The sequence below is a fragment of the Rhodomicrobium sp. R_RK_3 genome, from assembly GCF_002198715.1.
Classification (GTDB): Bacteria; Pseudomonadota; Alphaproteobacteria; order Rhizobiales; family Rhodomicrobiaceae; genus R-RK-3.
This window is the reverse complement of record NZ_MWLK01000037.1, coordinates 112993-170403: the sequence shown is the minus strand read 5'-3', so window position 1 is coordinate 170403 and position 57411 is coordinate 112993. Positions and strand designations below refer to the sequence as shown.

General features: G+C 65.4%; 46 protein-coding genes (1 of these 46 only partly in view). 23 read left to right on the top strand and 23 right to left on the bottom strand.

The window, feature by feature from the left end; genetic code table 11:
* Positions 1 to 216 precede the first annotated feature (216 nt).
* Positions 217 to 897 (top strand): globin domain-containing protein, encoded by a 681-nt coding sequence (locus tag BLEFHOIH_RS24270; RefSeq protein WP_088348634.1) that lies wholly within the window; start codon positions 217 to 219, stop codon positions 895 to 897.
* Positions 898 to 938: 41 nt separating this feature from the next.
* On the opposite strand, the gene BLEFHOIH_RS24265 is transcribed toward BLEFHOIH_RS24270, so the two are convergent.
* Entirely contained in the window at positions 939 to 2036 is a 1098-nt protein-coding gene (locus BLEFHOIH_RS24265) for a hypothetical protein (protein WP_125461879.1), read from the bottom strand.
* Positions 2037 to 2579: 543 nt separating this feature from the next.
* Here BLEFHOIH_RS24265 and BLEFHOIH_RS24260 point away from each other — a divergent pair.
* Positions 2580 to 3695, top strand: coding sequence for an efflux RND transporter periplasmic adaptor subunit (locus BLEFHOIH_RS24260; RefSeq protein WP_088348632.1), 1116 nt, complete (start codon positions 2580 to 2582; stop codon positions 3693 to 3695).
* A gap of 12 nt (positions 3696 to 3707) precedes the next feature.
* Entirely contained in the window at positions 3708 to 6785 is a 3078-nt protein-coding gene (locus tag BLEFHOIH_RS24255; protein ID WP_088348631.1) for an efflux RND transporter permease subunit, read from the top strand.
* Positions 6786 to 7701: 916 nt separating this feature from the next.
* On the opposite strand, the gene BLEFHOIH_RS24250 is transcribed toward BLEFHOIH_RS24255, so the two are convergent.
* Positions 7702 to 8403: a ribonuclease activity regulator RraA gene (locus tag BLEFHOIH_RS24250; RefSeq protein WP_088348630.1), complete on the bottom strand. Its 702-nt coding sequence runs from the start codon at positions 8401 to 8403 to the stop codon at positions 7702 to 7704.
* A 151-nt stretch (positions 8404 to 8554) separates the two neighbouring features.
* On the opposite strand from BLEFHOIH_RS24250, the gene BLEFHOIH_RS24245 reads away from it, so the two are divergent.
* Positions 8555 to 9400 carry an MBL fold metallo-hydrolase gene (locus BLEFHOIH_RS24245; protein WP_088348629.1) on the top strand — a complete coding sequence of 282 codons (846 nt, stop codon included), beginning with the start codon at positions 8555 to 8557 and terminating at the stop codon, positions 9398 to 9400.
* Positions 9401 to 9579: 179 nt separating this feature from the next.
* On the opposite strand, the gene BLEFHOIH_RS24240 is transcribed toward BLEFHOIH_RS24245, so the two are convergent.
* The 4 genes from BLEFHOIH_RS24240 to phnC all read right to left on the bottom strand — a co-directional run bounded on the left by BLEFHOIH_RS24240 (position 9580) and on the right by phnC (position 13259).
* Entirely contained in the window at positions 9580 to 10197 is a 618-nt protein-coding gene (locus BLEFHOIH_RS24240; RefSeq protein ID WP_088348628.1) for a DapH/DapD/GlmU-related protein, read from the bottom strand.
* 10 nt (positions 10198 to 10207) lie between these two features.
* A complete protein-coding gene (gene phnE / locus BLEFHOIH_RS24235) occupies positions 10208 to 11032 on the bottom strand; it encodes a phosphonate ABC transporter, permease protein PhnE (protein ID WP_088348727.1) in 825 nt (274 codons plus the stop codon).
* Between the two features lie 270 nt (positions 11033 to 11302).
* Positions 11303 to 12292 carry a phosphonate ABC transporter substrate-binding protein gene (gene phnD, locus BLEFHOIH_RS24230; protein WP_088348627.1) on the bottom strand — a complete coding sequence of 330 codons (990 nt, stop codon included), beginning with the start codon at positions 12290 to 12292 and terminating at the stop codon, positions 11303 to 11305.
* Positions 12293 to 12365: 73 nt separating this feature from the next.
* Entirely contained in the window at positions 12366 to 13259 is an 894-nt protein-coding gene (gene phnC / locus BLEFHOIH_RS24225; RefSeq protein WP_245297178.1) for a phosphonate ABC transporter ATP-binding protein, read from the bottom strand.
* A gap of 201 nt (positions 13260 to 13460) precedes the next feature.
* On the opposite strand from phnC, the gene phnG reads away from it, so the two are divergent.
* From phnG to phnL, 7 genes are read left to right on the top strand one after another with little or no spacing between them, the layout of a single operon-like run.
* On the top strand, positions 13461 to 13934 hold the full coding sequence (gene phnG, locus BLEFHOIH_RS24220; protein WP_245297177.1) for a phosphonate C-P lyase system protein PhnG: 474 nt from the start codon (positions 13461 to 13463) through the stop codon (positions 13932 to 13934).
* Between the two features lie 3 nt (positions 13935 to 13937).
* On the top strand, positions 13938 to 14537 hold the full coding sequence (phnH, locus tag BLEFHOIH_RS24215) for a phosphonate C-P lyase system protein PhnH (RefSeq protein WP_088348624.1): 600 nt from the start codon (positions 13938 to 13940) through the stop codon (positions 14535 to 14537).
* Complete coding sequence (locus BLEFHOIH_RS24210) at positions 14537 to 15649, top strand: carbon-phosphorus lyase complex subunit PhnI (protein ID WP_088348623.1); 1113 nt, start codon at positions 14537 to 14539, stop codon at positions 15647 to 15649. The genes phnH and BLEFHOIH_RS24210 overlap by 1 nt, the downstream gene beginning before the upstream one ends.
* Complete coding sequence (locus BLEFHOIH_RS24205) at positions 15646 to 16488, top strand: alpha-D-ribose 1-methylphosphonate 5-phosphate C-P-lyase PhnJ (RefSeq protein ID WP_088348622.1); 843 nt, start codon at positions 15646 to 15648, stop codon at positions 16486 to 16488. Before BLEFHOIH_RS24210 ends, BLEFHOIH_RS24205 begins: the two co-directional genes overlap by 4 nt.
* Entirely contained in the window at positions 16485 to 16955 is a 471-nt protein-coding gene (locus BLEFHOIH_RS24200) for a GNAT family N-acetyltransferase (RefSeq protein ID WP_088348621.1), read from the top strand. The genes BLEFHOIH_RS24205 and BLEFHOIH_RS24200 overlap by 4 nt, the downstream gene beginning before the upstream one ends.
* Positions 16952 to 17734, top strand: coding sequence for a phosphonate C-P lyase system protein PhnK (phnK, locus tag BLEFHOIH_RS24195; RefSeq protein WP_088348620.1), 783 nt, complete (start codon positions 16952 to 16954; stop codon positions 17732 to 17734). Before BLEFHOIH_RS24200 ends, phnK begins: the two co-directional genes overlap by 4 nt.
* A 2-nt stretch (positions 17735 to 17736) precedes the next feature.
* Positions 17737 to 18429 (top strand): phosphonate C-P lyase system protein PhnL, encoded by a 693-nt coding sequence (gene phnL / locus BLEFHOIH_RS24190; RefSeq protein WP_088348619.1) that lies wholly within the window; start codon positions 17737 to 17739, stop codon positions 18427 to 18429.
* A gap of 170 nt (positions 18430 to 18599) precedes the next feature.
* Here the strand turns inward: phnL and BLEFHOIH_RS24185 are convergent, their stop codons facing one another.
* The 5 genes from BLEFHOIH_RS24185 to BLEFHOIH_RS24165 all read right to left on the bottom strand — a co-directional run bounded on the left by BLEFHOIH_RS24185 (position 18600) and on the right by BLEFHOIH_RS24165 (position 25699).
* Positions 18600 to 19112, bottom strand: coding sequence for an RNA pyrophosphohydrolase (locus BLEFHOIH_RS24185; RefSeq protein WP_088348618.1), 513 nt, complete (start codon positions 19110 to 19112; stop codon positions 18600 to 18602).
* On the bottom strand, positions 19109 to 20572 hold the full coding sequence (locus BLEFHOIH_RS24180) for a divergent polysaccharide deacetylase family protein (protein WP_170937360.1): 1464 nt from the start codon (positions 20570 to 20572) through the stop codon (positions 19109 to 19111). Before BLEFHOIH_RS24180 ends, BLEFHOIH_RS24185 begins: the two co-directional genes overlap by 4 nt.
* A 216-nt stretch (positions 20573 to 20788) precedes the next feature.
* A complete protein-coding gene (locus BLEFHOIH_RS24175) occupies positions 20789 to 22102 on the bottom strand; it encodes a S41 family peptidase (RefSeq protein ID WP_245297176.1) in 1314 nt (437 codons plus the stop codon).
* A gap of 31 nt (positions 22103 to 22133) precedes the next feature.
* Positions 22134 to 23576 (bottom strand): peptidoglycan DD-metalloendopeptidase family protein, encoded by a 1443-nt coding sequence (locus tag BLEFHOIH_RS24170; RefSeq protein ID WP_088348615.1) that lies wholly within the window; start codon positions 23574 to 23576, stop codon positions 22134 to 22136.
* A 302-nt stretch (positions 23577 to 23878) separates the two neighbouring features.
* The gene (locus BLEFHOIH_RS24165; protein WP_088348614.1) at positions 23879 to 25699 is read right to left on the bottom strand and encodes an aminopeptidase P family protein; all 1821 of its coding nucleotides are present in this window, start codon (positions 25697 to 25699) and stop codon (positions 23879 to 23881) included.
* Between the two features lie 210 nt (positions 25700 to 25909).
* Between BLEFHOIH_RS24165 and BLEFHOIH_RS24160 the strand changes: the two genes are divergently transcribed.
* Positions 25910 to 26143 (top strand): hypothetical protein, encoded by a 234-nt coding sequence (locus tag BLEFHOIH_RS24160; RefSeq protein WP_125461878.1) that lies wholly within the window; start codon positions 25910 to 25912, stop codon positions 26141 to 26143.
* Between the two features lie 60 nt (positions 26144 to 26203).
* Here BLEFHOIH_RS24160 and BLEFHOIH_RS24155 read toward each other — a convergent pair whose 3' ends face one another.
* The 7 genes from BLEFHOIH_RS24155 to gspD all read right to left on the bottom strand — a co-directional run bounded on the left by BLEFHOIH_RS24155 (position 26204) and on the right by gspD (position 37005).
* Positions 26204 to 27082, bottom strand: coding sequence for a 50S ribosomal protein L11 methyltransferase (locus BLEFHOIH_RS24155; RefSeq protein ID WP_088348612.1), 879 nt, complete (start codon positions 27080 to 27082; stop codon positions 26204 to 26206).
* Between the two features lie 2 nt (positions 27083 to 27084).
* The gene (locus BLEFHOIH_RS24150; protein ID WP_170937359.1) at positions 27085 to 28431 is read right to left on the bottom strand and encodes a TMEM143 family protein; all 1347 of its coding nucleotides are present in this window, start codon (positions 28429 to 28431) and stop codon (positions 27085 to 27087) included.
* A gap of 196 nt (positions 28432 to 28627) precedes the next feature.
* Complete coding sequence (locus tag BLEFHOIH_RS24145; RefSeq protein ID WP_245297175.1) at positions 28628 to 30979, bottom strand: UvrD-helicase domain-containing protein; 2352 nt, start codon at positions 30977 to 30979, stop codon at positions 28628 to 28630.
* 366 nt (positions 30980 to 31345) lie between these two features.
* The gene (locus BLEFHOIH_RS24140) at positions 31346 to 31993 is read right to left on the bottom strand and encodes a response regulator transcription factor (RefSeq protein ID WP_088348609.1); all 648 of its coding nucleotides are present in this window, start codon (positions 31991 to 31993) and stop codon (positions 31346 to 31348) included.
* 8 nt (positions 31994 to 32001) lie between these two features.
* On the bottom strand, positions 32002 to 33456 hold the full coding sequence (locus BLEFHOIH_RS24135; protein ID WP_170937358.1) for a sensor histidine kinase: 1455 nt from the start codon (positions 33454 to 33456) through the stop codon (positions 32002 to 32004).
* A 263-nt stretch (positions 33457 to 33719) separates the two neighbouring features.
* Positions 33720 to 34670: a type II secretion system protein GspK gene (locus tag BLEFHOIH_RS24130; RefSeq protein ID WP_088348607.1), complete on the bottom strand. Its 951-nt coding sequence runs from the start codon at positions 34668 to 34670 to the stop codon at positions 33720 to 33722.
* Between the two features lie 49 nt (positions 34671 to 34719).
* A complete protein-coding gene (gspD, locus tag BLEFHOIH_RS24125; protein ID WP_170937357.1) occupies positions 34720 to 37005 on the bottom strand; it encodes a type II secretion system secretin GspD in 2286 nt (761 codons plus the stop codon).
* A gap of 502 nt (positions 37006 to 37507) precedes the next feature.
* Here gspD and BLEFHOIH_RS24120 point away from each other — a divergent pair.
* The 3 genes from BLEFHOIH_RS24120 (at position 37508) to BLEFHOIH_RS24110 (ending at position 41513) form a co-directional block, all read left to right on the top strand.
* Positions 37508 to 39787 carry a multicopper oxidase domain-containing protein gene (locus BLEFHOIH_RS24120; protein ID WP_088348605.1) on the top strand — a complete coding sequence of 760 codons (2280 nt, stop codon included), beginning with the start codon at positions 37508 to 37510 and terminating at the stop codon, positions 39785 to 39787.
* A 1-nt stretch (position 39788) separates the two neighbouring features.
* The gene (locus BLEFHOIH_RS24115) at positions 39789 to 40814 is read left to right on the top strand and encodes an SCO family protein (RefSeq protein ID WP_088348604.1); all 1026 of its coding nucleotides are present in this window, start codon (positions 39789 to 39791) and stop codon (positions 40812 to 40814) included.
* 63 nt (positions 40815 to 40877) lie between these two features.
* A complete protein-coding gene (locus BLEFHOIH_RS24110) occupies positions 40878 to 41513 on the top strand; it encodes an SCO family protein (RefSeq protein ID WP_170937356.1) in 636 nt (211 codons plus the stop codon).
* A 314-nt stretch (positions 41514 to 41827) separates the two neighbouring features.
* Here BLEFHOIH_RS24110 and BLEFHOIH_RS24105 read toward each other — a convergent pair whose 3' ends face one another.
* Positions 41828 to 44383 (bottom strand): ATP-binding protein, encoded by a 2556-nt coding sequence (locus BLEFHOIH_RS24105; protein ID WP_088348602.1) that lies wholly within the window; start codon positions 44381 to 44383, stop codon positions 41828 to 41830.
* Between the two features lie 522 nt (positions 44384 to 44905).
* The gene (locus BLEFHOIH_RS24100; RefSeq protein WP_088348601.1) at positions 44906 to 45166 is read right to left on the bottom strand and encodes a hypothetical protein; all 261 of its coding nucleotides are present in this window, start codon (positions 45164 to 45166) and stop codon (positions 44906 to 44908) included.
* A 364-nt stretch (positions 45167 to 45530) separates the two neighbouring features.
* Here BLEFHOIH_RS24100 and BLEFHOIH_RS24095 point away from each other — a divergent pair, with 364 nt between their 5' ends.
* From BLEFHOIH_RS24095 to BLEFHOIH_RS24060, 8 genes are all read left to right on the top strand, one after another.
* Positions 45531 to 46784, top strand: coding sequence for a hypothetical protein (locus tag BLEFHOIH_RS24095; RefSeq protein WP_176427212.1), 1254 nt, complete (start codon positions 45531 to 45533; stop codon positions 46782 to 46784).
* Positions 46785 to 47076: 292 nt separating this feature from the next.
* Entirely contained in the window at positions 47077 to 48513 is a 1437-nt protein-coding gene (locus BLEFHOIH_RS24090) for an NAD-dependent succinate-semialdehyde dehydrogenase (RefSeq protein ID WP_088348600.1), read from the top strand.
* 96 nt (positions 48514 to 48609) lie between these two features.
* Complete coding sequence (locus tag BLEFHOIH_RS24085) at positions 48610 to 48957, top strand: DUF1491 family protein (protein ID WP_088348599.1); 348 nt, start codon at positions 48610 to 48612, stop codon at positions 48955 to 48957.
* A gap of 146 nt (positions 48958 to 49103) precedes the next feature.
* Positions 49104 to 49310, top strand: coding sequence for a hypothetical protein (locus BLEFHOIH_RS24080; protein ID WP_088348598.1), 207 nt, complete (start codon positions 49104 to 49106; stop codon positions 49308 to 49310).
* Between the two features lie 581 nt (positions 49311 to 49891).
* The gene (gene mgtE / locus BLEFHOIH_RS24075) at positions 49892 to 51205 is read left to right on the top strand and encodes a magnesium transporter (RefSeq protein WP_088348726.1); all 1314 of its coding nucleotides are present in this window, start codon (positions 49892 to 49894) and stop codon (positions 51203 to 51205) included.
* Positions 51206 to 51325: 120 nt separating this feature from the next.
* Entirely contained in the window at positions 51326 to 52264 is a 939-nt protein-coding gene (locus tag BLEFHOIH_RS24070) for an alpha/beta hydrolase (protein ID WP_088348597.1), read from the top strand.
* Positions 52265 to 52374: 110 nt separating this feature from the next.
* A complete protein-coding gene (locus BLEFHOIH_RS24065; RefSeq protein ID WP_088348596.1) occupies positions 52375 to 53592 on the top strand; it encodes a molybdopterin-dependent oxidoreductase in 1218 nt (405 codons plus the stop codon).
* A gap of 47 nt (positions 53593 to 53639) precedes the next feature.
* Entirely contained in the window at positions 53640 to 53912 is a 273-nt protein-coding gene (locus BLEFHOIH_RS24060) for a cytochrome c (RefSeq protein ID WP_088348595.1), read from the top strand.
* A 34-nt stretch (positions 53913 to 53946) separates the two neighbouring features.
* Here the strand turns inward: BLEFHOIH_RS24060 and BLEFHOIH_RS24055 are convergent, their stop codons facing one another.
* The 3 genes in view from BLEFHOIH_RS24055 to BLEFHOIH_RS24045 are tightly spaced (each overlapping or abutting the next) and all read right to left on the bottom strand, a layout consistent with a single transcriptional unit that may run on beyond the window.
* Positions 53947 to 54891, bottom strand: coding sequence for an ABC transporter permease (locus BLEFHOIH_RS24055; RefSeq protein ID WP_210191675.1), 945 nt, complete (start codon positions 54889 to 54891; stop codon positions 53947 to 53949).
* Positions 54888 to 55964: an ABC transporter permease gene (locus BLEFHOIH_RS24050; protein ID WP_210191674.1), complete on the bottom strand. Its 1077-nt coding sequence runs from the start codon at positions 55962 to 55964 to the stop codon at positions 54888 to 54890. The genes BLEFHOIH_RS24055 and BLEFHOIH_RS24050 overlap by 4 nt, the downstream gene beginning before the upstream one ends.
* Positions 55961 to 57411: the 3' portion of an ABC transporter ATP-binding protein gene (locus tag BLEFHOIH_RS24045; protein WP_088348593.1), read on the bottom strand. The gene runs 103 nt beyond the window's last position; only the last 1451 of its 1554 coding nucleotides appear in the window; its start codon lies beyond the right edge, outside the window; its stop codon occupies positions 55961 to 55963. The genes BLEFHOIH_RS24050 and BLEFHOIH_RS24045 overlap by 4 nt, the downstream gene beginning before the upstream one ends.

The following is a 57411-nucleotide window of genomic DNA, read 5'->3' as shown; positions in this document are numbered from 1 at the left end:
CATTTGCGGGAGCGCGAGTAATGTCAGCTTGCGCGCAGAACGCGTTGCTTCCGAGCAAATGATCTCGTTCTGATAACTCCCAGTCCAGCCCAAGTGACGATCAATTTTCTCTACCGGCACATCGTTACCGGTAGGGCATTGTACTTATCACAAGACTGGCGTTCCTAATTTATAATGCAGCCTCGTCGATCACTGCCCTGAGCCGGGACCGCAAGGATGATCTCCGCGACGACGGGGATGGCCACCCTTCTTGCGGCGGAGTTCTTGCTCGAACTGAGGCTGGTGCCCCTCGCGATTCCACGGGAGCGGATCGGGCGCCACTGCCAGCGGAGTAGTATGACACCGGCGCAAATTCAAATCGTCCAGCGGACTTTTGCCAAGATCGAACTCAACGCGCCCGCCTTCAGCGCCTTGTTCTATGATAGGATGTTCACGATAGCCCCGCATACGCGCGGCCTGTTCCGCGGCGACCTCCAAGCCCAGCACGCCAAATTCATGAAGGTCGTCGCCGAGGTCGTGCGGCTGCATCTGCGTGCGCTGATCTCGCTGCCGGTTACCTCGAAGGCGGGCACGGAATCCGCCATTCCCGGCGCCGACCGGGCCGGGCAGATGCACCATGAATACGGCGTGAAGTCAGAGGACTATACGACGATGAAGGACGCGCTGCTGTGGGCGCTCCGCCAAAGTCTGGGCTTCGAGTTCGACAAGGAGGCGCAGGAAGCCTGGAGCCGGGCCTACGATATTCTGGCCGACGCCATGCGGAGCGGCGCCGATCCCACCCTGGCGCGGCCGGGCGAGACCCGCGCGTCCCGTTTCGGTGATCTGAACGGCCGCAGTACGGCCTCGGAATTCCTGAAAGGGCTTGGCGACCGTTCGTCGTCGCAGGAGGACGAGTAATGGGCGGCTGGCCGAACCTATTCTCCAGGTCAGGAGCGTTCTCAATAATGGAATGAGGCGGTGAGGCGCGCGCCATAGCCGGTGATGGCGATCATGATCGGCGCGAAGCTTGTCGTGGCCCAGGCCAGCATCTGCTCCTCGTTCATTTGCGGCCTGAGCGCCAGATAGCTTCCATAGAGCTGGCGATAGACGGTCCCCGCCTCGGACTCGGTCTTGCTCAGCGCTTCCATCCACAGCAGGTCTTCCAGCGCGCGCGCATCGTCGAGATTGCCGGCGCGGGCAAAAGCGGAGGTCTCCAGCGCCACGCGCGCATGGGCCTCGATCGAGGCGAGCAGCAACAGCATGGCCGCGCCGTCCTCGGTCTGGCGTCCGGCGGCGATCTCGGTGTCCAGCCTGTCCTTCAGCGTGGCGCGGGTGACGAGACCCGCCCTCCCTCCGGTCAGGCTCAGCCGGTTCAGTGCAAAAAGCGCGTCGCCGAAACCGGCGCGCACCGCGAATTCATTGGCAAAAACCTGCTGCGGCGCGTGCAGGCAAAGCTCATGCGCCAAGTGTTCGAGCGCCTGCTGCACCGGCCCGCCGCCCGAGGGAATGGCGGCGCCGTTTCCCGCCGCCGGATCGATGATGACGGCGCCGAGGGCGCGGGCGACGCGCGTGGTGGCATTCTCGGAGAGCGGCTGGGCATGTTCGCGGGCCAGCAGCGCTTCGACGATGGCATCGTCCTTCCACATGCCGAGCCGCATCATCTGGGCGCGATTGACGAAAATGCTGCATTCGCTGAGGTCGGCGAGGTTGTAGACCTGCACCATCGGCTTGCTTTCGAGCACGGCCGCTGCCGCCAGCGCGATGGCCTCGCTTTCGCCGAGCGCTTTCGAAGCGCGCTTGAGCTGGTCGATCAGCGGCTGCAGCGTCTCGAAAATGAAGAGGTTGACGCGCTTATGCGGCCATTGTCCGTGAGCGGCATAGACGCGGGCGACACGCTGCTCGGCGGTGACGAGACGCGCCGCGCCGGTATCGTCGTCCACCACCACGATCAACTCGCCGTCATTCGCGAGCGGGTGCTTGGACGTGAGAACTTGCGCCGCCACCATCGGCCTATGCCCCGCATCCGGGCGTGATGCCGCGACGGAGTACAGCGGCATGGGCGGCTTCGCGATTTCCGGCGGTCATCGTCTGATCCTTTGATCGGCGCGCGGGGTCGAGCAGCGGCAGCTTTTGGGCGGGCGGCATGCGAGGGCCAACTCAGGGCAACGACCCCGCGAGCCAAGCTGAAGGAATTGGCGACCGAGCGGAGAAGCGCGCCTCTGCCTATAGATATAGAACGCGAACGCCTTGACCAGATGGTTGACGCAAACTGGATAACCTCGAGTGAAACCCCGCTCCGTGGTGGCGATAGTTTTGCTTAAAGGATTTCCGGCCCGCAGGCGATGCACGCCCGGTGATTGCGAATAAATGTCCCCCGCCGGGATCGGATTGCGTGTTCCCGCATTAACCTTCGTGCAGGGGCCATTCCAGACACCCGTCAGCCGCCAGCGGCCGGCGGTTGGTGCCTTGATTGCGCGTGCCAATGGTGTTGGGGGTATAAATGAATACATTTCGATGATTGCATGTCTATCCGATAAAGCTTATGTCGATCGCTCGCCTTATCGGTCGATCCGTCCTTCCAGCAATTCAAGATGAAGTCTATGAGCAGATCTATACTGGCTTTACTCATTTTGCTTGCCCTCGGCGCAGGCGGTTACTACGCGATCTACGGCGCGCGAGCACCATCCGGCGCACCTTCCGGCACCAACGGACAGGCCGCCGCGCAGAGCGGCACTCCGCAAGGTGGACGCCGCGCCGCGCCGGTCGAAGTCGGCTTGGCGCGCAAAGCGATCGCGACCGACGATCTCTGGTCGGTCGGCAGCCTGCGCTCGGACGAGTCGGTGCAGATTTCTTCTGAGGTCGCCGGCCGCATCGCCGCGATCCAGTTCACCGAAGGCGAGGATGTGAAGGCCGGCGACGTGCTGGTGAAGCTCGACGACGCGCTCGCCGCCGCCGATGTGGTGGACATGAAGGCGCGCGCCGAACTCGCGCAATCCAATTTCGAGCGCGCCAGCGCCCTGTCGCGCAGCGGCAGCGGCACCGAGCGCGTGCTCGACGAGGCAACCTCGGCCCTGGCGACGGCGCGCGCGGCGCTGCAACTCGCCGAAACGCGGTTGTCCAAGCTTTCGATCACCGCGCCCTTCCCCGGCCGTGTCGGGCTGCGCACGCTGTCGCTCGGCGCCTACGCGACACCGGGCCTGCCGCTGGTCAATCTGGAGAAGATCGATCAGCTCAAGCTCGATTTCCGCGTGCCCGAGACGGTGCTGACCCAGGTCAGCAAAGACCAGGAGGTGGAATTGACCGTCGATGCCTTTCCCGGCCAGCGCTATCCCGGCACCATCTATGCCATCGACCCGCAGGTCGATGTGAACGGACGCTCGCTGCGCATCCGCGCCCGCATCCAGAACCCCAATCTCGCCCTGCGCCCTGGCCTGTTCGCCCGCGTCTACATCAAGGGCCTCGAGGAGCGGCCGGCGGTGCGCGTGCCGGAAATCGCCGTGGTGCCGCGCGGCACCGACCGCGTCGTCTTCACCATCGTCGGCGGCAAGGCCAAGGAGAACAAAGTCTCGGTCGGACGGCGCCAGGCCGGCGAGGTCGAGATCCTGCAAGGCATCGAGGCCGGCACGCAGGTCGTGACTTCAGGCCAGATGAATCTGCGCGACGGCGTGGCGGTCGAGATCGTCGCCGGTCCCGCCCGCACCGTCGTTCAGGATTGAGGGCAGCCGCACATGGGACTTCCTGAACTTTGTATCCGGCGGCCGGTTTTCGCCACCGTCCTCAGCCTCATGCTGCTGCTCATCGGCATCGTCTCCTACGACCGGCTGAGCGTGCGCGAATATCCCAATATCGACGAGCCCGTCGTCTCCGTGACGACCACCTATCCCGGCGCGTCGGCCGCGATCATCGAGAGCCAAATCACCCAGATCCTCGAAGGCTCCATCGCCGGCATCGAAAATATCGACATTCTGGAATCGACCAGCCGGGCCGAATCCAGCCGTATCACCGTGCGCTTCACTCTTGCGGCCAATCCCGACGTCGCCGCCAGCGACGTGCGCGACCGCGTCAGCCGCGTGCGCAACCGCCTACCGGACGAGATCGACGAGCCGGTCATCCGCAAGGTGGAAGCCGATGCGCGGCCGATCATCAACCTCGTCTTCCGCAACGAGGCGATGAGCGCGCTGCAGATCACCGACTATGTCGACCGCTATGTCATCGACCGGCTGAAGAACCTGACCGGTGTCGCCGACGTGCAGATCTTCGGCGAGCGCCGCTATGCCATGCGCATCTGGATCGATCGCGAGCGGCTCGCCGCCTATAATCTCACCGTGCAGGATGTCGAGAACGCGCTGCGCAGCCAGAATGTCGAGCTGCCAGCGGGCCGCATCGAGGGTGTGGACCGCGAATTCACGGTGCTCTCCCGCACCGGCCTGACTTCGCCGACCGAATTCGGCCGCATCCGGGTGAAGCTCGCCGACGGTTATCAGGTGCGGCTGCGCGAAGTCGCCCGCGTCGAACTCGGCGCGGCGGATGAGCGGCGCGACAGCACCTTCAACGGCGGCAAAGCCATCACCGTCGGCATCATCAAGCAGGCCGTCGCTAATCCGCTCGACGTCTCGGAGGCGCTGCAGGCGGTCCTGCCGGAGATCAACCAGTCGCTGCCGCAGGGCATGACGGCCGAGATCGCCAATGATTCCGCCGTCTTCATCGACCGCTCGATCAAGGCCGTCTACCACACCATCCTGGAAGCGGTGGCGCTGGTGGTCGTCGTCATCATCTTCTTCCTGCGCTCGGTGCGCGCGGCGATCATCCCCATCGTCACCATTCCGATCTCGCTGATCGCCAGCTTTGCGCTGATGTATGCGATGGGCTTCACCATCAACACGCTGACGCTGCTGGCCATGGTGCTCGCCATCGGCCTCGTCGTCGATGACGCCATCGTCGTGCTGGAAAATGTCTACCGGCATATTGAGAACGGCATGAAGCCGTTCGAGGCCGCCATCAGGGGCTCGCGCGAAATCGCCTTCGCCGTCGTCGCCATGACCTTGACGCTGGCCGCCGTCTACGCGCCGATCGCTTTCGCGCCGGGCCGCATCGGACGGCTGTTTCTGGAATTCGCGCTGACGCTGGCGGGCGCGGTCATCATCTCCGGCTTCATCGCGCTAACGCTGACGCCGATGATGTGCTCGCGCATCCTCAAGCATAATGAGAATCCGGGCCGCCTCTTCCGCTTCGTCGAGGGCCTGTTCCTGGGCCTGGAGCGGGGCTACCGGCGCTTGCTGCGAACGGCCATCAGCGCCGGGTTCGTGGTGCTGCTGATCGCGGTCTGCGTCGCTGGGGCCAGCGCCTTCTATTACGCCAACCTGAAATCGGAGCTGGCGCCGGTCGAGGATCGCGGCCTGATCAACGTCCGGGGCACCGCGCCGGAAGGATCAACGGTCGCCTATACCATGCGCTATGCCCGCGAGGTCGAGCGCATCCTGAAGGACGTGCCGGAGATGAATTCGGTGCTGTCCATCGTCGGCAATCCATCGATCACCGATCTGCAGACGACCGGCGCGCTGAAGGACTGGGACGACCGCGATAAGAAGCAGCAGGCCATCGTCAACGACGTCGCCGGCAAGCTCAGGCGCATTCCCGGCATCCGCGTCAACGCCACCAATCCGCCCTCCTTCGGCGAGCGCGGTGGCGGGCGGCCGGTTGAGTTCGTGCTGCAGACCTCGGGCACCTACGCGGAGCTGCAGGGCTATGTCGACAAGATCCTGGACAAGATCGACGACAGCCCGGTGCTGACCAGCATCACCACCGATCTGGAGCTGAACAAGCCCGAATTCACCATCCGCCTGAACCGGCCGAAAGTCGCCGATCTCGGTCTGGATGTTTCGGTCGTGGGGCGCACGCTGGAAACGCTGCTCGGCGGCCGGCAGGTGACGCGCTTCGAGGTCGATGGCGAGCAATATGATGTCTATATCCAGCTCGCCGCCGAGGACCGCGCCTCGCCGCAGGCCCTCTCGACCATCTATCTGCGCGGTCCGTCCGGCGAAATGGTGCAGCTTTCGAACGTCGTCAACGTCATCGACAGCGTCGCGCCGAAGGAGCTGAAGCGCTTCAACCAGCTCCGTTCGGTGACCATCTCGGCCAATCTCTCGCCCGGCTATGCGCTCGGCGACGGCATCGCGGTGCTGGAACAGGCGGCGGCCGAGACCCTGCCTGGCACGGTGCGCACGGATCTGGCAGGGCAAAGCCGCGAATTCCGCTCGGCGGGGTCGAGCCTCGCAGTGGTGTTCCTGCTCGCGCTGGCCTTTATCTACCTCGTGCTGTCGGCCCAGTTCGAGAGCTTCCGCGACCCGATCATCATCATGCTGACCGTGCCGCTCTCGATGACCGGCGCGCTGGCCGCGTTGCATTATTCCGGCGGCACGCTGAACGTCTATTCGCAGATCGGCCTGATCACGCTGGTCGGCCTCATCACCAAGCACGGCATTCTGATCGTCGAATTCGCCAATCAGCAGCAGGAAGCCGGGCTGGGACGCGTCGAGGCGGTGATCGAGGCGGCGGTGCTCCGCCTGCGCCCGATCCTAATGACGACCGGCGCCATGGTGTTCGGCGCCATCCCGCTGGCCCTGGCGACCGGCGCGGGCGCGGAGAGCCGGCAGCAGATCGGCTGGGTGATCGTCGGCGGCATGTCGCTCGGCACGCTTCTGACGCTTTTCGTGGTGCCGACCGTGTATAGCTTCATCGGCCGCAAGCACGTTGCGCACGCTGCCCCGGAAGCTCCGGCAGCGGCGATGCCCCAGCCCGCCGAATGAGCACGGGGCGGATCAAGGCCGCGAGGTGGCGAAGTTGAGATGGCGGTGGGCGGCTCACGCCCCCGCCGGACAAAGGCCTCGCGCCACGATTTAGCGTGTACTTTCCTCCACATTGCGCCCGCTGGCTGAATACCGGCGGGCGTTTGGCCTCTCACCGCTCGCGGCGCGGCTTTTGGTAATCCGCCCTCGTCAGACTGTGGCCGAGTTCCGTTGTAACCTTACAGCGTGTTTCTGGGCGCTGTAATATGATAGCAATTTAGCGAATAGAAATTCGTATTATTATTTAAGTAGTCGTCGAATGATGGCGGTTTGAGTAATTAGATTACGGTCAACAGCCATTGCTTTGCCCCTCATGCGTAATTTCAGCGGCCAAAATACGGATTCACCAGACATGGCGGGTCAAAAATTCAGCAAGATCTTCGGTTAGGGTCGGCAATCCGTTCAGCCGTTGCATGAGGCGGCTGGCAGATACATGGGCGCGCGCTGGTCGCGAGCCGTGTCAGACGTCGGCTCAGCAGAGTTGACGTTGGGGGCTGACGGCGATCGCACGGCAGGCGATCGCCGTCAGAGCCAGCGGGCGCTTGCGCGGGATCAACGCCATCAGTTGCGTTGCATTCCCGCGAAGGCGGGAATCCAGCCGCGTCCACGGCGGGCTCCTCAGGGATGCTGGATTCGGGAATGACAAAAAGGTAGATGCGTCGTGCTTGACGTAAAATCATCGCTCTATAAAGGCACCCAAGACCCGTCGCCTGACCGCCGTCAGGCCGAACGGGACCCATTGGCCGATCCGCGAACGCTTCGGCGAGAGGAGATGCGAGGTGGCCCCGGCTCTGACGGCCGGGGCGACGGAATTGTCGAAAGCTCTAGCCGCGAAGCGAGGCTAAGCTGCGGCACCTCGTTTGAACGCCAAGCGACCTCACCGGCCCCGGCTTTTCTCGTAGCGCTTGCGGTTTTCCTCGTTGGCCGGATACAGGCCCGGTAGCGCGGCACCGGCGCGGACTTCCTCGACGATCCAGGCCTCGAAGGCTTCCTGCTCGATGGAGGCGGCCAGCACCGGCTCGACGATGGCCTGCGGGATGACCACCGCGCCGTCCTTGTCCGCGACGATCAGGTCGCCGGGGAAGATCGCGACGCCGCCGCAGCCGACCGGTTCCTGCCAGCCCACGAAGGTCAGCCCGGCGACAGACGGCGGCGCGGCCGCGCCGGCGGCCCATACGTCCAATTCCGTCGCCAGCACGCCCTCGAGGTCGCGCACGACGCCGTCGGTCACCAGCGCGGCGACCTTGCGATAGCGCATCCGCGCGCAGAGAATGTCGCCGAAGACGCCCGCGTCCGTCGTGCCATTGGCGCCGATGACGGCGATGCAGCCTTCCGGCATTGCTTCAATGGCGGCGCGGGTCGAGATCGGCGAGGCCCAGCTTTCCGGCGTCGCGAGGTCTTCGCGCGCGGGCACGAAGCGCAGGGTGAAGGCCGGCCCGACGACGCGGCCGCTCGCCGCCTGGAGCGGAAATGCGCCGCGAATCCAGACGTTGCGCAGGCCCTTTTTGAGCAGCACCGTGGTGAGCGTCGCCGTGGTGATGCTTTTGAAACCGTCGATAATGTCCTGGGAATACGTCATTCTATGCCGACCTTTGCCTCGTTTGCAGGCAAACATAGCGCGCGGCGGCCCCCTTGTCTTCCGCGACGCTGACGCAGTTTTGATCCCGCGCCGCCCGCGAAATCGAAATACGGTGTTATGCTTAGCGCAGCTTGTCTAGCTGGAGCCGCGCATGACCGTATGCCGCAACGCCTTCGCCCGCCTTCGTATTCTCGCGCTGACGGCGCTCGCCTCCTGCCTCGGCGCGTTGCCCGCGCTGGCCGCATCGGGCAGCCGCTGCGTCGCCTTGGCGGAGGCGATGCCGGGCGTGCACTATGTCTCGCTCGACGCCGCCGCGCCCGCTAGGGATCAGGTGCGCATCACCTTTATCGGCCATGCCAGCTTCCGCATCGAGACCGGCGCCGGCATCACCATCGTCACCGACTATACCGGCTACGCCGGGCGCGGCCCGCTGCCCGATGTCGTCACAATGAACCACGCCCACAGCACGCATTACACCGACTATCCCGATCCGAACATCAAGCATGTGCTGCGCGGCTGGCGGACGGGCAGCGGCCCGGCGGCGCATAATCTGACTGTCGGCGACGTGCTGATCCGCAACGTCACCACCGACATCCGGAGCTGGGAGACGGGGCAGTTCGAAAAGGACGGCAATTCGATCTTCATCTTCGAGGTCGCCGACATGTGCATCGGGCATCTGGGCCATCTACACCACACGCTCGGGCCGGAATATCTCGGCCTGATCGGCCAGCTCGACGTGGTGATGGTGCCGGTCGATGGGTCCTACACGATGGGCCAGGGGCAGATGATGGAGGTGCTGAAGCTGCTGAAGGCGCGGTTGGTGCTGCCGATGCACTATTTCAATTCCGGCACGCTTTCCCGTTTCCTCTCCCGGCTTGACGACGGTTTCGACCTCGACATGAGCCCAACGCAGACCATCACGGTTTCCGCCGCGACATTGCCCTCCAAGCCGCGCGTCGTGGTGCTGCCAGCGTTCGAAGGTGCATTGCAGGAATAGGGCGCGCCGCGCTCCCTTTTTCGAAATCCCCGCGAAGGCGGGGATCCAGTATTCACAAACCCAGAATTGGCTTTCTGCCCAACCGCTTACGCTGCGGCGTACTGGATCCCCGCCTTCGCGGGGATTTCGTCTGAGGGTGGGGAGGCGGCGCTTTCCGCCTTCTGGAGTCGCTGGCCGCGTCAGCCGCGATGCTTCTCGAGAAACGCCTCGGGCGACAGCGCGCGGAAATCCTCGAGCGCCGCGTGCAGCCGCTCGTGCTCCCAATCCCACCAGCCCAATGCCTCGATTCTCTCTCCGATCTCCGGCGCGAAGCGCGGCCGGATCGGCTTCGCGGGCAATCCCGCGACGATCGTGTAGGCCGGCACATCCTTCGTCACCACCGAGCCCGCGCCGATCACCGCGCCATGGCCGATGCTCCGCCCCGCCAGCACCACGGCGCCATGCCCGATCCAGACATCGTGCCCGATGCGCACCCCGCGCGAGCGGCGCCACTCAAAAAACGCCGCGTCGTCGGCCGCGCCGGGGAAATAGGCGCTGGCGCGGTAGCTGAAATGATGCTGCGAGACGCGGCCCATCGGATGGTCGCCGGGATTGATCCGCACCTGCGAGGCGATCGAGCAGAACTTGCCGATGCGCGTATAGATCGCGTCGCTGTCATTGGCGAGGTAGCTGTAGTCGCCGAGTTCCACCTCGGTCAGCAGCGTGCGCGCGCCAACTTCGGTGTATCGGCCGAGCGTGCAGTCCGTGACGGAGGCGGTCGGATGGATGGCGGGTTCGAGGCCGAGACCGGCGATCATGCGGAAGTCCTTAGACAAGCATCTTGCGGATCAGCGCGCTGACCATGTCGACGATGACGATGGTGGCGATGATGATGAGGAGGATGGCCGCCGTGTCGGAATAGTTGAAGCTGCGGATGTTCTCGTAGAGCGACTGCCCGATGCCGCCCGCGCCGACAATACCGAGCACCGTCGCCGAGCGCACATTGGTGTCGAGCCGGTAGAGCGTGTAGGAGCTCCACAGCGGCAGCACCTGCGGCACCACGCCGAAAACCACTTCCTGCAGCCGCGTCGCGCCGGTCGCGCGGATGCCCTCGACGGGGCGCGGGTCGATGGCTTCGACGGCCTCGGAGAAGAGTTTTGCCACGATGCCGATATTGTGGATGGCCAGCGCCAGCACGCCCGCGATCGGCCCGAGCCCGACCGCTACGACGAAGAGCAGCGCGAACACCATTTCGTGGATGGCGCGGAAGGCGTCCATCAGGCGGCGGGTCGGCTGCACGATCCACCAGGGGCTGACATTCGAGGAGGCCAGGATCGCCAGTGGGATGCCGAAGAACACCGCCAGCGCCGTCGCCCAGATGGCGATCTGCACCGTCTCGATCATTTCGCGGACATAGGTCCAGCCATGCTGGAAATTCGGCCGGGTGAAGCCGGCGGCGAATTCGGCCATGTTGCGCCAGTCGGTGAACAGGCCGACGATCTTGTACATCTCCGTCGGCGTCCAGCTCCAGACGAGCAGCGCCGCGACGCTGAGCCAGATCAGCCAGCCGCGCGCCCGCGCGCCGAGCGCCTTGCGCGGGATGGCGACGTCCAAATCCATCGCTTGCTGGCCGAAGCCGGTCCTGGCGGTCATCGCATGGTCCTTAAAAACGTGGCCGGCGTGGGACTTGACGCCCGCACCAGCCAGCATTGCGTCCCGAGGCGATGCGCGGCCCGGAATTCATTCCGTAAGCCGCAACGACCCCTTTTGTCATTCCCGCGAAGGCAGGAATCCCGAAAGCCGCAGCGATCGCGGTAGAGGCAATGCTGCGCTACGGGTAAGTTTGCCCTTTACTGGATCCCCGCCTACTCGGGGATGACGCCTGAGTGGGGGCGGGGTTGAAGAACCCCAACCCCATCCGGCTTAGGACTTCGTCGCGCCGAGCTGCTTCTCGATATTGGCGATCTTAGTCTTCAGCTCCTCGATCTTGGCCTTCTTCTCGTCCGCGCCGAGTTTGTCGTCGGCCTGCACCTTGGCCAGTTCCTTGGTCAGCTCCATCTGGCGGATCGGCAGGAGCTGGTTGTTGTCGGACGGCTTGAACCCGGTCCAGGTCATGCCCTTGAGGATGGCATTCGCCTTGGCGTCTTCCTCGGCATTGCCGGATTTGCCATAGCCGAAGATGAAGGCGGAGAGCTTCTGCTTGGTCGCATCGTCCAGATCCTTGCGCCACACGAGCGGGTCGGACGGGATCAGCGGCGAGGTCCAGATCACGCGGATCTTGGCATAATCGTCCGGCTTGGTGATCTTCAGCCGGTCGAGATTTTCGCTGTTATTGGCGGCGGCGCTCACCAGCTTATTGGCGACGGCCAGCGAATTGGCCTCGTGATTGGCATTGCGGACGGTCTTGAAGCAGGCCTTCGGGTCGATGTCGCGCGCGGCGAAGATGAATGTCGTCGGCACCAGGAAGCCGGAGGTGGAATTCGGATCGCCGATGCCGAAATCCAGGGTCTTGTCGCATTTCAGGATATCGTCCAGCTTCTGGAACGGGCTGTCCTTGTGGACGATGATATGGGCGTAATAGCCCGGCAGGCCGCTATCCGGAATTGTCTGGGCGAAGATTTCGCCGCCGGCGCGGTCGACCGCTTCCATCGCCGACTTGTTGCCGTACCAGGCAACCTGCACCTTGCCGAAGCGCATGCCTTCGATGATGCCGGCATAGTCGGTGGCGAAGAAGGCGTTGACCTTGAGGCCGGTCGCCTTGCTCATCTCAGCCAGCCACGGCTCGAACATCACCTTGAGGTTCGAGGAGGACTCGGTCGAGATGAAGCCGAAATTGAGTTCGTCGGCGGCCTTGGCCGGGGCGGATGCCAGGCCCAGCGCGATCACCGCACCGGTCATGATTTTGCGCAGCATGAAGAGCTCCTTGTTTGTCTTTGGTTTTCGTCCGTGATCGCACCGGCGATGCCTGGCCGGTCCAATTCCCGAATTACTGCGTTTGAGCGAAAGTGGCCGCGCCCATCGCGGCCTGGCTGGCATGTACCGCGTCCCGGCCGTTGGTAAGCTCGGGCGTACTATCGTCGAGGCCGGGCAGGAACAACTCTTCGCTCTCCGCCCCGTAAAGCTCGCTGAGAAAACTCGTCGTCAGCGCGGAGGAAGGGCCGTCATAGACGATGTGCCCGTCGCGCAGCGCGATGGTGCGCGGGCAATAGGCCAGCGCATATTCGACCTGATGCAGCGAGACGAGCACGGTGATGCCGTCTTCGCGGTTGAGCTGGGCGAGGATGTCCATGACGCGCCGGGCCGAGGACGGATCGAGCGAGGCGATCGGCTCGTCGGCGATCAGGATGTCGGCGCCCTGGACCAGGGTCCGCGCGATCGCCGCGCGCTGCTGCTGTCCGCCGGAGAGCTGCGAGCCTCGCTTCAGCGCGTGTTCCGCGATACCGACGCGCGCCAGCGCCCGCATGGCCTTGAGCTTTTCCGCCCGGCTGAAGGCCGACAGCGTGCCGCGCCAGCGCGGGATCTGCCCGAGCAGGCCGAGGCAGGCATTCGTGAGCACCGACAGGCGCGGCACCAGATTGAATTGCTGGAAGACGACGCCGACCCGGGCGCGCAGCTTCGAGGCGGAGGGGCTGATGCGGCCCTTCTCCTGCATCGGGATGCCGAACAGCCTGATGCAGCCCGGCGTCTCGCCGCCATGGCCGCCATCGATGGACAACAGCCCGGCGATGCAGCGGATCAGCGTCGATTTACCGGAGCCCGATGCGCCGATCAGAGCAACCATCTCACCATGCTGGAGCGAGAAATCGACCCGCTTCAGCACGGCGGCGCCACGAGCAAAGCTCTTGCGGACCGAATTGATCTCAATCGCGGGCGCTACCAAGGTGATCTCCACAATTTCGCCAATGGGGTAGCACGCGGGCATAACGGCGGGATTACGGTTTCATGACAGTCCTGCGACAAAATCAGGGCAGCGGGGAAGCAAGGCTGAGCCTCGCGGCGGGACGCCAAAATGCATTTTCCTTGCGCTTTCGCCGCGTTCGGCTGTCATAAAAGCGTTAACGCTCACAGCTAAACCGGTCTTATGACATCACCGGTAGGGGATCACGCGGACGCCCGGCTCCGCCAGCGGCAGGTGCTGATGCGCATTTGCGCGGAGGCGACCGAGGCCGAATTGGAACGAGCCTTCGCCGATTGCGGCGGTGTGCCGGACGCGGAGGACGTGCGCGCGCCGGAAGCGGGGCTCGTCATGCTGCGCGGCCGGATCGGCGGCGATGGCGGTCCGTTCAATGTCGGCGAGGCGACCGTTACGCGCGCGGTGGTGCGCCTGCCGGATGGCGCGCTCGGCTATTCCTATCTGCTCGGACGCTCGGCAAGGCGCGCCCGGCTTGCGGCCATCGTCGATGCGCTCGGCCAGGACGCGGGCTGGCGCGAGAGGCTGGACGCGGTGCTCGTCGCACCCGTCACCGCACGGCGCGAAGCCGAGCTTGCCGAACGCCGCGAGCAGGCCGCCGCGACGCGCGTCAACTTCTTCACCCTTGTGCGCGGCGAGGACTAGCCGATGAGCCAATCCGCCATCCAGCCCGCTTTCGCCGACGCCTCGCGCGGGGCGCAGGCCGTCTTCCGCAGCGTCATGGACGCGATGTCCCGGCCAGGGCGCATCACCCCGCTCGACGCCGGGTTTGCACCGCCCGCCCCGCTCAATGCCGCAGCCGCCGCGATCCTGATCGCGCTTGCCGATTTCGAGACGCCGTTATGGCTGGATGGGCCGCTGGCTCGGCATGGGGAAGTCGCTGAGTTTCTGCGGTTCCATACCGGCGCCAAGCTCGCGCCGACGCCGGACGCGGCGGCCTTCGCTGTCATCGCCGATCCGGCTAGCGCGCCGACGCTCGGCGCCTTCGCGCAAGGCACGCCGGACTATCCGGATCGTTCCACGACGGTCATTCTTCAGGTCGAACGACTGACGCCCGATGGCTGGCAGATCGCCGGACCCGGCATTAACGGCCACGCCCATTTCGGCGCAACGCCGCTACCGGGCGACCTCACCCACCAGTTCAAGAACAATCGCGCCCGGTTCCCGCTCGGCGTCGATCTCATCTTTGCGGGGCCAAGCGAAATCGCCGCCCTGCCCCGCAGCACCCGCATCCTGGAGGCGCGCTGATGTATGTGGCGGTCAAAGGCGGCGAAGCGGCCATCGAGGCGGCGCATAATCTGCTCGCCCATGAGCGCCGCGGCGACCCCGCCCTCCCCGAAATCACCGCCGCGCAGATCCGAGAGCAGCTCAGCCTCGCCGTCAACCGCGTCATGTGCGAGGGCTCGCTCTACGACCCGGACCTTGCCGCCCTCGCCATCAAGCAGGCGCGCGGCGACCTGATCGAGGCAATCTTCCTCGCCCGCGCCTACCGCACGACGCTGCCGCGCTTCGGCTATGCCGAGCCTGCCGACACCGGCGCCATGCACATTCGCCGCCGCATCTCCGCGACCTACAAGGATCTGCCCGGTGGCCAGGTGCTCGGCCCGACCTTCGACTACACTCATCGCCTGCTTGACCCCGCCCTCGCCGAGGCGGGCAGCGCCCCGACGCCGGAGCGCGCCGCCGCCGCCGAATCCGAAGCCTCCCCCCATGTCACCGCGCTGCTGAACCATGAGGGTCTGATCGAGTCCAACCGCCCCCACGATCCCGCCGCTCCCGTCTGCGACGTCACGCGCGGCGCGCTCGCCTTCCCCGCCGGCCGCGATCTGCGGCTGCAAGCCCTCGCCCGCGGCGATGAAGGCTTCCTCCTGGCGCTCGGCTATTCGACCCAGCGCGGCTATGGCCGCACGCATCCTTTCGCCGGCGAAATCCGCATGGGCGAGGTCGAAATCTCGTTCGTGCCGGAAGAACTCGGCTTCGAAGTGCCGCTCGGCGAGGTGAGGCTGACCGAATGCGAGATGGTCAACCAGTTCGCCGGCTCGGCCGACGCGCCGCCGCAATTCACGCGCGGCTACGGCCTCGTCTTCGGCCATAGCGAGAGGAAGGCCATGTCGATGGCGCTGGTCGACCGGGCGCTGCGCACGGCGGAATTCGGCGAGGAGGTCGTCGCCCCCGCACAGGATGCCGAATTCGTACTAAGCCATGCCGACAACGTCCAGGCGACCGGCTTCGTCGAGCATCTGAAGCTGCCGCACTACGTCGATTTCCAGGCCGAGCTTGCGCTCCTGCGCCAGCTTCGGGCCGAATGGGAAGCCGACCGCGCCGCACCGCCCGCACGCCACGCGGAGGCCGCCGAATGACCGCCACCCCGATCTACAATTTCGCCTATCTCGACGAGCAGACCAAGCGCATGATCCGCCGCGCCATCCTGAAGGCGATCGCCATTCCCGGCTATCAGGTGCCCTTCGCCAGCCGCGAAATGCCGATGCCCTATGGCTGGGGCACCGGCGGCGTGCAGGTCACCGCGTCGGTGCTCGGCCCGGACGATGTGCTGAAGGTCATCGACCAGGGCGCGGACGACACTACCAACGCCGTCTCCATCCGCAAATTCTTCGAGAAGACGGCCGGCGTCGCGACCACCACCCGCACCCGCGAGGCGACCGTCATCCAGACCCGCCACCGCATCCCGGAAGAGCCGCTCGGCGAGAGCCAGATCCTCGTCTATCAGGTGCCGATCCCGGAGCCCTTGCGCTTCCTAGAGCCGCGCGAGACCGAAACCCGCCAAATGCACGCGCTGGAAGATTACGGCCTCATGCATGTGAAGCTGTACGAGGACATCGCCCGGCACGGCCATATCGCGACGACCTACGCCTATCCGATCAAGGTCGAGGGACGCTATGTGATGGACCCTTCGCCGATCCCGAAATTCGACAATCCGAAAATGGACATGAGCCCGGCCCTCCAGCTCTTCGGCGCGGGGCGCGAGCAGCGCATCTACGCCCTGCCGCCCTACACCCAGGTCATCAGCCTCGATTTCGAGGACCATCCTTTCGAGCGCACGAAGTTCGACAAGCCCTGCGGCCTCTGCGGCGCGACCGGCGTCTATCTGGACGAGGTGGTGACGGACGATCGCGGCGGCCGGCTGTTCGTCTGCTCGGACACCGATTATTGCGAGGAACGGCGCGGAGGCCAGGCATGAGTGAGACCGCGATCAGCATCCGGCCCGCGCAGGAAGCGGATTTGCCCGCCGTGTTGGCGCTTTACGCCCAGCCGGACATGGACGACGGCAAGGTGCTGCCCCTGCCCGTCGCCGCGCGCATTCTCGACGAATTCGCCCGCTACCCCAATTACACGCTCTATGTCGCCGAAAGCGGCGCGGCCATCGTTGGCGCCTATACGCTGCTCATCATGCACAATCTCGGCCATCTCGGCGCCCCCTCCGCCATCGTCGAGGGCGTCGTGGTCGACCCGGCCGCGCAGGGGCAGGGCGTCGGCGGCGCGATGATGCGGCACGCCATGGACGAGGCGCGCGGCGGCGGCTGCTACAAGCTGGTCTTGTCCTCCAACATCAAGCGCGTGCGGGCGCACGAATTCTACGACAAGCTCGGCTTCGAGCGGCACGGCATCAGCTTCACGGTGCGCCTCGACGGCGAGGGCGGCGCATGAGCGAGACCGAAATGCCGCTCCTGACCGCTGAGGGCCTGACCCGGCTTTACGGCCCGCGCATCGGCTGCATCGACGTGGCACTGGAAATCTTCCCCGGCGAAGTGCTGGCTGTGGTCGGCGAATCCGGTTCCGGCAAATCGACGCTTCTGTCGATGCTCTCGACCCAGCTCGCCCCGACGCGCGGCACCGTCACCTATCGCAGCCGCGACGGCGGCATGCGCGACCTGTTCTCCCTGAGCGAGGCCGAGCGCCGCTTCCTCTTCCGCACCGATTGGGGTTTTGTGCATCAGGATGCGCGCATGGGCCTGCGCATGGGCGTCTCGGCCGGCGGCAATGTCGGCGAGCGGCTGATGGCCGTCGGCTGGCGGCATTTTGGCAATATCCGCGCCGAGGCGGTGGACTGGCTCGGCCGCGTCGAGATCGGCGCCGACCGCATCGACGACCGCCCGGCCGCCTTCTCCGGCGGGATGCGCCAGCGGCTCCAGATCGCCAAGAACATGGTGACGCGGCCCCGCCTCGTCTTCATGGACGAGCCGACCGGCGGGCTCGACGTCTCGGTGCAGGCGCGCCTGCTCGACCTCATTCGCGGCCTCGTCGCCGATTACGGCCTCGCCGCCATCATCGTCACGCACGACCTCGCCGTGGCGCGGCTCCTGTCGCATCGCATCATGGTGATGCGCGAGGGCCGCGTCATCGAGACCGGGCTGACCGATCAGGTGCTCGACGATCCGCGCGAGCCCTATACGCAGCTTCTCGTATCCTCGGTTTTGCAGGGGTGAGCATGGACCAGATGATGCGGCTCGACGGCGTCGCCAAGAGCTTCACCATGCATCTGCGCGGCGGGGCGGAACTGCCGGTGGTGCGCGATGTCAGCTTCGAGGTGGCGGCGGGCGAATGCGTCGCGCTGGGCGGGCCGTCCGGCGCGGGGAAGTCGTCGATCCTGAAGATGATCTATGGCAATTACCGCGCCGACCGCGGCGAGATCTGGCTGCGCGACGGCGGCGAGTGGATCGACGTCGCCCGCGCCGCGCCGCGGCGGATGCTGCGGCTGCGAAAAAGCGCCATCGGCTATGTCAGCCAGTTCCTGCGGGCGATCCCGCGCGTCTCCTCGCTCGATCTGGTCGTGGCGGCCGCACGCGAAGGCGGCGCCGGGGAGGACGAGGCGAAGCACCGCGCCGCCGACCTGCTGGCGCGGCTGAACCTGCCCGAGCGGCTGTGGAGCCTGCCGCCCGCAACGTTTTCCGGCGGCGAGCAGCAGCGCGTCAACGTCGCGCGCGGTTTTGCGGCGGGCCAGCCGATGCTGCTGCTGGACGAGCCGACCGCCTCGCTCGATGCCGCCAGCCGCGCGCGCGTCGTCGCGCTGATCGCCGAGCGCCGCAAGGCCGGCACCGCCATCCTCGGCATCTTCCACGACGAAGCCGTCCGCAATGAGATCGCCGACCGCACCGTCGACGTCACCCGCTTCGCGGCTTAGCGGCTAGCGGTCCCTCTCGGCGTGAGGCACCAACCCCTCACCCGGCACGCTCCGCGCGCCACCCTCTTCCCTTGGAGTAGAACGCGGCGTTGCAGCGCGCTGCGCCCGGCCGGAATGCTCCCGCTGCGGCGGCCTATATTAGGGGCCGCCACCGCGCACGGCGCCGCGCCTTATCGCGCGAGGAGGCTGCGGAATTCCTCGATGACGGCTTCGTAGATGTTGCGCTTGAAGGGCACGATCAGCCCGGGCAATTCATCCGCGGCGATCCAGCGCCAGGCCTCGAATTCCGGAATGTGGCCGCCGGGCGGAGCATGGATGTTGAAATCCTCGTCGGCGCCGGTGAAGCGCATCGCGTACCATTTCTGGCGCTGGCCGCGATATTTGCCCTTCAATGCGATGCCAACCACTTCGGCGGGCAGATCGTAATGCAGCCAGAGCGCGGTCTCGGCGATGATCTCGGCCTTGTCCGTGCCGGTCTCCTCGGCCAACTCGCGCAGGGCGGCGGCGGCAGGGGCCTCGCCCTCATCGATGCCGCCCTGCGGCATCTGCCAGTTCTCGCCGGCCTCCATGACATCTTGCCGGCGTCGGCCGACCCAGACGAGTCCGTCCGCATTGATGAGCATGATGCCGACCCCGGCGCGGTACGGCAGATTGGACGCAGCGTACACAGTCTCGTCGCTCATGAGGCTCCAGGCGTTTGAGCCAGGACCCCGACCGGGACCAGCGTGATGCCCTGGGTCGCCAGCGTCTGCGACCAGGCTTCCAGCTCGTCGATGGTGACGCGGTTGGCATAGGCGAGACCGATGGCGCTGCCGTCCTTGCGGGCGACGGCGATCAGACGGTCGAGGGCCTTCTTGACCGCTTCGGGGGCGGGATTGGAGTCGATCATGACATCGGCGCCGCCATAGCGCAGGCCGATCTCTCCGGCGATGCCGCGCACCACGGCGTGGCTCTTGCCCTCGCCGACATAGATCAGCTCGCGCGATTTCAGGTTTTCCAGGATGGGCCGCAGCGCCGCCTTCGACTGCAGGATCTTGCCGCCGAGGAAATTGGTGACGCCGCTATAGCCCTCGAACCTGCCCAGGACATTGCCGAGCCGGGTGACGTTTTCATCGGGCGAGGAGCCGGACAGCAGCGTCTCGGGACCGGGATTGTTGACCGGATAGTCGGCAGGCTCCAGCGGCAATTGCACGATCACCTCATGGCCGCGCTCGCGCGCCTTGCCCGCCAATTGCTGCGCGGAATTGCCAAAAGGCAGGAAGCCGAGCGAAATCGCCGTCGGCAGCTTGCTCACGGCGTCGTCGCCGATGCGCTCGTCACGCCCGAGGCCGCGCACCAAAATAGCGATGCGCGCCGCTTTCGGCGCCGCGACTTCGGTCGTCGAGAATGCCGTGCCGCTCCAGCCGTTCAGGGCCACCGTCTTAGCCGGCGGCGGTCCGCCGGCAGGACGCTTCAAAGGCACGGGCGGAGCCGGGGGCACCACTGGCGCCGCGATTTCCGGCGGCTGATCCTTGACATTCAGCGAGGCCATCACCCCATCGACCTGACTGCCATTATCGGCTTGCGGACCGGGGCCTGCGTCCGGCTCGAGCGGCGCGACGCTTCCGCGCGGCAAACCGGCCAGACGCGGATCGTCCGGCGCGGACGCGCCGAGCTGGGTTCCCGGCACGGGCTGGTCGCCCGAGGCCGTGCCGCGATTGGCGCGGCTGCCACCATCAACCACCGGCTGCTGGTCGAGCGATTTGAAGATCGGCTTGTCCACGTCGAGACCAGCGAGAGCCGTGCCCGGTGGAAGGCCCGGCAGGGTCTCGCCCTGGCCCCGGTCTTCCGGCAAGGACGCCTCCGCCGACCCGCGCAATCCGCGCGGGCCAACGCCCTGCGGTTCCGGATCGCCTGAAAGCCGCTCATCCGTTTTAAGGTCTCCGCCGCTGGCCTCCTCGGCCGGCGCTTCCGCGCCGCTCTCCGGCTTTGCCGCGCTTGCCTCCAAATGCCTCAGCCGCTCGGCCGCTTCCGCGTAAAGATCGCGCTCGGCCGCCGGTTCGGCCGGGCCCTCGGAGACAGGCATTTCACTGGAATCGATGCTGAGCACCACTTTGGTGCCGCCAGCATGGTCCGGGGTCTGGAGCGCAAAGAATGCGAACACTCCGGCCAGGATCAAAAAAGCAGCTGTCGCTGTGTAAAATAATATTCTCATGGCTCGTTTGCCCGTCACGCGCGGACGTTGAATGCTTGGCGCTTACTATAACCAACGATTCGACGCGTGACTCCCCAAAAAAACCGCTTGTTCCCAAGAATAAGGGCCCGCCGGGCGGGATGATCGCCCGGCGCGCCCTTCTGCAACGACGTGTGGATCTGAGCCCTATTGCGCGGTTTTTTCTTCCGGCGCGACTGCAGGAGCTTCGACCTTTTTCTGCTCGACATTAAGGCCACGCAGCAGATTCAGAGCATATTGAAGCTGCGTGTCTTTCTCTTTTTCCTTCGGCACGAAGGCGAGGCTGCCTGAGCTTTCGCCATCATCGTTCTTCAGATGGCCGCGCAGGCTGGCTTCGCCGCGGGGCTTGGTGCTCTTCGAGGCCTTCAGCAGATCTTCCGGCAGATCCTGCTCGACCACGACATCGGGATCGATGCCCTTGGCCTGGATCGACCGGCCCGAGGGCGTGTAGTAGCGCGCGGTCGTCAGGCGGATGGCGCCGTTCGAGCCGAGCGGGATGATGGTCTGCACCGAGCCCTTGCCAAAGGAGCGCGTGCCGATCACGGTCGCCCGCTTGTGGTCCTGCAGAGCGCCGGCGACGATTTCGGAGGCCGAAGCCGAGCCGCCATTGATCAGCACGACCACCTTCTGCTGGTCGGTCAGATCGCCGGGGCGGGCGTTCGAGCGCTGCGTCTCGTTGAGGTTACGGCCGCGGGTCAGCACGATCGCGCCCTTGTCGAGGAACGCATCCGAAACGGAGATGGCCTGATCGAGCAGACCGCCCGGATTGTTGCGCAGATCGACGATGTAGCCCTTCATGTTCGCGCCGGCCTCTTTCTTGAGGTTGGCGATGGCAAGCTTGAGCTCGTCATAGGTCTGTTCGCTGAAGGCCTTGACGCGGATATAGCCGACATCGTTGCCTTCCATATTCGCCCGGACCGGATTGATGCGGATCACATCGCGCACGATCTTGACGTCGAACGGATCGGTGTTCTGCCGGATGACCGTGATCACGATCGGGGTGTCGACCGGCCCGCGCATCTTCTCGACCGCCTGCTCCAGCGTCAGACCCTGGATCGAGACGCCATCGAGATGGGTGATCAGATCGCCCGAGAGCACACCAGCTTTTTCAGCGGGCGTATTCTCGATCGGCGACACGACCTTCACAACGCCCTCTTCCATCGTCACTTCGATGCCGAGGCCGCCGAATTCACCGCGGGTCTGCACCTGCATGTCGCGGAAATGCTTCGGGTTGAGATAGGTCGAGTGCGGATCGAGGCCGCTCAGCATCCCGTTGATCGCCGACTCGATGAGTTGGCTGTCATCAGGGGTTTCGACATAATCCGAGCGGACGCGCTCGAGCACGTCGCCGAACAGGTCGAGATGCCGATAGATTTCAGAATTCGCCGCCGTAGCCGATTGTGACCGCGTGGCATTGATCATCGTCGTACCCGCCGCCACGAAGGCAAGAAGCACGAGCATCCAAGTCGCAAAGTCCGATTTGCGCATATTTTCAACCTTCCTTCACGCCCTCCGACCACCACGGGTCGGGGTCTACGGGGCGGGCGTCCTTGCGAAACTCGATATAGAGCACAGGATTTCCTGATTGCACCGAACCGGTGCCTTGCGGCGGTTTCTTGCCCATGGCGGCAACGGGTTCTCCCGCAAGCACGAATTGACCAACGTTTGTGTAAATCTGGTCCAAACCTGCTAATAATATATGATAGCCCCCACCGGCATTGATTATCAAGAGTTGCCCGTAGCTGCGAAACTGTCCGGCATAAATAACCCAGCCGTCCGATGGAGATGTGATTTGGGCCTCGCTACGGGTCTCGATGTAGACACCCTCGGATTTTCCGCCTGCGTCGTCCTTCGATCCGTAAGACTTTAACCGCTTTCCCTGCGAGGGGAGCGGCAGCAAGCCTTTGGCCTTCTCAAATGGAATGGCCGGTTTCATCCGGCCGGGCTGCACGAATGCTGCCTGCTTGACGGCCGGCTTCAATTCAATAGCCGGGCCAAGCTGTTTCAGCTCCGCCTCATAGGCCGCTAGATTGGAGCGGTTTGCAACCTCCGCGTCCAATCTTTTGAACAAATCTCCCAAATCGGTAACCGCGCGACTGTGACGAGTTGCCGCAACCTTAAGGTTTTCCAGTTTCGCGACATTTTCCTTCATCCGCTCGCGCTTTTGCGTCAGTAGCCGGTCGATATCGGCCTTGAGACGGTTGAAGTCCGCCTGCGCCTCGGCCATGCGGACGTGCTCTTCGCGCGACTGCGTTATGATGGTGTTCAGATCGGCGAGGGTTTCGGAGAGCTTGTCGGCCTCGGCTTTGAAGCCGGGGAAGAAGGACGAGAGGATCATGGCGCTGCGGACCATACGAAGCGCATCATTGCGCTCGGTGATCATGACCGGCGGCGGCTCGCGGCCCATGCGCTGCATGACGCCGAGCATCTGTGCGATCTTGGCGCGGCTCTCGTCGAGCGAGACGCGGATCTGCGCTTCCTGCCGGGTCAATTCCTCGATCTCGCCTTCGGAGCGGGTGAGCTGTCTTTCGCTCTTTTGAACTTTCTGGGCCGCCTCGATCAGCTTGGTCTGCAGGGCGGCGCTCTCCTCGCTGAGCGCCACGGTCTCGCTCTCCAGGCCCTTCTGCTCCTGCTTGACCCGGTCGAGCTCCTTCTGGTGCTCCTCGAACAGGCGGCGGGCTTCCTCGATGTCGATCGGCTTGCCATCCAGCGATTTGATGCCCTTGTCGGCGGGGGGGCTGTTCTGCGCCAGCTGCATCGTGGCCTGGGCAAGGATCATCCGCGCCGCCTCGCCGGCATGGGCCGGATAGGGGGACAGCAGACAGCCGGTTGCCGCGCACAGCGCCGCGCTGGCGGACACGCCGAAATAGAGCGGCGATGCTCCCCCCCAGATCAGCTTCGAGCGCTTCGCGGCCCCAGGCAAATTCCGGTCCATTTCCGAAGACTAAGCGTTGTTCCGTTAAAGGCCAATCACATTGACGCGCCCTTCCGGGAACACGGTAAATGCGCATTACCAATAGCACTGGCTGCGCTCCACTTTACGTTAAATCGCGGCAAGGCAGTGGCAATGGGCTCTATCGCCGCGCGGCGCCGATCACAATGCTGTGGACGGAAGGTTTTTCGGTCACGCCGATTCAGAGGCGCGACACGGGCGGAGATCGCGCGGAACGGGGGGCTGGCGCCTTAGCGCTTGCCGAGAAAAATGAGCGGGTCCGTGACGCTCCGCCGCGGCCGGACTCAGCGCGCCAGCGGCGCCGTCGCGTCCCGCAGCCAGGCCAGGGTTTCCGCATCGAGGCCGGGAGCGAGCTTGGCCAGCACCTCGGCGTGATAGGCGTCGATCCAGGCGATCTCGGCGGAAGAGAGCAGCGCCGTATCGATCAGGCGCCGGTCGAAGGGGGCGAGGGTGAGCGTTTCAAAACCCATCATCGGACGGTCGCCGCCGGGGATTTCGGCGGGCTCAGTAACGAGGATCAGGTTCTCGATGCGGATGCCATATTCGCCGGTGCGGTAGAAGCCAGGCTCATTCGACAGGATCATGCCCGGCTCCAGCTCGACCGACTCGCGCCGGGCAATGTTTTGCGGGCCCTCATGCACCGACAGAAAGCTGCCGACGCCGTGTCCGGTGCCGTGATCATAATCGAGGCCGGCGCTCCAGAGCGCGCGGCGGGCCAGGGCGTCGAGATGATTGCCGCGCGTGCCCTTGGGAAAACGCGCCGTGGCGATGGCGATATGGCCCTGCAGCACCAGCGTGAAATGGCGGCGCATGTCGGGCGTTGGCTCGCCGATGGCGAGCGTGCGGGTGATGTCGGTGGTGCCGTCGGCATATTGGCCGCCGGAATCGATCAGCAGCAGACTGCCGGGCTCGATGCGGCGGCTGGTCGAGCGGGTCGGCCGGTAATGCACGATGGCGCCGTTCGGCCCGCTCCCGGCGATGGTGTCGAAGCTGATCTCGCGCAGCTCCGGGCTCTCGCGGCGGAATTTCTCTAGCCTTGTCGCGACGGCGATCTCGTCGAGATTGCCCGCCGGGGCGCTCGAATCCAGCCAGGAGATGAACCGGCTCACGGCGACGCCGTCGCGCAGATGGGCGGCGCGCGAGCCCGCGATCTCGGCACGGTTCTTACGCGCTTTCGGCAGCACGCAAGGATCAGGCTCGCGCACGATCACCGCGCCGCTGTCCACCAAGTGATTGAGGTACCATTGCGAAACGGCGGCCGGATCGATCTGAACTTTGGCCTTGCGGCTGCCAAAGGCGCGCACGCTATCAAGGAGTGCGGTCGGCTCGGCGATCTCGGCGACGGCGGACAGAGCCTCGCGGACATCGGGCGTCAGCTTGCGGCCATCGACGAAGAGCAGCGCCTTGCCCTCGACGGGGACGATGGCATAGCTCAGCACGAAAGGCGTGTGCGGCAGGTCCTGGCCACGGATATTGAACAGCCAGGCGATGGAATCCAGCGCCGAGATCACCACGGCGCCGATCTTCTCGCGAGCCAGCCGGTCCTGGATTTCGGCGATCTTGTCGGCGGCCTCGATGCCGGCGAAAGCAATGGGCTGCAAGGCGATCGGGTGCTGGGCCGGAGCGGGCGGGTCCGTCCAGATCGCCGCCAGCGGATTGGCCTCGACGGCGACGAGCTGCGCGCCGGCCTTCTCGACGCATTTGGCCAGCGCCTCGACCTGGGCGACGGTATGCAGACGCGGATCGTAGCCGAGCCGGTCGCCGACGCGAAGATTGACCTCAAGCCAGCCCGAAACCGACTTGTCGGCGACATTGACGACCTCGAAGGCCGCCGGATCGACCTGCGCCGCCGCCTGCAGCGTGTAGCGCCCGTCGATGACCAGCGCCGCCTTGTCCATCAGCACGGCGGCCGTCCCCCAGGAGCCGGAAAAGCCGGTCAGCCAGAGCAGCCGCTCGGCATCGGCGGGGACATATTCGTTCTGGAATTCATCGGCGCGCGGAACGAGGAAACCGGTCAGCCCCGCCCGGTCCAATTCCATGCGCAGGAGCCGCAGGCGCTCAGCGCCATGGGCAGGTCCACCGACATCATCGAAATTCTGAAACATGGATTCGTTCTAGGGGGGAAAGCCCCCGATATCAAGGTTGCGATACCGCTTACGCCATCCTAATGGCGGTCTATGTTGCCATGCAACATGCGCATCGCTGCGATGCAGCAAAATCGGCTACTCATCCTCGGAGGCGAGGGCAATTATGCGAGGAGAGCAAATGTCGTGGCACTGCCGAGGGCGGCGGAAAGCTGCGGCCAGGAGATGAGCATGGCGACGACCTATCATGGCGCTCTAACGAGTGGCTCAATTGCGAGATCCAAGCCGGGCTTCGCAGCGCGTGTCCTTCAACGTTACATTGAAGGGCGGAAGAGGGAAGCCAGCCGCCAGATCGCGGATTATTTGCGTAACTTCGATGATGCTTCGCTCGAAAGCATGGGTTACAGCAAGATGCAGATTACCAAGCTGCGCCGGTCGGACAGCTGTTCGCCGTTCATTCTTTGATCGCAGTCGATTTCGATCTGAGCATCAAGCCGCCCGGGACAAAACCCGAGGCGGCTTTTTTCATACTCCTCGGCCGTTCCGCCTCAGATGCAGCGCGGTCCAACCTTCGAGCGACAGGCTGGCGGCGAGCACGAAGCCCTGCGCCAGATAGCGGGCGCGCACCTCGCGTGCCTGCGAATCGAGCAGACCGGACAGGATCAGGTGGCCGCCCGGCCCCATGACCTTGGCAAGCGCCGGGGCAAGCGCCAGCAGCGGCCCGGCCAGGATGTTGGCGGTGACGAGATCGTAGGGCGCCTTCTCCGCGATGGCGCGGTCATCCAGCCCCGCCGCGACCACCGGCGTGATCTCCGCCGAGACGCCGTTGCGGGCAAAATTCTCCTTCGCGACGGCAATTGCCACCGGGTCGATATCGCTGGCGACGATGTCGCCGCAGAGCGATTTCGCCGCCGCGATGGAGAGCACGCCAGAGCCGGTGCCCAGGTCGAGCATCCGCCAGATGCCCTGCTTTTTGGCCAGCCGGTCGATGAGCAGCAGGCAGCCGCGCGTGGTGCCGTGATGGGCGGTGCCGAAGGCCTGCCCGGCATCGATCTCGATGGCATAAGCCCGGCCCTCGGCGCGGCCGCGGTCGTGGCTGCCATGCACGAAGAAGCGGCCGGCCTCGATGGGGTGAAGGCCGCGCTGGGTGCGCTCGACCCAATCCTCATCGGGGATGGTTTCCAGCTCGATGTCGCGGATGGCGGCGAAATGCGGGACGCTGTCGGCGACGGCGCCAAGCTCGGCCGGGCTCGGCGGCTCGACGAAATAGACCTCGAGCAGCCAGCCCTCCGGCGTTTCGGCCGCGCTGATGGCCGGCGGCGGGTCCAGCATTTCGGTGAACAGGCCCGTCAAAACCTCGACATCGGCCGCGGAGCCGAGGATACTCGCCTTATAGGTGGGCATGCTCAGTGGGGGTCCAGCAGGCTGCACCAGCGCTCGCGCAGATGCCGGGCGGCTTCATCCAGCGGCAGCGCGCGCAATTCACCCGCCGGTGATTGCGTCACCAGCCCGTTCTCCGTCAGGCGCCCCAGCGCATCGCTGACGTCGAAGCGGACATGCACATCGAATTTCTCCTTGAGAAACGCGTCGATACGGCCGCGCAGCGTGTCGAGCTGGCTGGTGTGGACGGGCGTGCGCAGCAATTGCATATAGAGCAGCGCTTCCTCTTTCACATCCTCCTCCTCGGCATCGTCGACGATCAGCGCCAGCGCGCCCTGATTGTTGGCGAGGTTCTGGAAATAGAGGCTCTGGGCAAGTTGCATGCGGTAGCGGTCCCGGGTGATGAAGACATTGCGGACCTGCGTATACATGATGCCGCCGACGCCGGTCACAATGGTGCCCGCCAGCACCAGCGGCGAGAGCGCGACCGCGACGAACAGCTTGGTCGCCGTGCCGAGCGCCCAGGTTACCGTCCCGAAGACCGCGCTGCCGCCGAGCTGCAGCTTGTCGCTGTATTTCATTTTGACGCGGATATTCGGGAACAGCATTTCCACGTCATAGCGCGGAATGTCCTTAAAGATCTTGATGTAGATGTGGTCGGTCGACAGAAAAGGCGGCAGCATCCGGCGCATCTTGCGCAGCTTCTTACGAGCCTTCTTCTCGTCGATACCGTCGTCCTTCATGATCTCGGGGATGCGGATGTCTTCGGACTTGAATTTGATGGCGAGGAACAGCCGCTCATAGGTCGGCACGTCGTAAACCATGTTTTTCAGGAACAGCCGCTTCAGGTCGCGCTTGGTCTTCTTGACCTGCGATTCGCCCCTGCAGAAGATCAGCTTGACGTCATATTCCTTGAAATCCACCTCCACGGCCACGCCGTCCGGCGTCGCCTTGCTCAGGATCTCCTCCAGCTCGTGCGGGCTGAGCTCCTTGTAATTGGCGCTGGTGACGAGGTCCGTCAGCTTGGCATGGAACATCCGGCGCTTTTCCAGCCGCTCCGCTTCCGATGCTTCGGTGACGTTGACGGTCTCATCGTCCGGATTGAACGGATCGTAGATGTCGCTGAGCTGATTGAGGATCACGCCGGACTTGTGCTGGCGCAGATAGCCGATCCTGGTCAGCACCTCGGACGCCTTGGCGCGCTCGCCGGCCCCTTGCGTTGTGTCCAGCAGCGCCTCGAAAATATCGGAGCGCGAAACGGGAATGAAGGTCGCCTCGACCGCCGCCGGCCCGACCAGTTCGATAGGGCTCGCATCCTCGGCGCGCGTGGCGGCAAATTCGTTCTGGACCGGTTTGGCTGCGGTTACATTCATCTTCGCCCCATTTGCCATAATCTGCCGACGCGATGCCCGGATCATATTATGAATGGCGGCGCGCGGGAAGCCGGGTTTGTCTCAGATCGGGAAAAGGACGCGGCGGTGTTCCCGAAATATCCGGGCTTGACGGGCAAGGCTGAACGCATTGCCCGCCGCAGTCGACCAGCGCGAACGCACGACGGTTTATGAGCAGTTACGGCCGTGTGACGAAAGACGCGACCACACGCTTGCGGCCGGCTTTCTCGAAATCCACGGTCAGTTTGTTGCCGTCGATCTCCGAGATTAGGCCGTAGCCGAACTTATCGTGGAAAATCCGCTCGCCGAGTTCGTAGCCGGCGTCGCCACTCGACGAGGCGACGAGTTCACCCTCGATGGTGGTCGCGGCGCGGCGGCGGGGAGCGGCGTTCTGCTGGGTCTGGTAGAAGCTCTGCGCGCGCTGCCAGCCGGGGCTGGAATAGCCGGCATTGGTGCGGCCCGCGCCCATCTCGGAAAAGCCCGGCCCATTGCCGTAGCCGCCCATCGAGGAGGCGTCCTGGATGGGATCGACATGCGCCTCGGGCAGTTCGTCGACGAAGCGCGAGGGCACGGCGGTTTGCCAGAGCCCGTGCACACGCCGGTTCTGGGCGAAGGAAATATGCGCCCGCTTCTTGGCCCGCGTGATGCCGACATAGGCGAGCCGGCGCTCCTCTTCGAGCCCGGCGACGCCGCTCTCGTCCATCGAGCGCTGATGCGGGAACAGGCCCTCTTCCCAGCCCGGCAGGAATACCATGTCGAATTCCAGGCCCTTGGCGGCGTGCAGGGTCATCACACTGACGCGCTCGCCGTCGCTGTTCTGCTCGGCGTCCATCACCAGCGAGACGTGCTCCAGGAAGGCGCCGAGCGTGTCGAACTCGCCCATAAAGCGGATGAGTTCTTTCAGGTTCTCCAGCCGCGCGGGCGCTTGCGGGGTCTTGTCGTTCTGCCACATCTCGGTATAGCCGGACTCGTCCAGGATGATCTGGGCGACTTCGGTGTGGTGCATGCTGTTCAGCATGCCGCGCCAGCGATCAAAGCTCTGCACCAAAGTCAGCAGCGGCTTGCGCGCCTGCGGCTTCAGCTCTTCGGTCTGGGCGAGGGTGCGCGCGGCATCGAACAGCGGACGGCCCTCGGCGCGGGCGAAATGGTGGATGGTGCGCAGCGCGGTTTCGCCGAGGCCGCGCTTGGGCACGTTGACGATGCGCTCGAATTTCAGATCGTTCGCCGGATTGTTGGCGACATCGAGATAGGCGATGGCGTCCTTGATTTCCTGCCGCTCATAGAAACGCGGGCCGCCGATAACGCGATAAGGCAGGTTGATGGCGACGAAACGGTCCTCGAAGGCGCGCATCTGGAAGGAGGCGCGCACCAGGATGGCCATGTCATTATAGGACATGCCCTGCCGGTGCAGGTCGGCGATCTCGTCGGAGACGGCGCGCGCCTCGGCCTCGTCGTCCCAAACGCCGCGCAGGATCAGCTTCTCGCCGGCCGCATCGTCGGTGTGCAGCGTCTTGCCGAGCCGGCCCTGGTTGTGGGCGATCAGATGCGAGGCGGCGCCGAGAATATTGCCGGTCGAGCGGTAGTTGCGCTCCAGCCGGATGACTTTCGCGCCAGGGAAATCCGCCTCGAAGCGGAGGATGTTGTCCACTTCCGCGCCGCGCCACCCATAGATCGACTGGTCATCGTCACCGACGCAGCAGACATTGTGATTGCCCTGGGCGAGCAGCCGCAGCCAGAGATACTGCGCGACATTGGTGTCCTGATATTCGTCCACCAGCATGAAGCGGAAGCGCTCATGGAAGCTCTTCAGGATCTCCGGGTGCTCCATGAACAGGCGCAGGTTCTCAAGGAGCAGATCGCCGAAATCGGCGGCGTTGAGCTCCTTGAGGCGCTTCTGGTAGGCGGCGTAGAGCTCGGCGCCCTTGCCGTTGGCGAAGGCGAAAGCCTCGCCGGCGGGCACCTTGTCGGGGGTCATGCCGCGATTCTTCCAGCTATCGATCAGCCCGGCGAGATGGCGCGGCGTCCAGCGCTTTTCGTCGATGCGGTCGGCCTGGATGAGCTGCTTCAGCAGGCGGAGCTGGTCATCGGTATCGAGCACCGTGAAGGCAGGCGTCAGACCGACCAGCTCGGCGTGGTAACGCAGGATGCGCGCGCCGATGGAGTGGAAGGTGCCAAGCCACGGCATCCCCTCGACCGCGCCGCCGACCAGAGCGCCGATGCGCTGCTTCATTTCGCGCGCGGCCTTGTTGGTGAAGGTCACGGCGAGGATCTGCGACGGGAAGGCCCGCTGCGTGGCAAGGATGTGGGCGATGCGCGTCGTCAGCACGCGCGTCTTGCCGGTGCCCGCGCCGGCCAGCACGAGGACAGGCCCGTCCAGCGTGACGACGGCCTCGCGCTGCTCCGGATTGAGGCCGTTCAGATAGGGCGGCGCGGCCATCGCCCGGCGGGACAGCGGGATCAATGCGCCATCCTCGCCCTGATGCGGCGGCGTCGGCTCGGCGTCGGGCGCGTCTTTGCGATTCGCTTTCATGATGGGCATTATATCATCATTGGCAGGGCGTTAATCCAGGGTTTGGCCTCGGTCCACATGGTTGGCCTCGCTCAGGGCGCAACACTCTGACGGCGGAGCCGGAGCCCCAGCCGCAGCGAACCATGGTGAGGAAGGGAAATTAAATGCGGGACCGAATGGCTTTGGACTCGCCCGAAGGCGGGGACGAGTACGCCGCAGCGTAAGGGGCCGGGCGAAAGAAAAAATCGACCTGAGGTGCCGGATCCCCGTTCTCGAGGGGATCTCGCTTCAGAATCGGCGGCGCAGCCTTTCTCGACTCAACGTCGCCGCCGGCGGACATGCGGCGCGAGGCGGCGCCACGATGCCCGCCTGCGCCACCCGCAGCCGCTAGTTCGATTTGCGCTGCCGTGCCTTCAGCGCCGCCTCGACGCGGTTGCGGACATGCAGCTTGTGCATGATCGTCGTCATGTAGTGCTTTACCGTCTTCTCGCTGATCTTTAGCTGGATGGCGATTTCCTTGTTGGTCTGCCCCACGGCGACGCAGTCGAGAATGTCCTCCTCGCGCGGCGTCAGGGCGAACATCGTCGCCTCGGGCTGGGCGGAGGACGGTCGGCGGTGGATGCTCTTCAGCATCCGCGCGGCGAGCGCCGGCGTCACATAGATGTCGCCGTTCTGGACCGCGCGCACCGTGCGAACCAGATCCCGCCCGCTAATGCCCTTCAGCACATAGCCGCAGGCGCCCGCTTCGAGCGCGGCCGAGACGTCGTCCTCGTTCTCGGAGGCGGTCAGCATGATGATCTTGGTGCGGCTGGCGAGGGCCGTGATCAATTGCGCCGCCTCGATGCCGCCGCCGGGGAGCTGGATGTCGAGCAACAGAATATCCGGCCCGGACTCCTTGACGATTTGCACTGCGTCGTCGCGGCTCGCGCCCATGGCGACGAGGTCAAGTTCTTCGCTATTATAAAATGTCTGGGTGACGCCTTCGCGAAAAAGCGGATGATCGTCAACCACTGCCACACGAATTCTTTGATGCATATTACACCCTAAATATCGCTCAGGCTGAATGAGGCTCGAAGCCGGGTTCCTTCGCCGCTTACAGCGTTGATGAGCATTGTTCCTCCCAGAGACTCAATGCGGTCGCGCAAGCCCGTGAGACCGATGCCGCTCTTGCATGACGGCTGTGCGGTCCCGGAGATGCCCGGCCCTTCGTCACCGACTTCTATGGTCAGTTTGCGCCCGTCCCAGCACACTTTGACGCGCTGGCCCGCCCCGCCCGCGTGCCGGAAGGCGTTGTTCAGGCCCTCCTGCACGAAGCGATAGGCGCAGGTCTTGATCGATGCGGGAACCGGCGGCAGCTTTCCCGGGAAGTTGACGCTGACCGACGTGCCCGATCGCCGTTCATGGTTCGTGATGGCCAGATCCAATGCGTCCTCTAGCGCCAGACTCTCCAACTCGGGCAAGGCAAGGCCATTGGAGAGGCCGCGAATTTCGTTGAGCGCGTCCTTCAGCGCGCCGCGGATGACTTCCAGCGTTTCGGCGGCACGCGCCGCATCCTCGCTGTTGCGCGCATTGACGCCGTCGAGCCGGAGCAGCACGAGGCCGATCAATTGCACCGGCCCGTCATGCAGCTCGGCGCTGACGCGGCGCAGGAAACGCTCATTGCCCTCGGTCGCCCGGCGGTTGGCCTCGGCGACGCGCTGGCGCAACTCTTCGTTCAACGCAAGCGATTGCGACAGGTCGGCGACGCGTTCGCTGAGCGCCTGCTGCTGGCTGGCGATGGTGCGGCCGCCGCTGCGCACGATGGTGATGAGCGCGCCGAGCATCAAAAGCGACAGGCCGCCGACCATCAGCACGCCTTCGAGCCGCGCCCAGGCGAGCTCGCTCGCCAGCCCGCCCGCGAGCTGGTAGAACTCGGCGACGGCGATGATGCGTTCGGTATTGGTCTCGCGGATCGGCGAATAGATCTCCAGCAGCGGCAGTTGCAGGCCGCGCTCGATGACATTTTCCTCATCGTCCAGATGATCGAATTCCGGCACCACCTCGCCCTTCAGCGCGCGCGCCAGGCTGTCGCTGAGCGGCATCCGCTTGCCGATCATGTTTTCGAGCGTGCTGTAAGCGATGGTGCCGTCCGTCCGCCATAGCTTCACCTCGACCACGTGCTGGCCGAAGCTCTTGTTGCGCACGAGCTGCGCCAGCGCGTTCTGTGAGGCCGGACTGAGCATCTGGCCGGTCGCCAGATCCTGGGCATAGGGCTCGACGAAGCGGTCCATATAGAGCGCAGCGGCGGTGGCGGTGTTGGTGATGACGCCGCTCTCGATGCGGTCGGCGACCCAGCGCCCGAGCGTCGCCATCGAGATGCCGACGACGATGGTGGCGACGAGGGTGAATTGCGTGGTTAGGTTCCATTGGCGCCAGCGTGCGGGCACAGCCGCGCCGGACACGCGGAGACGTTCTCCCGCGTGATCCAGCATCGATTGCAAACCGCCAATCTCACGCATTACGCGAACCCTCCCCAACCGGTCCATAGCGCGGCGCAGCAACTGCTTTTGATTGAGAGCTGAAACCCAGCGTCTTCAGATCATGGAATGTGTAGGTATTTTCCCCTGCCTATTATGGAAATATGGCACGTAGGCTAATATTTGACCACATTGTCGCTCATAGATCGACATGCGCCAGCTTCAACATTTAGCGAGGCGTTGCTTGCGGGAGACAAATTTCCTCGCTTTTTGCGTAAATGTGATTTTTCGCACTACCTGTGGCCTCAACACAGCGACCGCCCGGCGCTCAAGGGGATGCCGATCGCCGGCCCCGGGTCACCCGGACCGCGCGTCCAGCGCAAAAACACGTGTTTCGGCGTCTGCCGGGTGCCGACATCGACGATGGCCTCGCGCACGAAAACCGCGCCCGCAGCGCTCAGCGCCTCGACGCGCAGCGTGAACACGCGCTGCTGCGAGGCGGTGACGAACATGGCCGGCAGCGCCACCGATTCATGGAAGTCGGGAAAGCTGCCGAAGGCGCCGGCAGTGCCCGCCAAACCGTTGCGCAGCAGCGTGATCAGCCGCTCGCTGGCCAGGGTGGCGTCGATGCCGGCGAGGCCCGAATAGACGGTCAGGTACGGCCGCATCCGCGCGAGCAGCTCGGGCGTCATGCCGTAAACCTGGGCCAGTTCGTCCACCGATTGCAGCGGCCCGTTCTTCGGCAGCCAGCCGAGGCCGGCGGCACGATAGTCGGCGGCCTCGGCGCCGTTGGGCTTGCGCTCGTCATCGGCGTCGCGATAGTCGAAGATCGCCTCCGCGATCTGCGCGGCCTTCTCCGGCGGCTCGCCGAGCCCGGCGACCAATGCCTGAATTAAAGGCACGCCCGCCGTGTTGACGTCGATCCGCGATGCCTCGTCGATCACCGAGATGTTGAGGGCGCCCTCGCCGGGAACGAGGCAGAGCGTGCCTTGGCCGTCGACGGAGAAGCGCCGCTGATGGCCGCGCCCGCGCCGCGTCGACATCAGGTCCATCACCGCCAGGGTGATGCCGCTGTCGGCCAGCGCCTCGGCCCGCGCGCTCTCGGCGACATTGGCGGCGACCCGCACATGGGTGCGCACAGAACTGGACAGGCTCGCCGTCATCACGGCCAACAGGCCCGCGACCCACAGCACGAGCACGAGCGCGAAGCCTCGATCGTCGGGCGGGGGCGGGCCGGGCTCGCTGTTCTCGGACATGGCTGCAATCCCCTTCAGAGGACGCTAAGTACAGACCAAAAAAATACAGTCAGCGGACGATCACGCGATCAACATTTTCCCGCCGGTCAGGGGGGCCACCCCGTTGCGGCCGGGTGCTAAAATTCATGCGGTCACGGAATTCCTGGGCAATGCCGCGAACCTGGCGCGCGTCCTTGACGACATGCGGCGTGATCGCGATCAGAAGCTCCGTGCGGGTAATCTCATCTGTCTTATTCTTGAACAAATTGCCGACGACGGGAATATCCCCCATCAGCGGTACCTTGTCGTGCGACACCGAAGTGTTGTCGCGCATCAGGCCTGCGAGCACGATGCACTCGCCGTCGCCGACCGCGACCGAGGTTTTCACGCGGCGCTGCGAGATGGTCGGCGAGTCGAGGTCGGACGTCTCGGTCCGCTTGGCGTCGCTGACCTCCTGCTCGATGTCGAGCTGGATGCGGCCGTTCTCGCCGACGCGCGGGGTGATGCTGAGAATGACGCCGGTGCTGCGGAAGGAGATCGAGTTGATGACCGGCGCGCCCGGCACCTGAGTGCCCTGCGCCTGCTGTGTCGCGAACGGCACCTCGTCGCCGATCTGCAGCACCGCCTTCTTGTTGTCGAGCACCATCAGGCTCGGCGAGGACACCAGATTGACAGTCGTCACCTGATTGAGGGCGTTGAGCGCGACCTGCACATTCGGCGTGTTCAGGAAATAGGAGAAGCCGCCAAAACCCGAAAGCACGTCGGCCGGCGTGCCGGCGGTGGTCGGGGTGGTGAAGGTCGCCTCGTTATTGCCCTTCTGGAAGAACCATTTCAGCCCGAATTTCAACTGGTCCGACAGCGTCACTTCGGCGATGGTCGCCTCGAGCAGCACCTGTTTGCCGGCGATGTCGATGCGCGAGAGAATCTGGCGGATGCGCTTATATTCGCTGACTGTCGCGGTAATGATGACGGAGTTGTTCGGGTCGTCGGCGACGATGCCGATGCCGCCATTGCGGTCGCCGGTCTGGTCGCCGCCGCGGCCCTGCGGCTGGTCGCCGGTTGCGGGTTGGGCGACATCGCCGATGCCGCCACCCTGCTGCTGCTGAGCGGAGCGGCGCTGCTGCTGCGTGCCCGCCTGGCCGAATCCGCTCGACAGGCCCTGCGTTCCCAAGCCGCCGCCGCCGGCATTGTCGTCGCCCGAGGAGAGGACGGACACGTCCTGCCCCGGCTGGGTCGAGGGCTCGTTCCGGTCGTTATTGTTCGACTGCGAATTGTAGACCTTGCGCAGCAGCACCGCCAATTCGCCGGCCGGGCGGTTCTGTACGTGGTAGACATGCACCTGCTTCTCGGTCGCCTGCCCGGCGAGGTCGATGCGCCGCAGCCAGCCTTCGGCCTTGCGCAGATATTCCGGCCGCGAGGAGATCACCAGCACCGATTTCAGCCGCGTGTTCGGCACGAAGCGGACGATGCCCTTGGTCGGGCTGTCCGAATCATTGGCGAAGATGGTGTCGAGTTCCTTGGCGATGGCTTCCGGATCGGCGCTCTCGACCGGCAGCAGCGCGAAAGACATGCCACGCATCCAGTCCAGATCAAACGCCTCGACGGTGTCGTTGACCGAGGCCAGTTCCGTTGCCGAGCCGGAGACGATGAGCAGGTTGCGGGCATTGTCGACGCGCAGGATCGAGGTCTGCGGCGCGACGGATTTCAGCACCCGCTCCATCTCGGTCGCGGAGACGTAGCGCAACGGCACGATGGTAGTGCCGTCGCCCGCCTCCTGGCGTCCGCGCGGCGCCCAGCGCGGCGTGCCGCGCGCCACCGCATCCCCGGGCAGCACCCGGTAGACGCCGTTCTCGACGCTGAGCGCAAGGCCCTCGGAGCGCAGGATCGACTCGAAGATCTTGAGCAGATCCTCCTTCGGCACCGGCTGCGCCGTGCTCAGCGTGATCGAGGCCTTCGCCTTGTCGCTGACAGTGTAATTGAGCTTGAGAATATCGCCGAGCACGGTCTTGGCGACCTCGGGCACGCTGGCGCCGACGAGATTCAGCGTCACGCCATTGCCGTCGACCTTACTGCGCGCCCGCTCGGACCCGCCATCACCGCCCGCCGGGTTTTGCGCGAACTGGCCGGTGCCGGGGTAGACGCGGGGCCCCCTGGTGGCCTCGTCGCCGGCATCGGCGAGCGGCACGCCGGGGCGGCCATTGCTGCTCGCCTGCTGGCTGTCGCCGGTCGCGCCGGTGATCGATGCGGGTAAGGACAATTGCTCAGGCGAGAGCGAGCAGGCGCTGAGCAATAGCGCTATCAGGCCGACGCCCCATTTGCCGTGCCGGCGCGGCCGCAAGTGCGCGTGACGTCCCAAGCCCGTCTCCCCAACCCCATCCTCCGCCGCAGGCCGAGTCGCCACGATCGCTGCCGCAACTCCTCGTGAATGCTCGGAAATTCGAGCATTCAAACCCCCATCAGAAGCGCCCCGGCGAAACCATCGATTGTTTCTACAATCGAAAGCGACCGCCGGCATTTTTTGATTCAAAATACCTTGTGACTTAAGCAAATTTTCTGTCAAGGGGCACCAGACCAAAGTCTGATGAGCTGAACACCTTTGGTCGGGCTCGGATAGGGACTACGGGTCAGTGCCCTAGGGGTGCTGACGGTAAGCGCTTTGCCGATTTATGCTTTTTACGTGGCGTTATTCCGCAGCGCATGTCCGAACGGCGTCCGGATCAAGGCAAAATCCGGAACGTATTCACGGGCGCGCATCGATGCGGGGCCCGCCCGTCATCATTGCAACAGGCAGCGAAAAAGCGCTCTCGCGGTCGATTTCCCAAAGCAGCGCGCGGCTTCCCTCGCGGAGAAATGTTCGAATGTATTTGCCAAAATCAGCTCCTAAAAATCGACTCCGCGAAGCTCAGAAGGCGCGCGAAAACCGCGCCGAAATCATCCGCGCCCTGGGTAGCGGACAGGTCACCCGGCGCGACCTGTTCAAGATGGGCATTTTCACCGCCGGCGGCATGCTGGCGCTGAAGAACGGTCTCAGCCCCTTCGCGCCGAGCGCCTATGGCGCCATCCCGGTCGGCACGCCGCCGAGCCCGCGTTTCGGCGCGCAGCCCTTCACCCAGGAAATGCAGCGCCTCAACCTGCACCATCCGCACCCGCTGACGCATTTGAATGTCGGCGGCGAGATCGAGGCGGCATTCCCCTCGGCGCTCGGCGAGCGCAATTCCAAGCGCCTGTCCTGGCACACCGACTTCACCGCCACGGGCGGCGCCGACTACCTCAATCCGCGCACCCTGCGCGGCCCTTGCGAAGGCCGTCCGCCCGGCATGTGGTTCGGCCATCAGCGCTGGAACGATTACCTGCCCAAGGTCGGCTATCAATTGTCGCTCGGCCAGATCCAGGACGGGCTGAAATTCCATCCCAATTTCCAGCCGCAGGACCCCAACAGCGTCTGGAGCTACGGCGCCGGGGGGCTCGGTACGCGCGGCACGCTGCCGCCGCCCCTCATCAAGATCCGCTATGGCGAGCCGGTTCTGGCGCGCGTCTACAACTCGCTGCCGCTCGACCGCGCTCATAATAACGGCTTCGGGCGCAACGAGATCGCGCTGCACAACCACAATGCGCATAATGGCGCGGGCAGCGACGGCGCCAACAATGCCCATTTCTTCCCCGGCCAGTTCTACGATTATCATTGGGGCACCTGCCTCGCCCGCTCCGACACCTATAATCTCGACGGCTCGGATCTGCGCGCCTCGGGCATCGACGACAATGGCGTGCCTTTCGCCATTCCCGGCGATTTCCGCGAATTGCAGGGCACGCTGTGGGCGCACGATCACCGCTTCTTCTTCACCGCCGAGAATGTCTACAAGGGCAATCTGGCGATGCTGAATTATTATAGCGGCCCCGATCGCGGCCATGAGGGCATGGATGACGGCATCAATCTGCGCCTGCCGAGTGGCGAGCGGCTGCCCTGGGGCAATATTGATTTCGACGTCAACCTCATCATTACCGACGCGGCCTTCGCGCCGAGCGGCCAGCTCTTCTTCGACATTTTCGACACGGACGGCTTCCTCGGCGACATCATGTGCGTGAACGGCGCCTATGCCCCGTTCTTCAAGGTGATGCGGCGCAAATACCGCTTCCGCATCGTCAACGGTTGCATGTCGCGCTTCATCAAGCTGGTGCTGGTCAACGAGGCCGGGACGGCGGTTCCCGTCACGGTCATCGCCAATGACGGCAACCTCCTGGTCAATCCGGTCACGGTGAATGCGCTCGACCCGCAAGGCACCGGCGAGCGCTTCGACATCATCGTCGACTTCTCACCCTTCGCCGCCGGCGACAAGCTCCGGCTCGTCAACCATATCGAGCATGAGGATGGGCGCGGGCCGAAGGAAATCCTCAGCGTCAAGGAAGGCGTCAGGCGGGACTCGGACGATCCGGGCGTCGGGCCGCTGTTGCAGTTCCGCGTCGTCAAATCGGTCGAGAGCGTCGATCAGCCGGGCTATGTCTACCCGAACAACGCGCCGGATCGCAGCCAGGTGCCGCCCGTCCTTACCGAGCAGATCCCGATCGTCGAGCCGGTCCGCACCCGCCATCTCGAATTCAAGCGGACCAGCAACAATTTTGAAGGCTGCTTCCCCGATTGCGGCGACCGCGAGATCTTCCCCTGGGTGATCCGCATCGACGGCGAGGACCAGCATTACATGAACGCCAACCGCGCTTCGCTGATCGTGCCCCGCGCCGGCGAGGTCGAGCATTGGACGCTGGAGAATGGCGGCGGCGGCTGGGATCACCCGGTGCATCTGCATTTCGAGGAAGGCGTCACCATCAGCCGGACCGTGGGCGCCTTCGGGGCGACAGAGCGCCTGGCGCGCAAGGATGTCTGGCGGCTCGGCGAGGGCGGTAAGGTCAAGATCCAGATCCGCTTCAGTGAGTTCGCCGGCGCCTATGTCACCCACTGCCACAACACCGTGCATGAGGATTTCGCCATGCTCATGCGCTACCAGATCCTGAAGGACGACAATGGCACCGGCGACCCGTTCATCGCCATCAGCCCGACGCCCAATCCGAGGGAGGACGGCGTGGAATATCTGACGCCGGAAATCCTGCCGGAAGGCGATCCGCGGCGGCGCGGGGGCAGCGCCTGACATGGGACTTTCGTTCTTCATCCGCGCCTTGGCGGCGCGCGCGGCGGTAGCGGGGATAGGCCCCCGCTTCCAGCTTCCGGCTCTCGCGCTGGCGCTCGCCCTGGCGGGCGCCGGCCCGGTTTCGGCCGCGCCGGAAGGCTCGCGCTTCGACGCCGATTATTTCACCAACCTGCCCGTCGTCACGCACGAGGGCAAGGAGGTGCCGTTCTATGACGGCCTTATCAAGGGCAAAATGGTCGTCGTCAATTTCGTCTATCTGAACTGCAACGACATCTGCCCGCTGACCACCTCGCGCGTCGCCCAGATCAAGCAGCGGCTCGGCGATGCGGTCGGGCGCGACGTGTTCATCTATTCCATCACCATGGACCCGGGCCGCGACACGCCCGAGCTGCTGAAGGAATATGCCGACGCCTTCGGGGCGGGCAATGGTTGGTATTTCGTCACCGGCAAGCCGGAGCACATCAACCAGATCCGCTGGAAGATCGGCGAGCGCAGCCGCAGCCTGTCCGAGCACCGCAACGACATGATGCTGGGCAATGACGCGACCGGCGAGTGGTCGCGCTATTCGGTCTACGCCGATCTGGATCTCGCCGTCGCCACCATCAGGGATCTCGATCCGGCGGTGCGCGCGACGAGGCGCGCCCTCTCAACCCGCCACGCCGCCGCCGAAATCGACGCCTACCGGCTCGACAAACATCCCGGCCAGGCGCTGTACATCAAGGCCTGCTCGACCTGCCATTCGATCGGCGGCGGCGATTTCATCGGTCCCGATCTCGCCCATATCGGCCATCGCCGCGAGCGCGGCTGGCTGACCCGCTTCCTCATGTCGCCCGAGAAGATGCGGGCGGAGAAGGACCCGCTGACCGTTGAGATTTCCCAGAAATATAAGGGCGTGATGATGCCCAATCTGGGGCTGAAGGAGAACGATGTGGCGGATGTGCTGCTCTATATCGAGGCCCGCTCGCATCAGGGCGAGGCGGCCGGCTCCGGCGCGACCGCGCCGGGGCCTAAGCCGCCGGGAGGCTGAGATTGGCGGGCCGCGCGCCGTTCTTGCGTGCGGTCTGCCCGGCGTCGGCGGGAGTTAATGCAGATGGTGATCGGTGTGATGGGACGGCGGATGGATCGCGGCATTGCCGCCGCGCGTGGGATGATTTGGGGTGCGGCCAGTTGCCTGAGGAGGATGGCGGCGGCGGCGCTGATCGGCGGCGCGCTGATGGCGGCGCCGGCCTCGGCGGCGGGGACGCCGGCTGATGGCGCCGGGCTCGTCGACCAGCTCGGCCATCCGGTGACGACGCAAAGCTTTGCCGGCAAGCCGAGCCTGGTGTTTTTCGGCTTCGCCAACTGCCCCTCGATCTGCCCGACCGCCCTTGCCGAAATCGCCGACCGCATGGCCGATCTCGGCCCGCTCGCCGACCGGCTGAACGTCATCTTCATCAGCGCCGATCCCGAGCGCGACACGCCGGAGGTACTGAAGGACTATCTCGCCTCGTTCGATGCCCGCATCGTCGGCGTGACCGGCAGCCTCGCCGAGATCGGCGCCATCGCCAAGGCTGTGGGCGCCGAGTTCCACAAGGTGCCGCTGGCCGGCGGCGGCTACACGATCGACCATTCCGGCAACGCCTTCCTGCTCGACCGCAACTGGAAGCGCACCGGCCTGCTCATCATCGGCCAAGGCGCCGACCCGGCCCGGGCCACCGCGAAGCTGAAGACGCTGATCGGCGAGTAATCCGGGGCGCGGCGGCAGCGCCGTCGACGCGCGCCGTCCAGAGTTTTCGCGGGAGGCCGCAAGACAGCCTCTCCCCATGAAGACCTTTGCGTATCGCATGGCCTCTCCTTCCGTCGTCCCGGGCGGCCGTCAGGCCGGACCGCGATCCATTGGCAGAACAGCGAGCACAGTGCCGGTGGAGAAGCTAGTGGGCCCCGGCTCTAACGGCCGGGGCGACGGAAATGAGATTACCGCCTTGGCAAAGTCTCCATGGGAGAGGGCAGGTCAGCGGCGAGGGGGGCGGTAGGGGCAGTCCCCTTTGATCGGCCGCCGCGCTAAACCTCCTGGAGCACCGACCGCACCTTTCGCGCCAATTCCTCGAATTGGAAGGGTTTTGGGATGAGCGCGAATTCGTTGCGCTGCCGCTCCAGCGCGTCGCCGGCATAACCTGAGGTCAACAGGACTTTGATGCCTCCGTTCAGCCGCTTGGCCTCGCGGCCAAGTTCGATGCCGGTCATCCCCTGCGGCATGCCGATATCGCTGAATAACAGGTCGAATTGCTGGCTCCCCTTCAGGATTTGCAGTGCGTCGGGGCCGTTGCGCGCGCATGTCACACGGTATCCAAGGCCGGTCAGGATCTCCGAGGTGATTGCCAGGATCGCTTCGTCATCCTCGACCAGAAGAATGCGCTCGGTGCCCCCCTTGCCGGCGGCGGATAGGACGGCCGTTGCGGCGGCGGGCGGCTCTTGCGTGGCTTTAGGCAAATAGAGATTGACGGTCGTGCCCTCGCCGACCTTGCTCTCGATGGTGACGTCGCCGCCGGACTGGCGGACAAAGCCGTAGACCATGCTGAGACCCAGCCCCGTCCCCTTGCCGACTTCCTTCGTGGTGAAGAACGGCTCGAAGGCGCGGGCCAGCGCCTCAGCCGGGATGCCGACGCCGGTATCCTTGACGGAGACGCACACATAGGGGCCGGGCTCGCAGCCGGCGCCCCCGCCCGCCTCCAGCGCGACATTGCGCGTCTCGATCTGGACGGGGCCACCCGCCGCCATGGCATCGCGTGCATTCAGCGTCAGGTTCAAAAGGGCGGTCTGGAACTGTGACCGATCGATATGGCATGGCCACAAACCCTCATCCGTCAGCAGCCTGACCTCGCATCCCGGTCCAACGGCCTGCGAGATGATGCCTAGGAATTCGGTGATGACGTCATTGACGCGGACGAATTCCGGCTCGAGCCGCTGCTGGCGTGAGAAGGCAAGCAACTGCGCCGTTAGCTTCGCCCCCCGGCCGGCGGCCATTTGCGCTTCATTGGCCATTTGGCGGGTCGCCTCATCGGGGGCGCGCGCCGCGATGGCCTCCAGCTTCAGCGTCACCACCGTGAGCAGGTTGTTGAAGTCATGCGCGATGCCGCCGGTGAGCTGGCCGACGGCCTCCATCTTCTGGCTCTGGTGAAGCTGCTCCTCCATGACCCGGCGAGCCTCGAGCGCCCTTTTGTGCTCGCTGATGTCGTGGAAATAGAGCGCGAGGCCCCGGTCGGACGGATAGGCGTTGAACTGAAACCAGCTATCGGCGATGGGGCAGTAAGCTTCGAACACGACCGGCTGCCGGGTCCACATGGCCTCCCGGAGCCGGCCATGCGTGCCATCGGTGCTGAAATGCGAGAAAAGCGTCAGCAATTGCTTGCCGATGACGTCGCCACCCTCGGCAATCTGGCAGCTCGCGCGCTCGTTCAGATAGGTGACGCGCCAGTCCCGGTCGACGACGAGGACGCTATCGGTGGTGCTGTTGAAAATCGTCGTGATCTGGGCCGCCGCCTCCTCGGCCTTCGCCTTCGCGCCCTGCAGCTCCCGCTCGCGATGCTCCAGCGCCTCGGCCATGATGTTGAAGGCGTCCGCGACCCGGCCGATCTCACGCGCTCCCTCGATGCTGACCCGCCTGGCATAATCGCCCCGCCGCCACGCATCGGCGGCCTCGACCAGTTGCCCGAGCGGGTCGTGAATGAACCGCCGCGCGCCGATCGTGGTCAGCACCAGGACCAGCGATGTCCCCAGAATGATGAGGAAGATATCATGCACGGTGCGGTCCTGGATCGCGGCGAAGGCCTGCGCCTTATCGAGACCGAAGCTGACGACCAGGCCGCCGGCATCCTCGCCGAGCTCCAGGAAACCGACAATCCGCTCGACGCCGTCGAGGTCGATGATGTCGGCCGTGCCGTCACCGTTCCCAATCGGCCGCTCGCCGGCGGGCATCTTGCGCCCCAAGGCGCGTTCATTTTCGGGATAGCGGGCGAGATAGGTGCCGTTGCGGTCCGCAACGGCGAGCGCGGCGTTGGGCGGGGCGCCCTTCTGCGCGATGTGATCGGCAAGCCAGTCGAGCCTCAGCCCGCCGATGATGAGGCCGCCGATGCGGCCGTCGGCGTCCTTATAGGGCAGCGCGAACTGGATGATCGGCTTGGGATCGACGAGACCGGCGGAGAATTCTCCGACTGTGAAGGCGCCGCTCTTCATGGCGGGGGCAAAATAGGGGCGCTTGGAGACGTTGACGGATGTGTTGGGGCTGACCGTGTTGCAGAAGGTCTGGCCGTTGATGTCGGTCGCCAGGAGGGCGAGAAATGCCGGAAAGCGCTGCTTGACTGCGGCGAGGTAATCATTGCAGGCGCGGCTATCCTTCGACTTTATCGCGGGCAGTTCCGACAGGGTCACCAGGATCTGATGGATGCCCTGGATCATCTGCGACTGCTCCGCCGCGGCGAGCCTGGTGAAGCTGAGCACCTGGCTGCGTATTTCGATGCTGTGCGCCTGGCGCAGGACTATCTCGTTATAGGCCTGGATGGCGATCGCCGGCAGAAGAGCCACAGCCACCAGCACGAATAGTCGCGATAAGAGGGACACGGCATGTCGCCGCCACTGAAGCGGCGCCTTTCGGCATCGGTTACGGTGTTACGGCGCAAGAAACGCGAGCGGCCATTTCCGGCGCCCGGTCGGTGCGTCGTCCCAGTCCCAGGCAGGCATTGTCGAGCGGGTCCATCATCGGCATGCCGCGGCATGGCCAGGGACCGGGCAACGTCGTCGCCGGAACGCCCGAGCACCCGGCGAAACCGTCGGCTGGTGGCTTTCCGGCAGTCAGTCAGAGTGAGCTCTGATTGCTACAAGCTACGAACGGATGTCAGACGCCGGGGCCGGCGTTACGTTCGTAACGTAGCATTGGGATCGCAGAACGCAGATCCTGAGGCGCGCGAGAAGTAGCGGAAATGCAGAAAGCCCTCTCAGCTGGAGAGGGCTTGGGTGAGGGGGGTGTCCCCATCGATTTTATTATCCCCCCACCCGCGCCCAACTGGCGAAGGCTGCCGCGATCCATCGCGCATGGGGACGCGATGCGGACAGCTCCGACCGTCGACGGATCGGGGCGGGGCCTCAGTCCCCGCAATTTTCTTCCAGCTTGCGGCAGGCCCATTCCGAGCCGTCATCGCACTTATGCTGCAGGCGGCGGCACTGGCGGTCCTGCTCCTTGGCTTCCTGCTTGGCCTGCTCGGCTTCGATGGCGGTGCCGACCACCGCGCCGATGATGCCGATCGCCGCGTCGCGGCCATCATGGTCGTCATCATAAGCCTGCGCATTGCCGGCGAGGCCGACCGAAGACAGGGCCAGAAGCAACGCGACGGCTTTGATGGACATGGATAATTTCATAATCAAACCTCCCAGAGACCCAGATGTCGGATGTCGCTACACAGCCTGTGACGCAAGAGCCGGACCGAGGGTTCACGGCCGGAGCGATCGGACCCGTCCGTTTTATGGTTAAGCCTGTGAATGCCGTGTGAATGCAGATCGCGCCATTGCGGAACGCGATTGCGCGTCTATTGCCGCTTTGTTCTTCAGCGATCCGCTCCAGCCGAGACAAAAACACGCCAGGGCTGGATTTTCTCGCGTCGCGTCGCGGAAAACCGGATCCCCCTTTCTTGGAAAATGCTCTAAGTTGTCCAAACTCTTGAGAGGGGCCAGCCGGAGCGCGGCAAGCGACATGCGAAATATTCTGCTTCTTATGGCAATGTTTTGGGCGGGACCGGTTTATGCCGAAAGTGCCGAGCCCTTGCCGCCGATGCCGGAGAAGCAATTCTCAGCCGCCGAGACCAAGGCCATCGCGGATTACCGTGCCGCCTTCGGCGAATATAAGCGCGCCCGCGAGGCGCATGAGCGGAAGGGCGATGCCTATTGGGAGCGCATCGAGGACAAGCGCGCCGCGCGCCGGGCAAAGCGCGCCAAGGGCGGCGTGCTGGAGCTATCCGATTACGTGCTCGATCAGCCGCCGGCTTATTCCGGCCCGTCCGAGCCGAAGCGCCCGGCCTTCCTGCCGCTGCCGCCGGCGCCGAAGGTGAAGAAAAAGCCGCCGCTGCGGGATCTGCCCGTCGTCGCCGACTTCCTGACGCAGGCGCGGCTGAAATTCAAATTCGTTCCGGACAAGCCCAAGGCCGAGATCGACTATAAGCGTGCCTATGCGCGGGCGGCGGTCGCCGCTGGCATCACCAAGGACCAGGCGGTGCGCATTTACGGCTTCGAGGCCGGCGGCAATGGCGAATATGACGTCCAGGCGGGGCTGGAAGCCAAGAAGAAGGGCTCCAAGCCGATCAGCACCGCCCTCGGCTACAATCAGCTTCTGGTCGCCAATTCGCTCGGCCTGCTTGCGGAGCACGGCGCGGCGATCGGCGCCAATCTCGACAAGCGCGCCGAAGGGGCCAGTCCCGCGCGGCGCAAGGCCCTGAAGGTGAAGGGCGCCGCCTTGCTCCGCATGGTGAAATATGCCCGCAGCATTCCCTACCGCTGGGCGGTGCATGAGCGCGTGGCGCGGACGCCGAAGGGCTGGGCCGTGCATGCGCTGATCCTCGACACCGATATCGGTCCGCTGCTGCAGACCCAGAAGCTTGTGAACTCGCTGGAATATGCGAGGCGCGGCGGCCACACGCGGCCGATGAGCGCCGCCGAGCTGGAGCTGATGAACCTGACCGGCGACGGCAATGGCTTCGATATGCTGACCATGCCCGTCGCCATGCGCGACAAAGTGCCGACGTCGAATTTCTTCCAGCGCGGGGGCTATCAGCGCAACCCGGTGGCAAGCCGCAACAACACCGTCGCCAGCCTGATCGCCGCCATGGACCGCCGCATGGATCACAATGCCGGGCTCGACGGCGCCAAGCAGCTCGCCGCCGCCTTCCAGGAAGTCATCGCCAGCGCCGATCCGCCGCCCGCCGCCCCGCCCGCGCCCGCCGAAGGGGCGCGCGGCAACGCGCTGACCCGGTGAAGCGGCAGGCGGGGGCGCCTCATCGCGGCCGCCGTGCATCATGCCGTTCGCTCATGGCAGCCGCGCGTCCGCCATCCGGCGGCCCCCGAGGCTTGTCGCCCCCAGCGCCTGGGCGTAAGATGCGCAAATTCCAGCCAGACGGTGTTCCGACGAGCCAATGCCCGGTGAAACGAGATGCCGAACAAACGCTCGTCCGCCGTTCAAACGAAGCGATCGGATTTGACGTCCGGAGTGCCGCATGGCGCGGCGCCAGTCCTGTCGCGCTGCCATGAAACCTTGAGGGGAACCGCCAATGTCGTATGAAAAGCTCGAATTGTTGATCGGTGGCGAATTCCGCCAGGGCAGCGAAGGCAAGACGGAAGCCGTCATCAATCCGGCCACCGAGGAAGTCATCGGCGAGGTGCCGCACGCCTCCGCCGCCGATCTCGACCTCGCCTTGCAGGCCTCCGTCGCCGGCTTCAAGGAATGGAAACAGCGCACGCCGCTGCAGCGCCAGGCCGTGATGGAGAAGGCCGCGCGCCTGATGGAAGACCGCATCGACTCCATCGCCCGCACGCTGACCTTGGAAATCGGCAAGCCGCTGGCGGAGTCGAAGGTCGAAATGCAATTCGTCATCGACGTGACGCGCTGGTATGGCGAAGAAGGCAAGCGCACCTATGGCCGCCTCGTGCCTTCGCGCACGCCCGGCACCCGTCAGATGGTGACCAAGGAGCCGGTCGGGCCGACGGTCGCCTTCGTCGCCTGGAATTTCCCCGGCACGAATGTCATCCGCAAGGTCGCCGGCGCGCTCGCCGCGGGCTGCTCGATCGTCATCAAGCCGAGCGAGGAGACGCCGGGCACCGCCGTCGCCATCGCGCGCTGCTTCCAGGATGCGGGCCTGCCGGCCGGTGTGCTGAATGTCGTTTTCGGTTCGCCGGATGCCGTCTCGCGGCATCTGCTCGGCTCCTGGATTCCGCGCAAAGTGTCGTTCACCGGCAGCGTGCCGGTCGGCAAGCATCTGCTGAAGCTCTCGGCGGATACGGTGAAGCGGGCGACCATGGAACTGGGCGGCCACGCCCCGGTCATCGTCTTCGACGATGCCGACGTCAATCGCGCCATCACCATGATGTCGGCCTTCAAATACCGCAATGCCGGGCAGGTCTGCATCTCGCCAACGCGCTTCTTCGTCCAAGACGGCGTCTATAAGGATTTCGTCGAGGGCTTCACCGAGCGGGCCAAGGCGTTGAAGGTCGGCAACGGCCTCGAGGACGGCGTGCAGATGGGGCCGGTGATCGCCGCGCGGCGGCTGGAAGTGATGGAGAGCTTCGTCGCCGACGCGCGCAAACACGGCGCGACCGTAACGGCGGGCGGCGAGCGCATCGGCAATCGCGGCTTCTTCTACGCCCCGACCGTCATCAAGGACGTGCCGAATGAGGCCAAGATCATGAGCGAGGAGCCGTTCGGCCCGCTGGCGCCGATCACCCATTTCAACACGTTCGACGAAGTGGTCGAGCGCGCAAACAGCCTGCCCTTCGGCCTGTCCTCCTACGTCTTCACCAGCGATGGCGGCAAGGCCTCGCGGATTTCCGATGCGCTGGAGACCGGCCTTGTCGGCGTTAACACGCCCTTCGTGTCGACGCCGGAGACGCCGTTCGGCGGTGTCAACGAGTCCGGCTATGGCTCGGAAGGCGGCATCGAAGGGCTGGAGGCGTTCCTGCGCACGAAATTCGTGGTCGAAAGCGGCGTCTGAGCGGCGGCCGGGCTTTATCGCCCGGCGGCGAAGCGTTATGTCAAAGGGGCGGGCGCGGAACGGCGTCCGCCCTTTTCCATGCCGAGGAGATCGGATGTGCGCCTGAAAGCCGGAATCTGGGTGAGCGCCTATATCAGGCAGCTCGGCGGCATGCCTGTTCCGGCAGCGGTGGTCAGGCGCGGCGATCCGGATGCGGGCGCGATCTTCATCAAGGTCAACATGCTCGACGGATACGTTAAAGTTTTACGCCCCGCCGCCGCCGGCCTGGACGGCGAGGCGTCCGGCCGCTTCTGGACCCCGGCGCTGAAGGAGCCGCGCATCGAGGAGGCCGCCGCCGACGCTTATCTGGCGCGTCAGGCCGATTTCGACAGCGATATGTGGGTCATCGAGATCGAGGACCGCCTGGGACGGCATTTTCTCGACGAATTCGTCGTCGCCGAATAAATCTTCGATTTCGCTCAGAACTACTTGCGCCGTTTAACGGTTCTTTAGCTGTGACCGGCGATATTGTTTGCATCACCCCGACGCTCCCCGGTTCCGAAAACGCCGCGGGGCCGGCCGACCTTCCCCCATCACCGGACTGCCCGAGCATGAGCACCATCATCGATTTGCGCCAGCGGCGCATCGAGGCCTGCTGCGCGCACGCCATCGAATGCTCCGTCGAAGCCCCGCTCGCGACACCCCGCGCGGCGGCCGGCCCGGACGGCGCCGAGATCATCCTGTTCCCCAAAGCCAAGATCAAACCGAAGCGCCAGAGGAAGGAGCTGAAGCGCCGGTTCTCGGTGCAGCAGCGCTGAGCGCCGGCTCTGGAGCGGGATGCCCCTTCTGGTATCCCGCGAAAACGGGCATCCAGTAAATGTACAGCGCCGTTAGGCCCCAAACGCGGTTCCTGCGGCGTACTTGTTTCCCGCTCTCGCGGGAATGACGACTTTATCCCATCGGAAAAACCAGGCCGATCTCGTCCGTCCCGATGTCGAGGTCAGGCGCAACCTGGCGGTGCGGATTAAACACGCCCGGTTTCCCGGGTGGGTCGCCCGATTGCTGGAGCCTCGACAGCCATTAACCTTGTTGGCTCCGCCCCGCCGCCGTGAACCTTTGCCGAGCCTTGTGCTCGCCGCACCACAGCCCCAAATCAAACACGCAAAACGCCGCGCGTTTCCGCGGCGCTGTTCGCAATGAGGATTCCAGGCGCAATGCCGAGCCACAGTTCCAGCGTCGACATTCACCGCCGTCCCGCGTGATCGCGACCGTCTTGGCTTGAGACGCTCACCGGTCGCCGCGGCGGCGACAATCGAGGTGAGCCATGACCTATTCCACCCAGACCGGCTTCCTTCCGGCGAACACGCTTGCAGGAGACCCGAAACAGCTTGCCGAGGCCATGGCGGTCCTGCGGCCGGCCGATGCCGCCGAAGCCCTAAACGGCCTCGAGGCGGGTCTGGCCGCGCGGGTGCTGGAAGCGATGCCCTCCCCCACCGCCGCGCAAATTCTCGACGAGCCCGATCTCGACGAGCCGGCCGAACTGATCGAGCTATTGCCGGTCCAGGCCGCCGCCGCCATTCTCACCGGGCTGCAGCCGGACCGGCGCGCCGACATCTTTCGCGAGCTGTCCGAGCCGACCCGCCGCGCGCTGCTGCCCCGGCTCGACGCGGAGATCCGGCAGGGCCTCGCCGAGTTGCTCAGCTATCCTCCGCGCTCGGCGGGGGGCCTGATGACGACCGATTTCGTCAGCGTGCCAGCCGATTGGACGGTCGCGCAGACGCTTGAGCACATTCACAGCGTCGGCCGCGGCAAGGAAAATGTCTATACGATCTGCCTGCTCGACCCCAAAACGAAGCGCCTGGTAAAGGTCGTCGGCCTCTGGCGCCTGGTGACCGGCGATCCCAAGGCAACCGTCTCGACGGCGGCGTGGCCCTATGACCCGATCTCGGTGCCGCCGTTGACGGACCAGGAAGAGGTCGCGCGGCTGCTGTCCAAATACAAACTGCTCGCGGTTCCGGTGGTGACCGAACACGGCCATTTGCTCGGCATCGTCACCGTCGACGACGTCATCCACGCCATCATCGAGGAAGGCACGGAGGACGTGCAGAAGCTCGGCGGCTCGGAAGCGCTCGACGAGCCCTATCTGAAAATCGATTTTCTGACGCTCATCCGCAAGCGGGCGGGCTGGCTCTGCATCCTGTTCCTGTCGGAGATGCTGACCGCCAGTGCCATGCAGTTCTATCAAGCCGAGCTGGAGAAGGCGATCGTGCTGACCCTGTTCATCCCGCTGATCATGAGCTCGGGCGGCAATTCGGGATCGCAAGCGACGTCCCTCGTCATCCGCTCCCTGGCATTGCGGGAAATCGGCCTCAAGGACTGGTGGCGCATCGCCGCGCGCGAATTGCCTGCCGGACTGGTGCTCGGCGCCCTGCTCGGCGTCATCGGCGTCGTCCGCATCGGCGTGTGGCAGCAACTGGGGCTGTTTGATTACGGCGCCTATTGGCCGCTGGTCGCATTGACGGTCGGCCTCGCGCTCACGGCCATCGTCACCTTCGGCTCGGTGGCGGGATCGATGCTGCCCTTCATCCTCAAGAGGCTGGGTTTCGACCCGGCGACGGCGTCCGCGCCGTTCGTGGCGACGCTCGTCGACGTTACGGGCCTGGTGATCTACTTCTCGGTCGCCTATGCCGTGCTGCGCGGCACCTTGCTCTGAGCCTGCCGGTGTGGCGCCAGGTTAACGCCGTAACCGCGAAGTTACGGACGAAGCCATTGTCTGTTGGAAAGTCCCCTCCCTGCTGCGCTAAAAAAGCTAGGGTGGCAGCAGAGGGCGATCATGCGACTGGTGGAGACAGCGGGCAACCCGGCGCCCGAGGGCGCTGTGGTCGGGCAGATGGCGGCGCTCGGCGGGGTGAATGTGCGCATTTGCCTTTGGCCGCAAACGGGACTGATCGCGCGCGGCACCGTGTGCCTGTTCAGCGGCGCGGGCGAATTCATCGAAAAATATTTCGAAACCGTCCGCGACCTCAGGAAGCGAGGCTTCGCGGTCGCCACCATGGATTGGCGCGGCCAGGGCGGCTCGGACCGGCTTCTGCCTGACCCCAACAAGGGCCATGTCGAGGATTTCGCCGATTATGAAAGCGATCTGCGCAAGTTCATGGCAGAGATCGTGCTGCCGAAATGTCCCGGCCCTTATTACGCCATGGCCCATTCCATGGGCGGACACATTCTTTTGCGCTCGGCGCTGACGGAGGCCGGCGCGTTCAAGCGGCTGATCGTCTCCGCGCCGATGGTCGACATCAGCCGGAATCTGACCCAGGCGCCGTTCCTGCGGCTGCTGATCGAACTGCTGGTTCTGGTGGGCTTCGAAGACGCCTATGTTCCCGGCGGCGGAGGACATCCCAGGGGCCTCGATCCTTTCGGCCCCACCTCCCTGAGCTCCGACCCGGTGCGTTATCAGCGCATTCGCGAAGTGCTGAAGACCTTGCCCGGGCTCGGCCTCGGCGCCCAAACCATGGGGTGGCTGCGCGCGGCGTCCCACTCCATCGTTCAGATCAACACGCCCAGCCTGTTCACCTCGCTCAAGGTGCCGACCTTCATCGTCGCCGCCGGCAGCGACATCATCGCCTCCACGCCGGTCGCCGAACGCTTCGCCGCGCGGTTCGGAAACTGCCAAATCCGGGTCGTCGCCGGCGCCCGCCACGAATTGCTGTTGGAGCGCGATGAGCTGCGCGATCAGTTTTGGGCGGCGTTCGACGCGCATATCGGCGCCTGAAGGAGATCGGCCTTCGCCCGGCATTCATGATTTGGAGAGGAACGCGCCGCTAGGCTGTGACGGACGGAACGCGGCCCTCGAGCGGGCCGCGCCGCATTCGGAGGCGCGCCATGCAGAGCCGACGAAGCTTTCTGAAAGCAGCGGGCGGGGCGGCACTGGGATGGGGGGCCGGCCTCACCGCACGTTCGCCCTTGGCCATCGCCGCCGAGACCGTCGCCCTGCCCTTCGCCAATGGCGAGCGGCCGCTGGTGAGCTATCCGGGCAAGCGGCCGATGATCGGCCTGACCGCGAGGCCGCCGCAGCTCGAAACACCGTTCAGCGTTTTCGACGACGGCATCACCACGCCGAATGACGCGTTCTTCGTGCGCTACCACCTCGCCGACATCCCTCAAAGCATCGACCTCGACAGCTACGCCATCGACATCGGCGGCAAGGTCGACAAGCCGTTCTCGCTCACGCTGGCAGCGCTGAAATCCGAGTTCGAGGCCGTCGAGATCGTCGCCGTGAACCAGTGCTCCGGCAACAGCCGCGGCTTCTTCGACCCTCGCGTCGGCGGCGGCCAGCTCGGCAATGGCGCCATGGGCAATGGCCGCTGGCGAGGCGTGCCGCTGAAGGCGGTGCTGGACAGGGCCGGCGTGCAGAAGGGGGCCGTGCAGGTGACGTTCGACGGGCTGGACGGCCCGGTCATCCCGGAGACGCCGGATTTCGCCAAGGCGCTCGACATCGATCACGCGCGGGACGGCGAGGTGATGCTCGCCTATGCGCTGAACGGCGCGGACCTGCCCTGGCTGAACGGCTTTCCCGTGCGCCTCGTCGTCCCCGGCTATTACGGCACCTATTGGGTCAAGCACCTTCAACATGTCACGGTGATCGACAGCGTCTTCGACGGCTTCTGGATGAAATCCGCCTACCGCATCCCGGCCGATGTTTGCGCCTGCACCGAACCCGGCAAGCCCGCAACGGCGACCGTTCCCATCAACCGCTATAATGTGCGCTCCTTCATCACCAATCTTGCCGATGGCGCGCAGATCCGCTCCGGCGAAGACACGGCTTTGCGCGGCATCGCCTTCGACGGCGGCTACGGCATCACCGAAGTGCTGGTGTCGCCGGACGGCGGCGCAAGCTGGGTCGCGGCGAAGTTCGGCGAAGACCTCGGCAAATATTCGTTCCGCCCCTGGACGGCCTCGGTGAAGCTGGCCAAGGGCGAGCACACGCTGCTGGTCAAGGCGACCAACCGCATCGGCCAGTCGCAGCCGCTGCAGCCGCTCTGGAATCCGCCGGGCTATATGCGCAACGTCGTCGAGGCGACGCGGGTGGTGGCGGCATGAGGGAGTGGCGGACGAGGCATGGTGTCGCCGGCCCGGCCGGTTTCGTCATGGCGCTGGCCGGCGCGGCCTGCGCCTGGGCGGCCTCGCAGAGCTACGACATGCCGGAGGAGACGGCGGTCTTTAAGCCCGGCCCAGGTGTCGAGCACGCTCAGAACAACTGTGTCACCTGCCACTCGGCCGACTACATCAATTTCCAGCCGCCGAAGATGGGTTCGGCCTTCTGGGACGCCGAAGTGCAGAAGATGATCAAGGTCTATCACGCCCCGATCGACGAGGCCGAAGCCAAGGGCATCGCCGAATATCTGGCGAAGACCTACTGAGCCCGCGCTCAGCCGCTCGGGAATGGAGCCGGTATCAGCGCTCGCCCTTGATGTAGGGCTTCATCAGGGCGCGCGGATAGTCGGCGCGGCGGGCGGCGAGGACGAGGGCGAGAATCGACAGCAGATAGGGCAGCATCAGGAAGATCTGCGTCGGCACGACGCTGCCGGCGAGGGTTTGCAGCCGCACCTGATAGGCGTCGAAAGCGCCGAACAGCAGCGCGCCGAGGAGCGCCTTGCCCGGCTGCCAGGAGGCGAACACCGTCAGCGCGATGCAGACCCAGCCGCGCCCGTTGATCATGCCGAAGAAAAAGGAATTGAAGGCGGAGAGGGTCAGGAAGGCGCCGCCGAGGGCCATCAGCGCGGAGCCCGCCGCCAGCGCGCCCATGCGCAGGCCGGTGACGGACAGCCCTTGCGCCTCGACCGCCGCCGGATTGTCGCCGACGGCGCGCAGGGCGAGGCCGAGCGGCGTCCGGCTCAGAACGAAGGCGGTGACGGCGACGCAGAGGAAGGCCAGCCAGACCAGCGCCGTCTGCTGCCCCAGCGCAGGGCCGAGGATCGGGATCGCCGAGAGCCATGCCGGATTGAGCGGCGCGAACGGCTCGATCACCGGCGGGGTCGTTACGGATGGAAAGGCGACCCGATAGCCGAAATAGGCGGTGCTGGTCGCAAGCAGCGTAATGCTGAGCCCGGTCACATGCTGCGACAGACCCAAGATCACCGTGAAGACGCCATGCAGCAGCCCGAGCGCCGCCCCGACCAGCGCCGCGACGGCGACGCCCAGCCAAAGATCGCCGCCCATGCTGACCGTCAGCCAGCCGGTCATCGCGCCGGCGACGAAGATGCCCTCGATGCCGAGATTGAGCACGCCCGCGCGCTCGCAGATCAACGCGCCGAGCACGCCGAAAATCAACGGCGCGGCGATGCGGATGGCGGCGGCCCAAAAACTCGCCTGTCCGATGATTTCGAGCGCTTCCATCATGCGGGCGTCCGCATCAGGCGCAGCCGGTAGCGCAGGAACAGCGAACCGGCCAGGGTGCACATCAGCGCCAGCGCGACGACGAGATCGGCGAAATAATTCGAGATGGCGAGAGTGCGGCTCATGCTGTCCGCGCCGACGAAGACGGCGGCGATGAAGATCGCGGCGGGCACCACGGCCAGCGCGTTGAGCTGCGCCAGCATGGCGACCACGATGCCCGCATAGCCGAAGCCGGGCGATAGGTCGGTGGTGAGATAGCCCTTCAGCCCAGCGACCTCGCTCGCCCCGGCAAGCCCCGCCAGCGCGCCGGAAAAGAGGCCGGTGATGATCAGCGTGCCGGGTACCGAGATGCCCGCGAACCGCGCCGCCGCGGCATTGCCGCCAACCGCGCGCATCTCCAGCCCGAGCGCCGTCCGCCGGATGAGGACATGGACGAGAGCTGCCGCGGCGAGCGCCAGGATCAGCCCGGCATGAAGGCGCATCTGCGCGACCAGCTTGGGCAGCGCGGCTTCATCGACCATCGGCGCGGATTGCGGCCAGCCCATGCCCATCGGGTCTTGCATCGGGCCTTCCAGCATCATCTGCACGAACAGCAGCATGACGAAATTCAGCAGCAGCGTGGTGACCACCTCATCGACGGCGAGCCGGGTCTTGAGCAGGACCGGGCCGAGCAGCAGCAATGCCCCCGCCGCCGCGCCCGCCAGCATCACCAGCGGCACCAGTAGGTAAGGCGGCGCGGAGATGGCCCCGCCGCCGACCGCGACGGCGGCCAGGGCGCCCGCGTAGAGCTGGCCTTCCCCGCCGATATTCCAGAGCCGGGCGCGGAAGGCGACAGCGGCGGCGAGGCCGGTAAAGATCAAAGGCGTGGCGCGCGTCAGCGTCTCGGTGACGGCGAACAGCGATCCGGCGGCCCCCGAGACCAGCAGCGGCACGGCTTGTCCGAGCGGCGCTCCGGTGACGGTGAGGATGACGAGCGCGAGCAGCAGCGCCGCGAGCGCCGACAGCACCGGCACGCCGAGCATCAGCAGCGCCGATGGCGACGGGCGGGGCTCCATGCGCAGGCGCAGCGTGGTCATGATGCCGCCGCCTCTATGGGAGCGAAGGCGCCCGCCGCATGTCCGGCCATGGCGAGGCCGATGGTCTGCACATCGAGCCGCGCCGTCTCGATGGCCGGCGTCAGGTGTCCGGCGTGCAGCACGGCGATGCGGTGCGCGAGGGCCAGCAATTCGTCGAGGTCTTCCGAGATCAGCAGCACGCCCGCGCCGCCTGCCGCCGCCTCCTGGAGCCTGCGATGCACCTCGCCGGTCGCGCCGATGTCGAGGCCGCGCGTCGGCTGGTTGGCGAGGATCAGACGCGGATGCCCATGCAGCGCGCGGGCGAGTAGCAGCTTTTGGATATTGCCGCCGGAGAGCAGCCGGATCGGAGCGTCCGGACCGGGACAGCGCACATCGAAGGCGCGGATCGCCGCCTCGGCCTCGGCGCGGATGGCGCGGCGGCGCAGCAGGCCATGGCGCTGCACCTGCGGCGACCGCGTGCGCTCCAGGATCAAATTCTCGGCCACGGTCAGGTCGCCGGCGATGCCGTCATGATGGCGGTCCTCGGTGAGGCGGCCGACGCCGCGCGCCACCATCTGCCGGGCGGTGGCGCCCGCCGGTTCGCCGCAAATCAGCACGCGGCCCGACTCGCGCCGCTCGAGCCCGGACAGGATGCCCGCCAATCCGCGCTGGCCATTGCCTGAAACCCCCGCGATACCGACGATCTCGCCGCCGCGCAGCGTGAGGGTCGCATCGCGTAGCCTGTCTCGTCCTGTCCCGCAGGTCACGCCTTGCAATTCGAGCACCGGAGGCCCGGCGCGCGGCGCGGTCGGCTCGGGACGCTCCAGCGCGTGGCCGATCATATGCCGGGCGAGCGTTTCGCGGTCCGCGCCCTCGGCGGGCAGATCGGCGACCTTGCGGCCATGGCGCAGCACGACGATACGGTGCGCGAGCGCCAGAACCTCGCTGAGCTTGTGGCTGATGAAGATGACGGCCAGCCCGCGCGCGGCGAGCGTCCGGATCGCGCCGAACAGATGCTCGGCGTCGAGCGGCGCGAGCACGGCGGTCGGCTCGTCCAGCACCAGCACGCGGGCGCGCCGCGACAGCGCCTTCAGGATTTCGATGCGCTGGCGCTCGCCGACGGACAGCGCCCGCACCGGCGTATCGAGATCGACGGCGAGGCCGGTTTCCGCGATGAGCTGTTTCAGCCGCGCCCTGACCTCGCGCCGGGGCAGGCGCAGGCCGAACAGCGGCACCGTGCCCAGCATGATGTTCTCCAGGCCGCTGAGATTATGCGCCAGCGCGAAATGCTGATGCACCATGCCGATGCCCGCCGCGAGCGCCGCCTGCGGCGAGCCCTGGGTGAGCGGCGCGAGGCGTCCGGCCTCGTCGGCAATGGCGATCTCCCCCGCATCGGCGACGTAATGGCCGAACAGGATGTTCATCAGCGTGGTCTTGCCCGCGCCGTTCTCGCCGAGCAGCGCGACGA

What these genes read in the sequence shown, in the direction of transcription:
- BLEFHOIH_RS24255 (WP_088348631.1), top strand. Translation starts at nt 3,708, where the DNA reads ATGGGACTTCCTGAACTTTGTATCCGGCGGCCGGTTTTCGCCACCGTC.
- BLEFHOIH_RS24205 (WP_088348622.1), top strand. Translation starts at nt 15,646, where the DNA reads ATGACCGCCACCCCGATCTACAATTTCGCCTATCTCGACGAGCAGACC.
- BLEFHOIH_RS24165 (WP_088348614.1), bottom strand. Translation starts at nt 25,699, where the DNA reads ATGTTTCAGAATTTCGATGATGTCGGTGGACCTGCCCATGGCGCTGAG.
- BLEFHOIH_RS24270 (WP_088348634.1), top strand. Translation starts at nt 217, where the DNA reads ATGATCTCCGCGACGACGGGGATGGCCACCCTTCTTGCGGCGGAGTTC.
- BLEFHOIH_RS24065 (WP_088348596.1), top strand. Translation starts at nt 52,375, where the DNA reads ATGCAGAGCCGACGAAGCTTTCTGAAAGCAGCGGGCGGGGCGGCACTG.
- BLEFHOIH_RS24055 (WP_210191675.1), bottom strand. Translation starts at nt 54,891, where the DNA reads ATGATGGAAGCGCTCGAAATCATCGGACAGGCGAGTTTTTGGGCCGCC.
- phnD (WP_088348627.1), bottom strand. Translation starts at nt 12,292, where the DNA reads ATGCTGCGCAAAATCATGACCGGTGCGGTGATCGCGCTGGGCCTGGCA.
- BLEFHOIH_RS24130 (WP_088348607.1), bottom strand. Translation starts at nt 34,670, where the DNA reads ATGTCCGAGAACAGCGAGCCCGGCCCGCCCCCGCCCGACGATCGAGGC.
- BLEFHOIH_RS24170 (WP_088348615.1), bottom strand. Translation starts at nt 23,576, where the DNA reads ATGGACCGGAATTTGCCTGGGGCCGCGAAGCGCTCGAAGCTGATCTGG.
- BLEFHOIH_RS24145 (WP_245297175.1), bottom strand. Translation starts at nt 30,979, where the DNA reads ATGAAAGCGAATCGCAAAGACGCGCCCGACGCCGAGCCGACGCCGCCG.
- BLEFHOIH_RS24100 (WP_088348601.1), bottom strand. Translation starts at nt 45,166, where the DNA reads ATGTCCATCAAAGCCGTCGCGTTGCTTCTGGCCCTGTCTTCGGTCGGC.
- BLEFHOIH_RS24095 (WP_176427212.1), top strand. Translation starts at nt 45,531, where the DNA reads ATGGCAATGTTTTGGGCGGGACCGGTTTATGCCGAAAGTGCCGAGCCC.
- BLEFHOIH_RS24120 (WP_088348605.1), top strand. Translation starts at nt 37,508, where the DNA reads ATGTATTTGCCAAAATCAGCTCCTAAAAATCGACTCCGCGAAGCTCAG.
- mgtE (WP_088348726.1), top strand. Translation starts at nt 49,892, where the DNA reads ATGGCGGTCCTGCGGCCGGCCGATGCCGCCGAAGCCCTAAACGGCCTC.
- BLEFHOIH_RS24155 (WP_088348612.1), bottom strand. Translation starts at nt 27,082, where the DNA reads ATGCCCACCTATAAGGCGAGTATCCTCGGCTCCGCGGCCGATGTCGAG.
- BLEFHOIH_RS24160 (WP_125461878.1), top strand. Translation starts at nt 25,910, where the DNA reads ATGGCGACGACCTATCATGGCGCTCTAACGAGTGGCTCAATTGCGAGA.
- BLEFHOIH_RS24135 (WP_170937358.1), bottom strand. Translation starts at nt 33,456, where the DNA reads ATGCGTGAGATTGGCGGTTTGCAATCGATGCTGGATCACGCGGGAGAA.
- BLEFHOIH_RS24265 (WP_125461879.1), bottom strand. Translation starts at nt 2,036, where the DNA reads ATGCCGCTGTACTCCGTCGCGGCATCACGCCCGGATGCGGGGCATAGG.
- BLEFHOIH_RS24115 (WP_088348604.1), top strand. Translation starts at nt 39,789, where the DNA reads ATGGGACTTTCGTTCTTCATCCGCGCCTTGGCGGCGCGCGCGGCGGTA.
- BLEFHOIH_RS24250 (WP_088348630.1), bottom strand. Translation starts at nt 8,403, where the DNA reads ATGACGTATTCCCAGGACATTATCGACGGTTTCAAAAGCATCACCACG.
- BLEFHOIH_RS24110 (WP_170937356.1), top strand. Translation starts at nt 40,878, where the DNA reads ATGGTGATCGGTGTGATGGGACGGCGGATGGATCGCGGCATTGCCGCC.
- BLEFHOIH_RS24150 (WP_170937359.1), bottom strand. Translation starts at nt 28,431, where the DNA reads ATGAATGTAACCGCAGCCAAACCGGTCCAGAACGAATTTGCCGCCACG.
- phnL (WP_088348619.1), top strand. Translation starts at nt 17,737, where the DNA reads ATGGACCAGATGATGCGGCTCGACGGCGTCGCCAAGAGCTTCACCATG.
- BLEFHOIH_RS24245 (WP_088348629.1), top strand. Translation starts at nt 8,555, where the DNA reads ATGACCGTATGCCGCAACGCCTTCGCCCGCCTTCGTATTCTCGCGCTG.
- phnE (WP_088348727.1), bottom strand. Translation starts at nt 11,032, where the DNA reads ATGACCGCCAGGACCGGCTTCGGCCAGCAAGCGATGGATTTGGACGTC.
- BLEFHOIH_RS24140 (WP_088348609.1), bottom strand. Translation starts at nt 31,993, where the DNA reads ATGCATCAAAGAATTCGTGTGGCAGTGGTTGACGATCATCCGCTTTTT.
- phnG (WP_245297177.1), top strand. Translation starts at nt 13,461, where the DNA reads ATGACATCACCGGTAGGGGATCACGCGGACGCCCGGCTCCGCCAGCGG.
- BLEFHOIH_RS24060 (WP_088348595.1), top strand. Translation starts at nt 53,640, where the DNA reads ATGGCGCTGGCCGGCGCGGCCTGCGCCTGGGCGGCCTCGCAGAGCTAC.
- phnH (WP_088348624.1), top strand. Translation starts at nt 13,938, where the DNA reads ATGAGCCAATCCGCCATCCAGCCCGCTTTCGCCGACGCCTCGCGCGGG.
- phnK (WP_088348620.1), top strand. Translation starts at nt 16,952, where the DNA reads ATGAGCGAGACCGAAATGCCGCTCCTGACCGCTGAGGGCCTGACCCGG.
- BLEFHOIH_RS24210 (WP_088348623.1), top strand. Translation starts at nt 14,537, where the DNA reads ATGTATGTGGCGGTCAAAGGCGGCGAAGCGGCCATCGAGGCGGCGCAT.
- BLEFHOIH_RS24175 (WP_245297176.1), bottom strand. Translation starts at nt 22,102, where the DNA reads ATGCTCGTGCTTCTTGCCTTCGTGGCGGCGGGTACGACGATGATCAAT.
- BLEFHOIH_RS24080 (WP_088348598.1), top strand. Translation starts at nt 49,104, where the DNA reads ATGAGCACCATCATCGATTTGCGCCAGCGGCGCATCGAGGCCTGCTGC.
- BLEFHOIH_RS24200 (WP_088348621.1), top strand. Translation starts at nt 16,485, where the DNA reads ATGAGTGAGACCGCGATCAGCATCCGGCCCGCGCAGGAAGCGGATTTG.
- BLEFHOIH_RS24185 (WP_088348618.1), bottom strand. Translation starts at nt 19,112, where the DNA reads ATGAGCGACGAGACTGTGTACGCTGCGTCCAATCTGCCGTACCGCGCC.
- BLEFHOIH_RS24090 (WP_088348600.1), top strand. Translation starts at nt 47,077, where the DNA reads ATGTCGTATGAAAAGCTCGAATTGTTGATCGGTGGCGAATTCCGCCAG.
- BLEFHOIH_RS24240 (WP_088348628.1), bottom strand. Translation starts at nt 10,197, where the DNA reads ATGATCGCCGGTCTCGGCCTCGAACCCGCCATCCATCCGACCGCCTCC.
- BLEFHOIH_RS24050 (WP_210191674.1), bottom strand. Translation starts at nt 55,964, where the DNA reads ATGACCACGCTGCGCCTGCGCATGGAGCCCCGCCCGTCGCCATCGGCG.
- BLEFHOIH_RS24260 (WP_088348632.1), top strand. Translation starts at nt 2,580, where the DNA reads ATGAGCAGATCTATACTGGCTTTACTCATTTTGCTTGCCCTCGGCGCA.
- BLEFHOIH_RS24070 (WP_088348597.1), top strand. Translation starts at nt 51,326, where the DNA reads ATGCGACTGGTGGAGACAGCGGGCAACCCGGCGCCCGAGGGCGCTGTG.